Raw genomic sequence first — 54,892 nt, forward strand, 5'->3', positions numbered from 1 at the left:
TCCGGCGCGCACGCGGCGCCGCGCGGCGGACGGTTCACCGCCCTCGCGCTGCCGCTGGCGCTGCCCGGCGCCCTGGGCCTGCACCTGCTGGGCGCGGCGCCGTCCCCGGCCGCGTCGGCGAGCCCGTCCGCGAGCGCGTCCTCCAGCCCGTCCCCGGCGGCCAAGGCAGCGCAGACGCCCGCCCCCACCGCGAGCGCCACCCCCAGCGCGACCCCGTCCGCCGGCGCCGCCCCGGCCCCCTCGGCGTCACCGTCGGCCACGCCGTCGGCGTCACCGTCGCCCTCGGCCTCGCCGTCCTGCCCGGCCGTCCCGGCGAACGGCTCCGGGCTGTCCCAGGACCAGGCCGCCAAGCTGCTCCAGGAGATCCGGTCGAGCAAGGACCCGGGCGCGTGCCTCAAGGCCGGGGACCAGGCCACCGCGAAGGCCGCCGCGTCCGGTTCCCGCATCTACAGCGACACCGGGACGCTGCGGGCGAGCTCCCTGACGATGTCGGGCCTCAGCTACGACGGCGTCGCGTCGCTGCCCTCGGCGTCCGGGACGGTGCGGGCGCTGAAGTTCACCATGTCCAAGGCCGTCCTGAAGGACGTCGACCAGACCGCCGCGCACGGCGGCGTCACCAGCCGGATCAAGACCGGCTCGCTCACGCTCACCGGCGACGTCGTCATGTACACCACGAAGATGTCGTCGAAGCTGCTCGGCATCCCGCTGACGTTCACCCCGGAGCAGCCGCCGCCGCTCACCCTGCCGTACATGGTCATGACGGACGTGGTGTCCGAGCAGCCCTCGGTGACGGCGAACGGCGCGCGGATCGGCGGCCTCGGCATCACGGCCTGACGCGGGCGGCCGCGCCGGCGCGGCCAGGACCGGGGCCGGGGCCGGGGCCGGGCGTCAGGGCAGGACCAGGCTGATGACGGCCATGGTGGCCGTGTGGCCGGGACTCGCGAAGCCGATCGCGTCGACGTGCAGCTTGCGGCGCAGGATGAAGGCGCCGAGCAGCACCGCCGCCACGACCAGGACCACCGCGACCACGATGATCATGATCGTCTTGCGGCGCTCCGCCTGCCGGACGCCGTGCACGGACGGCGGCGGAGGGGGCTGCTGCCAGTTCGCGAAGTGCGACGGCTGCTCCCACGGCGGCGGCGTCCGCGGTACGCGCTGCGGAGAGTGCGAGGTCGGCGGGCGCTGCTGCGGCGGCGGCACCCACTCGGTCTCCAGGAGCGTCCGCTCTTCCGGCTCGGGACCCGGGCCAGGACCGGGACCGGGACCGCGCTGCGACGGATAGAGGTCGCGCCCGTTGCCCTGGCCGGGACCCGGATCGCGGCGGGTCACCGGGTCCAGCTCGTCCGGGTCGAGGACGGTCTCCGACGCGGCGTCGGCGCCGTAGTAGCGCGACGGCCCGTCCATCACCGTGTCGTCGGCGCTCGTGACCGGCGGCGGAGGCGCCGTCGCGACCTGCGTGAGCAGGGGTTGCGCCTGCGACGCCGTCATCCGGTTCATCGGCTCGCGCGCCAGCAGCCCGTCCAGGACGCGGGCGAGCGGCCCCGCGTTGCGCGCCGGAGGGACCGGCTCGGACAGCGCGGCCTCCAGCGACGCCATCGCGTCCGAGCGCTCGTACGGGGAGCGGCCCTCGACCGCCGCGTACATCGTCGCGCCCAGCGCCCACAGGTCGGACGCCGGGACCGCGCGCTCGCCCTGCGCGCGCTCGGGCGGGATGTACGCGGGCGACCCCATGACCAGGCCCGTCTGGGTCAGGGTCGCGTCGCCCTCGACCTGCGCGATGCCGAAGTCGGTGAGCACGACCCGCCCCGAGTCGGTGATCAGCACGTTGCTCGGCTTGACGTCGCGGTGCAGGATGCCCTTCTCGTGCGCGTGCCGCAGCGCGCCCAGCATCTGCAGCCCGATCTCGGCGACCCGGCGGTGCTCCAGCGGCCCGCGGTCCAGCAGGTCCTGCAGGGACGGGGCGAGGACCAGCTCCATCACGATCCACGGCCGGTCCGACTCCTCGACCACGTCGTGGACGGTCACCACGCCCGGATGGTTCAGCCGCGCCGACGCCCGCGCCTCGCGGAACGTCCGCTCGTACAGGACGGCGCGCTCGGCGTCGTTCAGCCCGGGCGGGAGGACGACCTCCTTGACCGCGACCTCGCGGTCGAGCATGACGTCGAAGGCGCGCCACACGGTGCCCATCCCGCCGCGGCCGACCACCGAGTCCAGCCGGTAGCGGTTGCCGAGCAGACGTGCCTGTGCCATCGGTTTACGGTCCCCCCAGTGTTCATCCCACCCCTGAGGGAGAGAACGTGCTGAGCACATTCTTCACGAGATGTGCCTTCTCGCTCCACTGGGACGAGGGTAGCGCCACCACGACCGCGTATGCCTGGCCGTTCACGATCACGCCCCGGTCGACGGCGTGGGTGCCGCCGAGGCGCGACCAGGTGAACTCGATGTCGGCGGCCGGGACGCCGTTCACGCTGGACTGCTTGATCTCCCCGACCTGCTGGAAGTTCTTCAGGAAGCCGTCCGCGATCGCCTGGTCCTTCCAGGTGACCCAGTGCTGGAACGGGTCGCCGGTCCACGGGGTCTTGTCGACCTGGACGTAGGCCTTGGTGACGGGGTCGGACCACACGACGCCGCGGCTCGTCGTCGACCGCTGCCAGCCGGGCGGCACGCCGATCGAGTAGCCGGGGCCTTGCACCTTGTTGAGGCCCGCGGGCCAGGTGGGCGCGGACGACGTCGGCGGCTGCGACGCCGGCGACTGCGTGGCCGGATCGCTCGCGCCCCCCGCGACGGGCTGCCCCGACGTCGGGGTGGGATCGGGGTGGTCCCCGCCGCTGTGCGGCCAGAAGACCAGCACGGCCGCCGCGACCGCGGCCGCCAGGACGACCGACCCCGCGAGGATCGGCAGCACCGGCGACCTGCGCTTCGGCTGGACGCCCACCGTGCCGGGCCCGCCGTGCGTCGGCGTCCACTGCTGCCCGTCCGTCCCGGGCGGGTAGTGCGCCGTCATGTCCGGCACCGGGACGTGCTGGTTCGGCACCGGAGGAGGAGGCGGCGCGGACTGCGTCGGCCCCGTCCCGAGGCCGGCGCCCCCGGCGCCCCCTGAGGCGGCTCCGGCGCCGTCGGCGACCGTGACGTGGCTCCAGGCGAGCTGCGCGGCGGCCTGGTCCAGGGCGTGCCCGGACGCGACCGCGGCGAGCGCCTCCTCGGCGCTCTCCGCGCTCATCCGCCGGACCGGGTCGCGCTCCAGCAGCCCGAGCAGCACCGGCGCCAGCGGCCCCGCGTTCTTCGGCGGCGGCACGTCCTGCGTCATCACCGCCGCCAGCACCGCCATCGCGTCGCTGCGGTGGTGCGGCGCCTTGCCCTCGCACGCGGCGTACAGCGTCGCGCCGAGCGCCCACAGGTCCGACGCCGGGATCGCCCGGTCGCCGTTGACCCGCTCCGGCGACATGTACGCCGGCGACCCCATGATCAGCCCCGTGCCGGTCAGCGTCGCGTCGCCCGCCATCTGCGCGATGCCGAAGTCGGTGAGCACCGCCCGGTCGTCGTCGGCGACCAGCACGTTCGCGGGCTTGACGTCGCGGTGCAGGATGCCGATCGCGTGCGCGGCGCGCAGCGCCCCGACGATCTGCCGGCCGACCGCCGCGACCCGTCCGGGCGGCAGCGGGCCGTCCTCGTCCACGACGTCCTGGAGCGAGCGCGCCTGGACCAGCTCCATGACGATCCAGGGCCGGTCGTCCTCGTCCACGACGTCGTGTACGGTCACGACGCCCGGATGGTTCAGCCGCGCCGAGGCGCGCGCCTCGCGCAGCGTCCGCTGGTGCCGGGTGTGGCGCTCCTCGTCGCTCAGCCCGGACGGCAGCAGCACCTCCTTGACCGCGACCTCCCGGTCCAGGGTCTCGTCGAGGGCCCGCCAGACCGTGCCCATGCCGCCGCGTCCCACCACCGACAGCAACCGGTAGCGCCCCGCGAGCAGGCGACCTTCCACCATCACCCCTCCGCCGGCTTGAAGAACTGGTACACCGGCTGCAACTCGGAGAACGTCCGGTCCCAGGCGTCCTGGGGAGCGCGCAGCAGGATCGCGTAGCCGTGCCCGTTCGTGACGAACCCCCGGTTCAGGACGTGGATCCGGCCGCCGTCGCCGTCGAAGGTGAACTCCCAGTCCGCCGACCGGTCGCCGTTCCCGGTGTCGGGGACGGGCGGGTGGTCGCCGGTGGGCGTGATCCTGATCTTCCGGTAGCCGGGGAAGCCGGTGCCGCTCCCCATCCGCCGCCAGTCGCCGATGGCGCTCTTGCCGGGGCTGTCGGTCTGGTCGATCTGCACGTAGGTCCGCCTGCCCGGGGCGTAGAAGAAGTCGCTGGTGCCCTTGTGCTCGGGTCCGGTCCAGCCGTCGGGGACCGCCACCGAGTAGCCCGAGCCGTCCTTGTGGGTGCGGAAGCCGGCCGGCGGCGACGTGCTCGACGGGGTGGCGCTCGACGAGGCCGACGCGCTCGCCGACGTCGCCGGCGCGGACGGGTGCCCGCCCGCCGGCGGCGCCCCGGCGCCCTTCTTCGGCTTGTCGTCGCCGGAGCTCGCCCACGCGATCCCGGCGATCACCACGATCACCAGGAGCACGAGCCCCGCGACGATCAGCACGTTGCGGTTGGAGGCCAGCGCGGGCCGCCCCGAAGGGACCGCGGGGCCGCCGGGCGGCGGGCTCTCGACGGGCCGGGTCGCGGGCCCGGCGGACCACGCCGTGGCGCCGTCCAGCTCGGTGCGGTTCGGGTCGGCCCGGGTCAGGTCGGGCCGGTTCGGGTCGGCCCTGTTCACGTCGGCGCGGCTCGGATCGGCCCTGTTGAGAGGGGCGCGGTTCGGGTCGGGACGGTTCGGGTCGGCGCGCGCGGTGGCGCCCGACGGGACGTCGAACCGGGTCAGCTGGTCGGGACGCGCCTCCGGGGACTCCGCGTGCGGCGCGGCCACGCCCTGGCCGCCCGCCCACGGCGCCGCCCGCGTCGCGCCCGCGGGCGGCTCGGGTTCCGGCTCCTCGTACGGGTCGGGCATCGTGCTGCCGGGGGCGCCGCCCGGCGCCTCCTCGACCGGGTACTCGACGGCCATCGTCCGCTGGGTGTCGATGGTCTCCTGGCGGACGATGTCGTCCAGCAGCGCGCCGGCCTCGATGGCCTCCATCCGCTGGTCGGGGTTCTTGCGCAGCAGGCCCTCGATCACCGGGGTCAGCCGGCCGCCCTTCTCCGGCGGGTCCGGCTCGTCGGAGATCACCGCGACCAGCGCGGCCATCGGCTCGGAGCGCTCGAACGGCGACTTGCCGTGCAGCATCGCGTACAGGGTGACGCCCAGCGACCACAGGTCGGAGGCGGGGCCCGCGGTGCGGCCGCGGGCCCGTTCGGGAGCGATGTAGGCGGGCGAGCCCATGACCAGGCCCGTCTGGGTGAGGGTCGCGTCGCCGGACGCGGTGGCGATGCCGAAGTCGGTGAGCACGGCGCGCTCGCCCATCCGGCCGGTACCGGTGATCAGCACGTTGCTCGGCTTGACGTCGCGGTGCAGCACCCCGGCCTGGTGCGCGGCGTGCAGCGCGGCCAGCATCTGGCGGCCGATCTCCGCGGCGCGGTGCGGCTCCAGCGGCCCCTCCTGCTTGATCACCTGGTCCAGGGAGCGGGCCTTGATCAGCTCCATGATGATCCAGGGCCGGCCGTCCTCCTCCACGACGTCGTACACGGTGACGACGCCGGGATGGCCGAGCCGTGCCGCGGTGCGCGCCTCACGGAACGTACGCTTATGGTGGACAGCGCGTTCCTCATCGGTGAGACCATGCGGCAGGATGACCTCCTTCACCGCGACGTCTCTGCCGAGGACCTCATCGTGTGCCTGCCAGACCGTCCCCATGCCGCCTCGGCCGACCTGGGTCACCAGGCGGTAGCGGCGGGCGAGCAACCGCTCACCGGTGGTCTCATTTGGCATATCCGCGACCATATCGACTTTTGCTGACAACCTTGGATCGAGCTTGCAAGCGACATCCCCCCACCCGTACGACGTCCGGCGCCGCGCCGAGGTTCGCCACCGGGCGGGCGGGCCCGGACGGGAGCGTGGTGCGTGTGACACCCGGTATGAATAAGCCCGGTACGACCAACAGGGCCACGCACGGCGACGGGGGGACCATGGCGGAGAAGGGCCTACTGGGCGAATGGCGCCGCCTGCTCCAGGCCGCGCCGACCATCTTCTTCTGGTACACCCGTCTCTCCGGGATCCTCTCGCTCCTTGCCTGGGTCTCCTATGGTCTCATCCTCGAGATAGCCGATATCTGGGCCCTGCGGTGGATCGGCTACCTCGGCTGGTTCCCCAGCGTGCCGATCGGCCTGCTCTGGATCCTGCTCTCGATGGGCATCCGGCGGCGCAAGAAGGCCGCCTGGCGGATCCTCGTGCTGATCTTCTGCCTGCCCGCCGCGGTCGGCGTGAGCACGGTGCTGACGACCCTGTTCGACCCGTCCGAGCCCACCTCCATCGGCCAGCTCGTCACCGCCGGGGTGTACCTGGCGGTCCTCGGCCTGCTGGTCTCCGCCCGCGGCCAGTTCACCACGCTGCCCGACCGGGCGAACCGGCGGCTCGCCGCCACCGTCTTCACCAGCCTGCTGGTCGTGACCTGCGGGATCGGCACGTTCCTGGTCACCCTCACCGACAAGAACCCCAAGGGCGGCTTCTGGACGCACCCGTTCTACGCGGTCCTGCAGACCGTCCTCGGGCCGCGCGTCACCGGCAAGCCGATCGACGTGTTCGTCCCGTTCTGGGTCGACGCGATCCTGTGGGTGCTCGGCACCGGCCTGATGATCGCCACGTTCTGGGCGCTGTTCAAGCCGGGCCGCCGCGACCCCGTCCTCAGCCCGCCCGAGGAGCTCTCGGCGCGCCGCCTGCTCGCCGAGTACGGCGAGCAGGACTCCCTCGGCTACTTCGCGCTGCGCCGCGACAAGGACGTCATGGTCGCGCCGAACGGCAAGGCCGCCATCGCCTACCGGGTCGAAGGTTCTGTCTCCCTCGCCAGCGGCGACCCGCTCGGCGACCCCGAGTCGTGGGACCAGGCGATCGAGGCGTGGCTGGAGGAGTGCCGCGAGCACGCCTGGATCCCCGGCGCCGTCAGCGTCGGCGAGCGCGGTGCGCACGTCTACAAGCGGCACGGGTTCGACGCCCTGGAGCTCGGCGACGAGGCGATCGTCGACCTCACCGAGTTCAACCTGGACGGCCGGGAGATGCGGCAGGTCCGGCAGGCCGTCCGGCGGGTCGAGCGGGCCGGGTACACGATCCGGATCCGCCGCCACGCGCAGATCCCCGCCTGGGAGATGGCCAAGCTGATCCGCAGCGCCGACGCCTGGCGCGGCGAGGAGACCGAGCGCGGCTTCTCCATGGCGCTCGGCCGGCTCGGCGACCCGACCGACGGGCGCTGCGTGATGGTCGAGGCGTTCGACGCCAACGGGGAGCTGCGCGGCCTGCTCAGCTTCGTCCCGTGGGGCCGCAGCGGGCTGTCCCTCGACCTGATGCGCCGCGACCGGGCCGCCGAGAACGGCCTGAACGAGTACATGGTCGCCAAGCTCGCCGAGAAGGCCGCCGCGGTCGGCGCCCAGCAGCTGTCGCTGAACTTCGCGATGCTGCGCTCGGCGTTCGAGCGCGGCTCCCAGATCGGCGCCGGGCCCGTCTCCCGGCTCTACTACCGGTTCCTGTCGTTCGCGTCGAAGTTCTGGCAGCTGGAGTCGCTGTACCTGTCGAACGCCAAGTACCTGCCGCACTGGCGGCCCCGCTACATCTGCTACACGCAGGGCCGGCACATCATCCGGCTCGGGCTCGCCTACGCCCGCGCCGAAGGCTTCCTGCCGAACCTGAACCGCCCCAAACTGGACCGTGCCGCCGCCATGGTCCCCTCCCCCGACCTGGTCGAGGAGATCAAGCGGATCGAGGAGGCCGCGGACGCCGCCCGCGCCCCGCACCGGCGGCTGTCGGAGCAGGAGCGGGTCCGGCACGCCAAGCTCGACCAGATCCGCGCCGCCGGGATGGAGCCCTACCCGCTCGGGTTCGACCGCACCGACTTCGCCACCGGGATCCGCGAGCGCTTCGCCGGCCTCGCCCCCGACACGCGGACCGGCGAGCAGGTCGCGGTCGCCGGGCGCGTCGTGCTGGCCCGCGAGCACGGCCGGCTGATCTTCGTGACGCTGCGGGACGAGACCGCCGACCTTCAGGTCATGCTGACGCGGGACGCGCTCGGCGAGGAGTCGCTCGGGCGCTGGAAGTCGCTGGTCGACCTCGGCGACCAGGTCGGCGTGCGCGGCGAGGTCGCCACGTCCCGGCGCGGCGAGCTGTCGGTGCTCGCGTCCTGCTGGCAGCTGACCGCCAAGTGCCTGCGGCCGCTGCCGAACAAGCGGACCGGCCTGTCCGACCCGGAGGCCCGCGTCCGGCAGCGCTACGTCGACTTCATCGTCAACGACGAGGCGCGCCGGATGCTGCGGATGCGCGGCGACGCCATCGCCGCCGTCCGCGACCGGCTGCGCGCCGGCGGGTTCCTCGAGGTCGAGACGCCGATGCTGCAGCCCGTCCACGGCGGCGCGACCGCCCGGCCGTTCACCACCCGCATCAACGCCTACAACATGCAGCTCTACCTGCGGATCGCCCCCGAGCTGTACCTCAAGCGGCTGCTCGTCGGCGGCGTCGGCCGGGTCTTCGAGCTGAACCGCAACTTCCGCAACGAGGGCGTGTCGCAGAAGCACAACCCCGAGTTCACGATGCTGGAGGCGTACGAGCCGTACGGCGACTACGACACGATGGCCGAGCTGACCCGCTCCCTCGTCGTGGACGCGGCGAACGCGGCGCTCGGCACCACCGTCGTCGTCCGCGACGGCGTCGAGTACGACCTGGCCGAGCCGTGGCACGAGATCACCGTGTACGAGTCGCTGTCCAAGGCGCTCGGCGAGGAGGTCACCCCCGACACGCCGGTGTCCGCGGTGCAGGCGCACGCCGAGCGGGTCGGGCTGAACTTCGACCCGGCCTGGGGGCAGGGGAAGATCGTCCAGGAGCTGTTCGAGGAGCTGGTCGAGGAGCAGCTGACCGCGCCGACCTTCGTCCGCGACTACCCGGCCGAGACCTCGCCGCTGACCCGGCCGCACCGCGTCGACCCGCGGCTCGCGGAGAAGTGGGACCTGATCGTCTTCGGCATGGAGCTCGGCACCGCCTACTCCGAGCTGATCGACCCGATCCTGCAGCGGCAGCGGCTCACCGAGCAGTCCCTGCAGGCCGCCGGCGGCGACCCCGAGGCGATGGAGCTGGACGAGGACTTCCTGCGCGCCCTGGAGTACGCGATGCCCCCGGCGGGCGGCATGGGCATGGGCATCGACCGGCTGCTGATCACCCTCACCGGCCGCAGCATCCGCGAGACGATCCCGTTCCCGCTGGTCCGGCCCGGCTACTGAACCTCTGGAGGACGCGAGCCCTGGAGGACGCGAGCTTTAGAGGACGCGAGCTTTAGAGGACGCGAGCTTTAGAGGGCGCGGGGGGCGGGCCGGAGGCCCTGGCCGGCGAGCCAGCGGCGGGCCCGGCCCCTGCGCTCCTCCTCCGGCGCGCCCGCCGGCGCCCCGGGCGGGATCGGAAGGTGGCGGCCGCCGCCCGGCTCGGCACCGCAGGGCTCGTCTCGGTACGGCTCGTCGCGGTACGGCTCGTCGGGCGCGAGGACGTCGCCGCGGTCCAGGTCGAGCAGCCAGAGGCCCTCGGCCGGATCGGCCTCCAGCGCCTCCGCGACCGCGCCGAGGTCGACGGGGAGCGCCTCCAGGCCGGACGGCCTCCCGTCGAGCGCGGCGGCGAGCTCGGCCGCCAGTTCGGCGTCGCCGGGCAGGCCGCGGGCGTCCAGCTCCGCCCGGCACTCGCGGGCCGCCGCGTCCGCGCCGTCGAGGGCCGCGGCGACCGCCGCCGCCAGCACGTCCCCGGCGTACTGCAGCACCGGGCCGAGCGGGCGCCCGGCCAGCGCCGCCAGCCCCGCGCGGCCGTCGCCGCGCGCCACGGCCGCCCGCAGCCTCGCCAGCGCGCCCTCGTCCCACCCCGTCACAGGGACCTTTGTACAGACAACCAATGACCGAATACGGCGAGTGGCGGAAAATCCCACTTCAGCGCCGCGCGGCGAGCCCGTCCATCACCAGCCCCAGCAGGTGGTCGCGGCGCGCGGCGAGGGACGGCGCCGTGTCGGCGATCGACGCGACCGCGCCGAGCAGGGCGAACAGGTCGGTGCCGTCCACGTCCTCGCGGACGTCCCCGGACTCCTGCGCCCGCCTGAGCAGGTCGGCGCCCGCCGCCCGCATGCGCCCGCAGGACGCGTGCAGCGCCGTGGTGTCGTCCTCCAGCGTCGCGACCAGGGACGCGGCGAGCCCGCGGTAGGCGGCGACCCCCGACGCGAACTCCCGCAGCCACGCGGCCAGCGCCTCCCCGGGCGGGCGCGCGTCGCGCAGCGCCTCGGCGCGGTCCGCGAGCCGGTCGAACCGCCCGCCGAGCAGCGCCTCCAGCAGCTCCTCGCGCGTCGCGAAGTGCCGGTAGAGCGTGCCCATCCCGACCCCGGCGCGGCGCGCGATGTCGCGCAGGGACGCCTGGGTCCCCTGCTCCGCCACGACCGCGGTCGCCACGTCCAGGATGCGCTCCCGATTCCGCTGGGCGTCGGCCCGCAGCGCACGCGTCATGTTCCGCATCCTAGGGCGTTGACAATCGGAGCGCTGCTCCGGTTACTATTCCGGAGCAGTGCTCCACTTCTCTGGAGGTTACCCATGAAAGCGATCCGCGCGCACGGCCCCGGCGACCCCGGCGTCCTCGTCCTCGACGAGGTGCCCGTCCCCGAGCCCGGCCCCGGCGACGTCCTGATCCGCGTCCGCGCCGCCTGCCTCAACCCGCCCGACTGGTACGCCCGCCGCGACTTCGAGATGTTCCCCGACCACCTCTTCCCCGCCGGGGGCCGCCCGCGCGTCCGCTTCCCCTGGACGCCCGGCTCCGACGCGTCCGGGGTCGTCGCCGCCGTCGGACCCGGCGTCACCGGGTTCGCCGTCGGCGACGCCGTCTTCGGCCTGATCCGCTTCCCCAGCCTGGACGACGGCGGCCGCGCCTACGCCGAGTACACGACCGCGCCCGCCGCGCACCTCGCCCGCAAGCCCGACTCCGTCGACCACGTCCAGGCCGCCGCCGTTCCCATGGCCGGCCTGACCGCCTACCAGTTCCTCTTCGACCACGTCCGGCTGCCCGAGGGGTGGACCGTCCTCGTCAACGGCGCCGCCGGCGGCGTCGGCCACTTCGCCGTCCAGCTCGCCAAGACCCGCGGCGCCCACGTCATCGCGGTCGCCTCGTCCCGGCACGAGGACTTCCTCCGCGGCCTCGGCGCCGACGAGTACATCGACTACACCGCGACCGCCGCCGAGGACGCCGTCCGCGACGTCGACCTCGTCGTCGACACCGTCGGCGGCCCGGACGCCCACCGCTTCCTCAAGGCCGTCAGGGACGGCGGGACGATCAGCCCCGTGTTCCACGGCGACTACCACCGCGAGGAGGCCGCCCGCCGCGGCATCGAGTTCCGCGGCGGCCAGGTCCACTCCGACGGCGCGCAGATGGCCGAGCTCGCCGCCCTCCTCGCCGACGGGTCACTCCGCGCGGGCATCGACTCCGTCTACGACCTCGCCGACGCGGCGAAGGCGCACGAGCGCGCCGAGGGCGGCCACATCCAGGGCAAGATCGTCCTGTCGGTGCCCTGACCGGCCGGTTACGCTCGCCCGATGGAGATCATCAAGGGCGCCGGCGCGTGGAGCCCGCCCGCCAGAGCCCCCACACCGAGGACGAGATCTACGTGGTGACCGCCGGCCGCGCCAGGATCGTGACCCCGGACGCCACCGCCGACGTGGGGCCGGGCGCGGTCGTCTTCGTCCCGGCGGGCGAGGAGCACCGGTTCACCGACGTCACCGAGGACCTGGCGCTGCTCGTGGTGTTCGGCCCCGCGTACGGCTCCCGCGCCCGCTGACCGGGCGGCGGCGCTCGGTGACCGGGCGCCGGCGGGAGCCCTACCCGGCCGACCGCTCCCGGTAGACCTCCACCGCGTACCGCAGGCGCGCGCCGACGAGCAGCGCCTCGTCCTCCGGGCACGCCAGCAGGCGGCTCACCAGGTCGACGAGCTGGTCGTCGGTGAGGTCGGGCTCGTGTTCGGCGACGCGCGCGACGATCTCGATCAGCTCGGGCCGCCGGTACGTCGCGATCGACCGCCCGCGCCGGATCCGGGGTCCCTCCCCCTGCGGTCCCCCGGCGCCCGCGCGCTCGGCGGGGGGCTCGGGTGCGCTCTCCTGCGGCGACCGGCGCGGGACGTCCTTCCGGGGCGGACCGCCCGTGTCCTGCTCCCGCGCATCAGGGCGTCGCGCGGGCGGCCCCGCTTGCGCAGGCGGGCGACCACCGAGGCCGGGGTCCAGCGGCCAGCGCGGGGGGCCGCTGGGTCCCGGACCCGCCGCACCCTCTTGCCGGACGTCCGGACGCCGCGCCGGGGCGGGAGGTCCCGCCTGCCCCGGCGGGTGCCCGCTTGCCCCGCGCTGCTGCGGTATCCGCTGCGGAACGTCGGGCGGGCGCGGCGGCGCCGTGCCCCCTTCACGGACGTCGGGCCGAGGAGCGGGCGGGTCGCCCTGAGGGCGGGCATGGCGGCCGGGAGGCGCGGGTTCGTCGGCGGCGCGAGGAGCGTCGGAGGCGCGAGGAAGGTCGGAGACGCGAGGAGCGTCGGCCTTGGAGCGGGCGTGCCTGGGACGGCCCTGCTCCGGCTCGGGAGGAGGCGCGAGGAGGCTGAACAGGGACGCGGTCGGGGTGACGGCGTCGTGGAGCGAGGCGGGCAGCGGCGTCGCCGGCGGCGGGCCCTCGGGAGCCGGGAGGTCGGGTCCCGCGGGGCCGACGAGGATGGTGCGGGGCGCGAACCAGAGCAGGAAGAGCGCCTCGGCGCCCGCGTCCTGCTCGCCGTCCACGATGACGGCGTCGAAGGCGTCCGGGCTCGGCGGGAGGGTGTCGGGGATGCGCCACAGCGGGACGATCCACGCGGGGACGGTCTCGAGCGGCGAGGCGGGCGCCGGAGGAAGCGCCGCGCGGACGGCGGCCCAGGCGCGGGCGGAGGCGAGCGCGGCGCTGGAGGCGCGGAGGCGTTCCTCGGCGGCGTTCAGGGACGCTCGGAGGCGCTGCTCGGTCGGAGAGAGCGCGGTCTCGGCGAGGCGGCCGGAGGCGCGGGCCCACGCCCAGGCGTCGTCCCAGTGGCGGGTGCGGGTGTGCCATGCCTCGTCGCCGTCGGTGGCGAGCAGGAGGTTGGCGAGGTCGGCGTGGACGGCGCGGACGCGGTCGAGGAGCTCCTCGCAGCGCAGCTGGAGGGCGCGCTCGTGCCGGGCCTCGGCGAGGGCGCCGAGGCAGCGGCCGTAGGCGTCGGCGTCGCGGGCGTCGATGGCGGCGCGGGCGGCGGTGAGCTCGGGCGGCGCGCCGGGCCCGGCGGGGCCGATGGAGTCGCGGAGGGCGTCGAGGTCGGCGGCGGCGCGGTTGACGCCGAGCCCCTCCAGGGCGCTCTCCAGGGCGGCGACGTAGCCGTACCACTGGAGCGGGTGGCTGAGCGGGACGGCGAGGCCGGCGCGGTCGAGGAGGCCCCGGGTCTCGTCGACGTACGGGACGGCCTGGTGGACGCGTTCGAGCCGGGCGTGGGCGCGCACGAACCGGGCGACCCGGTCGGCGGGCGGCAGGTCGGCGGGGAAGGAGATCCCGGCGGCCTCCCAGACGTACTGGAGCTCCTGGCAGGTCATCCGGATCATGAGGTCGGTGAAGACCAGCTCCAGGGCCTCGGCGGTCGCGGGCGGCTCGCCGTCGACGGTGATGCCGGCGAGGGCCGCGTCGGCCTGCTTCTGCGCGGCGGACCGCAGCGGCCCGCGCTTGAGGCTGCCGCCCTCGGCGAGGTGGTTGCGCAGGTCCTGGGCGGCGGACGCGAGGCGGCGCAGGTGGAGCTCGCCGGGCGGGAGGCCGACGCGGTGGCCGCCCATGCGGCCGAGGGCGCGCTCGGCCCAGCCGGCGCGGGCGGCCATCTCGGCGACCCGGGCCCACACGAGCGGCCGGCGGCGGGCGAGGGCGTCGGCGAACGCGCGGACGGCGAGGTCGGCGGGGTTCCAGCCGCCGGGGTGGCCGTCGAGGCCGAGGTCGCGGAGGGCGGCGCCGACGTTGGACGCGGCGCCGTCGAGGCGGGCGAGGAGGGTGACGTCGTGGGCGCGCAGCCGCCGCGACAGGTCGGTCTCGGACCGCTGGACGCGGGCCGCGGCGACCGCCTCCGCCTCGATGAGGGTCCGGACGTAGGGCGCGCTGGGGAGGGTGCCGGGGTCGACGTCGCGCTGGGCGGTGCGGGCCTTGCGCTCCGGGGTCTCGTCGGCGAGGAGCACGACCAGCTCGGCGGCCTCGGCGGCGGAGATCGGCGGCGTCGGCGGCAGGTCGGGGGCGACGGGCATCCACGACAGGCCGGGCGCCTCGGCGCGGAGCCGCTCGGCGAGCTCGCCGCGCGCGCCCCGGTAGCCGGACCCGAGGTCGGCGACGGAGCCGCTGCGCAGGTGCTCGGTCAGCTCGGCGACGTCCTGCTCGGCCTGCGCCTGCCTCTCGGCGAGGTCGGTGATGTCGGGGACGGGCGCGGCGGCGCGCGCGCGGACGGCGTCGGCGGCCTGCGCCGCGGTGGCGGGGTCGGCGACGGTGAGGCCGGCGAGGTCGGCCGGGAGGGCGGCGCGGAGCGCGGCGGACGCGGACGCGCCGGACGTGGCGACGAGGACCCGGTGGCCGCGCACCAGCAGCCCGGTGAGCAGGTCGGGCACCGTCTGCGGGGTGCGTTCGGGCACGTGCATGACCTGGGGGCGGCGGCCGGGGTCGACGAAGCGGGCGAGCCCGTCGGGGACGCCGCGGGGCAGCAGGCCGATCAGCCGGTTGCAGTAGTCGGCGGCCGCCTCGCGGCCGGGCGGCCGCACGACGAGGGCGGGCGCGAGCCGGAGCCGCGGGACGGGCGTGGGGCTGCCCTCGGCGGCCCAGTCCTCCCGGTAGTCGACGGTGCCGCTGATCGCGGTCGCGCACCATTTGCGCAGGACGTCGCCGACGGAGGCGGTGAGCCCGAACCCCTGCCCGGCCTGGACGGCGTCGGACAGCCAGTCGGCGGGCCGGAACCCGGGGGTGCCCGCGAGCAGCTCGCGGTCGCGCAGCGCGGTGCGCCCGGCGAGGACGACGTCGATGCGCTCGGTGCGCTCGTCCAGCGCGATCCGGACGGGGGTGCCGAGCAGGTGGTCGTGGACGGGCGGCGCGCCGGGCGGGCGCCAGGCGAACAGGCCGGCGGCGAGGACGACGTCGTGGTCGGCGAGGTCGCGCAGGATCCGGTACCAGTGCCGCAGGCCGAGCCAGCCGTCGAACTCCTCCAGCACGGCGGGCGGGCTCAGCGGGATGACGGGGACGCTGAACAGCACGTCGCCGGGGCCGGCGTCGGTCTCGACGTACACGTCCCCCGGCAGGTCGGCGAGCCAGTGGACCTGCTCGTGGTCGGCCAGGTCACGGGACGGCCGCCGCCGGGACCGCGCGAGGTCGCGCAGGTGGCCGAGCAGGCGCGCGGCGCGCTCGGCGGCCTGCGCCGCGTCGAGCGCGGATCCGGCGTCCGCCGCGTCCCCGGCCGCCGGGTCCCGCCGGACGCCCGCCGCCTCCGGGGCGGCGTGCTCCGCCGCCCGTCCCGGACCCGGGCCCTGCTCCGGCACCACGGCTCCCTCCTCGGGGCCGCGGAGCCGCCCGCTCGTGCGGTGCCGCCGCCCCTGTGATGCTGTGCACCGATCTAACACCCAAGGGCGGGCCCGGTCGAGCCATTCCGATGATCTTGATCAGTGCGCGCTGACTCAGTGGGCGCGCGCGACGTACCGGTCCTCGCTCGGCATCATGACCCACAGCACCAGGTAGACGACGAACTGCGGGCCCGGCAGCAGGCAGGACAGCAGGGCGAGCAGCCGGACGGTCCACGGCGCCATGCCGAACCGCTGTGCCAGCCCGGCGCAGACGCCGGCGATGATCCGGCCGTGGCGCGGACGATAAAGGCCGTTCATGATTTCTTCTCTCCCCGATCCGTCGATCCGTGAACGCGGGCCTCCCGGCCCGTGTGCCGCGTTTCTCGCGGCCACACCATTCACGCTACGAACCGGGCATCCGGCCCGACATCCCCCTTCCGAACCCTTTGCCCGTCCCTCTCGAGGGGTACGGGATCTTCCCTAGGGGGCGTTGTGCCGGGCGACGAGCGCGGGGAGGTCCTCCAGGTCGTCCAGGACGAACAGGCATTCGGCCAGCGTCTCGTCGTCCCGCTGGACGTGGCCCCAGGGGCCGCGCCGCAGGAACGCGGCCCGCATCCCGAACGCCACGGCGGGCCGCATGTCGTTGTCGATGCGGTCCCCCACGTACAGGACGCGGTCCGGCAGCACGTCGGCGATCTGCGCGCAGCGCTCGAAGAACTCCGTCGCCGGCTTCTGGACGCCCCACACGTCGGAGATGCCGATGACGTCGGCGTCCAGCCCGAGGGCCTCCATCTGCTCGGCCGCCTCCACCGGCTGGTTCCCGGCGATCCCGACGTAGAGCCCCTGCTCGCGCAGCGCCGCCAGGCAGGCCCGCGCGTCGGGGTACAGGTCGTCCGGGCCGAACCCGTTGGGCACGCCTGCCGCCGCGCGCCGCTTCTGCTCGGCCTCCAGGTCGAACCCGGGCCGGAAGTACTCGAACAGGTCCTGGTGGCTCCCGCCGGCGGCGAGGATCGCGCCCAGCTTGGTGAGGAACGTGTGCCGCGGGACGCCTAGCCAGTCGGCCCAGCGGCCGTAGATCTCGCCCTCGTTGATCAGCGTCTCGCCGATGTCGAAGAAGACCGCCTGGATGGACCGGGGGGCCGGGGGGTGCGGACGGTTCACGGGCGGGCCAGATCCACGGTGGTGCCGGGGGCGAGGCGGCGGAACTCCCGGCCGAGCTCCTCGCCCGCGCCGGTGAGAACGCGTTCCATCACCGACAGGCCGACCTCGTTGAGCAGGCCGTCGTGGATCGCGAAGGCGCGCTCCGGGCGGACGGCGCGGGTGTACTCGTACAGGTCGACGGCCCGCATCCAGGGCGCGTTGCCCGGCAGGCACAGGGTCGGGACGGGCTCGCCGGGGACGGTGAGCGCGTCGCCGGGGTGGAAGACCTCGCCGTCCACCAGGAAGCCGACGTTCGGGATCGGCGGCAGGTCGGGGTGCATGATCTCGTGGTCCTCGCCGTAGACGCGGACGTCGAAGCCCGCGACGGTGACGGCGTCCTCGTGGCCGACCTGGTGGACGCGCCCGCCGAGGTCGGCGAGGCTCTCGGCGACGGTCCGGGACGTCCAGACCTCGAGCGCGGGGTCGGCGGCCATGGCCTTGCGCAGGCCGTCGGCGTCGAAGTGGTCGAAGTGCTCGTGGGTGACGAGGACGGCCCGCGCCCCGGCGTAGGGGTCGGCGTCCCCGGTGAGGCCGCCGGGGTCGATGACGAGGGTGCGGTCGTCCTCGGTGAGCCGCACGCACGCGTGGCCGAGCTTGGTGAGACGCATTCCGCCAGTTTTCCACGCGGGTCCGGTGAACGGACCGGCACCTCCCGAGGGGGACGGCCCCGCGCCCCGGGCCCGCCTCCCCGTGAACGGACCATTGACCGGCCCTGTCGCCGCTGATACAACACGGTGAACGCCACTAGAACGCGTTCTAGTTCGGGCGTTGCACCGGACCGAGGAGGCGGCGAATGCCCGTTCCCGACCAACGCGATCCCGAGATCACCCGGACCGCCCTGGCGGACTGGCTCGGGGAGCGGCTGCCCGGGGCCGCGATCCCCCACCTGGAGACGCCGCAGACGAGCGGCTTCTCCAGCGAGACCCTGATGTTCGACGCCGAGTGGACCGAGGACGGCACCACGAGGCGCGAGCCCTACGTCGCCCGGGTCGCGCCCGCGAACTACCAGATCTTCCCCGAGCCGCGCTTCGAGGAGCAGTACCGGCTGATGCGGATCCTGGACGAGCGCACCGACATCCCGGTGCCGCCGATCCGCTGGTACGAGCCGTCCGACGGCGTGCTGGGCGCCCCGTTCTTCGTGATGGGCCGGATCGACGGCCGGGTCCCGACCGACATGCCGCCGTACCACATGGACGGCTGGGTGACCGAGGTCGCGCCGGAGGAGCGGGCCGCGATGTGGTGGTCCACGCTGGAGATCATCGCGCGGCTGCACCGGCTGGACGTCGGCGAGCTCGGCCTCGGCTTCCTCGACATGCCCGCCTGGGGCGCGCCGGGCCTGGAGCAGCGCCTCAATTACTACGAGCACTACCTCCACTGGGCGTACAAGGGCCCGCAGGAGACGGCGCTGAAGGCCCTGGAGTGGCTGAAGGCGAACCGGCCCGAGGAGCCGGACCCGCCGGTCGCGCTGTGGGGCGACGCCCGCATCGGCAACGTGATCTTTCGGTCGGGCGCGCCCGCCGCCGTCCTGGACTGGGAGACGGCGATGCTCGGCGCCCCCGAGGAGGACCTCGCCTGGTTCATGTTCCTGGACCGGCACCACTCCGAGGGCGTCGGCGCCGCCCGGCTGGACGGCTTCCCGTCCTACGCCGACACGATCGCCCGCTTCGAGGAGCTGCTCGGGCGGCCGGTCCGGGACATGCCGTACTACGAGATCCTCTCCGGCTTCAAGTTCTCGGTGATCATGGCCCGGATCGGGCAGGCCATGGTGGACTTCGGCTGGATCGGCGAGGACTCCGACTTCCCCTACGACAACAACTGCACGCAGCTGCTCGCGCGCATCCTCGGAGGCGACACGTGACCCTCTCGCCGCTCGACGACTACCCGATCCACCAGGCGCCCGAGGTGATGCGGCACGTCACGACGTCGGACCGCAACTTCTACGACCGCTACTACTTCAACGTCCACCCCTGCTCGGACGAGATGATGATGCTCATCGGGGTCGGGCAGTACCCGAACCTCGGGGTGATGGACGCGTTCGCGGTGATCCGGCGGGGGCCGCTGCACAAGGTCGTCCGGGCGTCGCGGGAGCTCGGGAACGACCGGATGGACACGTCGGTCGGGCCGTTCCGCGTCGAGGTGATCGAGGGGCTGAAGCGGCTGCGGGTCGTCCTCGACGAGACCGGACACGGCCTGTCGTTCGACCTGACCTGGGACGGGGCGATCCCGGCGACGCTGGAGCCGCCGCACTACCTGCGCTGGCAGGAGCGGGTGGTGTTCGACTCGCGGCGCCTCGCCCAGACGGGCCGCTGGACGGGCACGATCACCGTCGAGGGCGAGACGATCGACGTCACGCCGGACCACTGGTGGGGTTCGCGCGACCGCTCCTGGGGCATCCGGCCGGTCGGCGAACCGGAACCGCCCGGCATCCAGGTGAAGAACGCCGGGACGTTCTACTGGCTGTACGCGCCGATGCAGTTCGAGGACCACTCGATCCTCTGCATCCTCCAGGAGGACGAGAAGGGCCGCCGGCTGCTGGAGGAGGCGACGCGCGTCTGGCCGGACGGCCGCGAGCCCGAGTACCTGGGGCGTCCCGAGTACCGGCCGGAGTACGCGGAGGGGACGCGGGACGTGGTGGCGGCGACGCTACGGTTCGCTCCCCCGGGCGGTGAGCCGTTCAAGGTCCGCGCGACACCCATCCTGCCCGTCCACCTCATGGTCGGGACCGGGTACGGGCTGGAGCCCGACTGGAAGCACGGCATGTACCAGGGGCCCGATCTGAAGGTCCAGGGCGTCACCTACGACACCCGCAAACCGGACGATGCCGCCCGTATGTGGGGCATGGTCGACGCCGTCGGGCGCTACGAGTACCTGGACGGCGCCGCCCCCGGGACCGCCGCCACCGGCCACGGGCTGTTCGAGTACTGGGCGCTCGGCCCGCACCCCTCGTTCCCCGCGAACGGCTGATCCCCGGCCGCTCCACGAGGCGGGTTCTGCCAGACTGGCGACCGTGACGACGCCGCCATCGCAGGACCCGGAGGACGAGAGGCGCCGGGCGCGGCGGAGGGAGCTGGACCGGCAGGTGCGCGACCGCTACGGAACCTGGCGCGACCAGCCGCGCGGGCTGGCCTGCGCGGTGATCGCCGCCTTCCTCGTGCTGACGACCGCGGCGTTCGTCTTCGCCGTGGTCGCCGTGGTGGCGGCCGTCCGCTGACAGGACGAAACCGGGGCGCCGATCGCGCGGATCGGCACCCCGGCCCCTCGTCTCGGGCCCGCCCGGGGGCGGGCGGTCACGTCACATGGCCGTTCCCTCGGCGATGGTGAACGCCACGTCGCCCTGCGGGTCGACCTGGGCGTCCAGGGTCTTGTCGTCCAGCAGCTGGGCGACGCTCGGCTCCAGGTAGACCTTGGCGCCCTCTTCCTCGACGACCTGGTCTCCGGCCTCCGGGGCGGGTGCCACCGAGAGCCGCAGCGCGTCCGAGCCATCGACTCCGGACTCGATGCGGATGCCGGTCTCCGGCGGAAGCTCCGGGCTGGCGGTCACGGTATTGATGACCTGGACGGCACCGCTGGTCAGCGTGAGCACGATCAGCTCCTCACGTCTCATGGGGTTCGTTTCGGATGGGGGTCTGCCTCACCCTCCCCACTGCGAGGTGCGGCAAACCCTCACGGCGAGCGAACTTTCGGCCGCGAAGAGCGACGGATCCCCGGCCCGGCGGCGCCGGATCCGCGTCTCAGCCGGCGTTGGGGGCGAGGGCCCGCACGGCCTCCGCCGGCGACAGCCCGCCGCCCGGGACGATCGCCAGCACGGGGGTGGTGAGCCCGTTGTCGGCGTACTCGCGGATCCGCGCCCGGCACGCCTCCGGCGACCCGTGCACGATCAGGTCGTCGACGACCTCGTCCGGGATGACCTCCAGGGCCTTCTTGCGGTCCCCGGCGGCCCACGCCTCGTTCATCGGGCGCAGCGCCTCGCCGCGGCCGAGCCACTCGTGGAACGCCCGGTAGACGGGCACGTTCATGTAGGCGGCGATCATCCAGCGGCCGATCCCGCGGGCCTCCTCGGCGTCGTCGGTCGGGCAGACGAACAGCCGCGCGACCAGCTCCGGGTCGTCGCCGAGGACGCCGCGGACCGTCCGGACGTCCTTGGGGGCGAGCCAGTTGGTGATGGCGCCGTCGGCCTCGCGGGCGGCGAGCCGCAGCATGCCGGGGCGCAGCGCGGCCAGCACGATCGGCGGCGGCGTCGCGGGCGCGTTCTCCAGCTTGAAGCCCTTGACCGAGAAGGTCTCGTAGTCCTCCTTGACCTTCTCGCCGGCGAGCGCCTTGCGCAGGAAGCGGAGGGTGTCGCGGGTGCGCTTGTACGGCTCGGTGAACGGGATGCCGTTCCAGCGCTCGACGATCGTGTCGGACGAGGTGCCGATGCCGAGGACGAACCGTCCGGGCGCGAGGTCGGCGAGGGTGGCGGCGTGCGAGGCCAGCAGCGCGGGGCCGCGGGTGTAGACCGGCACGATCGCGGGGCCGAGGCGCAGCGCCGGGTCCCACTGGGACGCCAGCGCGAGCGGGGTGAAGGCGTCGGTGCCGTTGGTCTCGGCGGACCAGGCGTCGGTGTAGCCCAGTTCGGACAGGCCCGCGACGATCTCGCGGTGCTCGGCGAGCGGGACGCCGGTCAGCGGAATGGTCAGTCCCCAGCGAGACATGTGCGCCCTCCTCAGGCGATCGATGGCCGGACGGTCGAACCGCCGTCGACGACGAGGGTCTGCCCGGTCATCCAGGACGAGGCGTCGCCGGCGAGGAACACCGCGGCGTTGGCGATGTCCTCGGGCTCCCCGATGCGGCCGAGCGGCATGTGCTTGCCGATCTGCTCCTCGTTGTTCTCCCACAGGGCGCGGGCGAGGTGGGTCTTGACCAGGCCGGGGGCGATGCAGTTGACGCGGACCTTCGGCGCCAGCTCGACCGCGAACTGGCGGCTGAGGTGGATCACCGCGGCCTTGGTGGCGTTGTAGTAGCCGATGCCGTGCTCGGTGACCATGCCGCCGACGGAGGCGATGTTGATGATCGCGCCGCCGCGCTCCTGGAGGGACGCGCGCCAGGCCAGCTGGGTCCACTGCACGATCGCGAACTGGTTGATCTCGACGGTCTTGGCGGCGGCGGCGGGCTCGATGTCGGCCATCGGGCCGAAGTAGGGGTTGGTGCCGGCGTTGTTGACCAGGACGTCGACGGCGCCGAACTCGGCGACGGCGGCGTCCACGCAGGCGGCGGCCTCGTCGGCGTGGCCGACGTGGGCGGCCTTGGGGAGCACGCCGACGCCGGGGCTGGCCGCGCGGATCTCCTCGGCGACCGCGTCCAGCGACTCCTGCTTGCGGGAGGAGATGACGACGTTGGCGCCCTCGGCGGCGAGGGCGACCGCGATCGCCTTCCCGATGCCCCGGGAGGCCCCGGTGATCAGGGCGGTCTTGCCCTGAAGTCCAGTCCGCATCCGCAACTTCCCTTCTCGGCGGGCCCCGCGCGGGGGCACGGGTCCGGCAACAGAATCAGGCTCGGTTCACTGTACCGAAGTGACTGACGAGTCAGTTAGCGGACCCGCGCAGCTCACCGCCCCGCTCCAGCACGAACGCCCGGAACCCCTCCACCACCGGCGGGCGCGTCCGCTCCGCCGCCCAGACCAGGCCGATCGTCCGGACGCCGCCGGGGTCGGCGAGCGCGAGGTGCCGGACGCCCGGGACGTCCTCGCCGGCCGGCGGCGGCGCCACGATCGCCACCCCGAGCCCCGCCGCGACCAGCCCCCGGACCGTCGAGTGCTCCTCCCCCTCGAACGCGACCCGCGGCCGCGCCCCGCACGCCTCGAACAGCTCCTCGGTCAGCGCCCGCAGCCCGGTGCCCTGCCGGAAGGCGACGAACGGCTCGTCCAGCACGTCCCGCACCCGGGCGCTGCTGCGCGCCGCCAGCCGGTGGTCGGCCGGGACGGCGAGCTCCAGCCGCTCGGTGACGAGCGGGTGCCAGGTCAGCGACGGGGCGGCCGGCGGCGGGCTGGTGATCGCGAGGTCGGCGCGGCCGTCCAGGACCATCGCGGCGAGCCGCTCGGAGTTGTCCTGGCTCAGCCGGAACGCCACGCCGGGACGGTCGCGCCGGTACCGGCGGATCAGGTCCGGGACGAACGACGGGCCCTGCGTGTGCAGGAACGCCAGCGACACCTCGCCGCGCTCCGGGTCGGCGGCCTGCGCGAGCGCGCGCCGCGCCGACTCCTCCTCGGCGGCGAGCCGCCGCGCGTGCTCGGCGAACACCCGCCCGTACCGGCTCAGCGCGACGCCGCGGCCGACCCGGTCGAACAGCGGGACGCCGAGCTCGCGTTCGAGGCGGGCGATGGCGCGCGACAGCCCGGGCTGGGAGACGCGCAGCTCGGACGCGGCGTTCGTCACGTGCCCCTGCTCGGCGACCGCGAGGAACCACCGCACACTCTGCAGATCCATGCATCCATGATGGATCCGCATCGGTTTCCGCACAAATAGTCATTGGACGCATGAGAACTGGAAGCGGACGCTGGACTCCATGACCGTCGCACCGCCCCTGGAGCTCTCCGAACGGCACCGGCTCGGCTCGCCCGGCCTGCGCCGCGTCAACCTCGCCCTGTTCGCCGCCGGGCTCACCACGTTCATGTCCCTGTACTGCACGCAGGCGCTGCTGCCGGAGCTGTCGGCGAGCTTCGGCGTCTCCCCCGCCCGGTCGAGCCTGCTCGTCTCGCTCGCCACCGGCGCGGTCGCGATCGCGGTGATCCCGGTCAGCTCGCTGTCGGAGCGGTACGGCCGGACCCGCGTGATGATCGTGTCGTCGGTCGCGTCCGCGCTGGTCGGGCTGCTGATCCCGCTGTGCGGGTCGTTCGCCGCGCTCGCCGCCGTGCGGGCCGTCCAAGGGCTCGCGCTCGCCGGGGTCCCGGCGGTCGCGATGGCCTACCTCGCCGACGAGGTGCACGGCGAGCACCTCGGCGGCGCGATGGGCCGCTACGTCGCCGGGACCGGGATCGGCGGCGTGCTCGGCCGGCTCGTCCCCGGCCTGGTCACCGAGGTCGCGGGCTGGCGGTGGGCGCTCGCCGCCACCGGGTTCCTCGCGCTCGCGTTCACGATCGCGTTCTGGCTGCTGCTGCCGCCGTCGCGGTTCTTCCGGCCGTCCCGCGTCGACTACCGGCCGCTGCTCGCGCACCTGCGGGATCCCGGCCTGCGCCGCCTCTACCTGATCGCGCTGACCGCGATGGCCGGGTTCGTCACCGTCTACAACTTCCTGACGTACCGCCTGCTGGACGCCCCGTTCCACCTGCCGTACGCCGTGGTCAGCCTGATCGCGGTGATGAACGTCGCGGGGTCGGCGGCGTCCGCGCGGGCCGGGCTCCTCGCGGACCGGTCCGGGCGCCGGAAGGTGCTCGTCGGGTCGCTCGTGCTGGCGGCGTGCGGGCTGTGCCTGACGCTCCCGGCGGTCCTGCCGCTGGTCGGGGCCGGGCTGCTGGTGTTCACGGTCGGGTTCTTCGGGACGCACGCCGTGGCCAGCGGCTGGGTCGGGCGGCGGGCGACCACCGGCCGCGCCCAGGCGTCCGCCCTGTACCTGTTCGCCTACTACATGGGCAGCAGCGTCGGCGGCACCGCCGGGGGCGTCGCCTACGAGCACGGTCACTGGACGGGGACGGCCCTGTACGTCCTGGTCCTGCTCGGCGTCGGGCTGCTCGCCGCCGCCGGGATGGAATCCGTCCGCTGGGTGGGACGGCGCCGGTCGTGAGCGTGCGCTTGGTTGTTACCGTACGCGCGTGACGACCACCGCCAAGAAACGCCTTCCGGCCGTCGAGGGCTGGTTCACCACCGAGAGCGGGGACGTGCGGCTGCTCGGCACGCGCTGCTCGTCCTGCGGGACGCCCTACTTCCCGCGCAACGAGCTGGCCTGCCGCAACCCGCGCTGCACAGGCCCGAAGGACGGCTCGGAGCTGACCGAGCACGCGCTGTCCGGACGCGGGCGCATCTGGTCCTACGCGGACTCGCGCTACAAGCCCCCGCCCCCGTACGTCTCGCCCGACCCGTTCGTCCCCTACACCGTCGCGGCCGTCGAGCTGGAGGCCGAGAAGATGGTCGTGCTCGGGCAGGTCGCGCCGGGCCACACCGTCGACGACCTCGAGGTGGGCATGGAGGTCGAGCTGACGGAGGGCGTCCTCTACGAGGACGGCGAGGCCGAGTACACCGTCTGGATGTGGAGGCCCGTCAAGTGAGCGCGAACCGCGACATCGCCGTCCTCGGCGCGGGCATGCACCCGTGGGGCAAGTGGGGGCGCAACTTCGTCGAGTACGGTCTCGCCGCGGCCCGCGCCGCCCTGGCCGACGCCGGGCTGACCTGGCCGGACGTCCAGTACGTGGCGGGCGCCGACACCATCCGCAACGGCTACCCGGGGTTCGTCGCGGGCGCCACGTTCGCGCAAGCGCTCGGCTGGAACGGCGCGCGGGTGTCGAGTTGCTACGCGGCGTGCGCGTCCGGCGCGCAGGCCATCGCGTCCGCGCGCGCGCAGATCCTCGCGGGGCTGTGCGACGTGGCGCTGGTCGTCGGCGCGGACGCGGCGCCGAAGGGCTTCTTCAAGCCCGTCGGCGGCGACCGCCCGGACGACCCGGACTGGCTGCGGTTCCGCCTCCTCGGCGCCACCAACCCGATCTACTTCGCGCTGTACGCGCGCCGCCGGATGGCGATCCACGGCGCGACGCTGGACGACTTCGCCGCCGTGAAGGTCAAGAACGCCCGGCACGGGCTGGCGAACCCGAACGCCCGGTACCGCAAGGAGGTGACGCTGGAGGACGTCCGCGAGTCCGCCGTCGTCGCCGACCCGCTGCGGCTGCTGGACATCTGCGCGACCAGCGACGGCGGCGCCGCGCTGGTGCTGACGTCGATGGACTTCGCGCGGCGGAGCGGCATCGCCGACCCGGTGCGGCTGTCCGGCCTGTCGACGGTGACGCCGACGTTCCCCAAGACGGTCGTCGACCTGCCCGACTTCGCCACCGACTCCGCGCTCGCGGTGCCCGAGCCGGAGCGCCCCTTCCGCGCCGCGATCGCGCACGCCGCCTACGAGGAGGCCGGCATCGGCCCGGACGAGCTGTCCCTGGCCGAGGTGTACGACCTGTCCACGGCCCTGGAGCTGGACTGGTACGAGGACATCGGGCTGTGCGAGGTCGGCGGCGCCGAGGAGCTGCTGCGGTCCGGCGCGACGGCGCTGGGCGGCCGGATCCCGGTGAACCCGAGCGGCGGCCTCGCGAGCTTCGGCGAGGCGATCCCGGCGCAGGCGATCGCGCAGGTCTGCGAGCTGACCTGGCAGCTGCGCGGGCAGGCGGAGGGCCGCCAGGTCGAGGGCGCGCGCGCGGGCATCGCGGTGAACCAGGGCCTGTTCGGCCACGGCTCCGCCATGATCGCCGTCCGCTGACCCGTGGCGCGCCGCCCTCATGCCCGGCCGGGACGGGCGGCGCGCCGCGGCCCGACGGCGCCCCGGCCGCCCCTGGGCGGGCGGGCCGCGCCATGAGACGATCCGCCCGAGCGGTGACGTGAGCGGGGGTGGGCATGGAGAGGGACGGCGCCGGCGGCCGCGGGCGCGCGCCGGGGCGGCTTCCCTCCGGCCGGCACCGGCTGTCCCGGGACTACGTCGCCGGGCACCAGGTCGCCCGCATTCTCGCGGCCGTCGTGGAAATCGCCGGCACCGCCGGCTACCGCGGCCTGACCGTGGATTCCATCATCGCCAATGCGGGCGTTTCCCGTGCGACGTTCTACGTCCATTTCAAGAACAAGGACGATGCCTTTCTGCGGGCCAGTGACGTCATCGTCGAGCAGATGATGGACCGCGTCGTCGAGGCGTATCAGGGCGAGCCGGACGCCACCGGGCGCGTGCGCGCGAGCCTGGGCGCGCTGCTGGCCTATCTGTCCGAAAACCCGCGCGCGGCGCGGATGTGCATCGTGGAGTCGATGTCGGCGGGCCCGCTCGCGGTCGAGCGCCGGGACCGGGCGCTGGCCGCGTTCGCGCAGGTCGTGACCGACAACATGCACGAGCTCTTCCCGCACTACCCGAGCCCCGAGCTGATGGCGGAGACGATCGTCGGCGGCATCTACCAGGTCGCGTACTCGCGGATCGCGCGCGGCGAGACCGCCACGCTGCCGGAACTGCGCGACGGCCTGCTTCACACGTTCGCCGTGCCGGACCCGGAGCGCTGGGGGCCGGGCGCCGCGTCCCGCGAACCGGAATCCGCCGCGCCGGGGCCGCAGGGGGCGCGCGGCGAGTAGAGGGGCGTCCGCGGCGTATTAGGGCGGGCCGCCGGAGTTGGCGGCGGGCGCGCAAATTCGAGAAACGTGGCCGTTTTTCATTAGCGCCCGATGCGCCCGCCCCGGCCCGCGGACACGGCCCCCGCGCCGGCGCCGGAGCGCATTGGACCAGTTGAAGCCCGCGATTCCGGCGGCGTCCCGGACCGCCGCCCGAACCGGTGGCCGGATACGGCCAGCTTGACCGGGAACCGGAATGACCGACCAGTCAGATCGGGGCGGCGTCCTCCGCCGCCGCGCACCCTGCGCGTTCGCCGCCGGCCTCCACGCAGCGTGACCGCTATCACAGCGCAGCGTCGGTCATATTCGGACATCGACCGGCGCCATAACCCGAAAGCTGAAACCCGGTCGAGGGTCCCGCCGGAATGGCCCCCCTCTTGATGAACGCCGTCATTCATGATTCTGTCCGGTTGCCGCGGCGTCCACCGACGCGGCCTAGGGCCCAGGCCGTGCGGACGCCCGTGTCGACCGCGTCTCCCACCCTGAAAGAGACAGCATGAGAAAGCTCGGCAAAATCGCCATTCCGCTCGTCGGCTCGACCGCGCTGCTCATCGGCATGACCGGCTCCGCGCTCGCGTCCGGCACCATCACCTCCGGCGGCTCCCCCTACACCGGCAACGTGCTCGCCACCAACCTCGGCAACGTGACGCTGTCCGGGCTCAGCAGCCTCGGATCGATCATCAACACCTGCACCAGCGCGTCCCTCGGCGCCTACACCAAGTCCGACGGCACCGGCGGGCAGCTCAACAGCGTGTCGCTGACCGGCTGCACCAACAACCGCGGCGGCACCACCACGGTCACCGCGCTCAACCTGCCCTACACCGGCGGCCACGTCGACTACGACTCCACGCACGCGAGCAACCGCGACGGCACGATCACCATCAACGCGCCGAACCCCTCGGTGGACGTCAAGGCCGTCCTCACCCTGCCCGCCTGGGGCATCTCCAGCATGGAGTGCCACTACGGCCTGACCACCTCCACGCCGCTGACCATCAACGTCTACAACCCGACCAACGCCAACAAGCCCGTCCCGTCCAACTCGCACGGGCAGGGCAAGCTGGCGGGCCAGGCGCTGCAGTTCATCTCCGGCGACAGCAGGTGCCCGGCCTCGGCCTCGGCCAACGGCAACTTCCAGATCGTCACCGACCCGGGCGGCGCCGACCTGACGCTCGGCCCGTGATCCCGTCCCCCTGACCCCACCCCACCCCGCGGGACGGGCCGTGCCCCCACGGCCCGTCCCGCCCCTTCGCCCGGAGCACCCATGCGCCTCTCCCTCCGCCGCCTCCAGGCCGGCGCCGCCGCCCTCACCGTCGCCGGCGGCCTGCTCGGCGGGCTCGCCACCGCCCCCGCCGCGTCCGCCGACACCCTGCCGTCCTTCGACTTCTCCGCCTGCCCGGCCCTGCCCTCCGGCGCCGACCCGGCGTACGCGCAGTGCAACGTCGCCGTGACCACCGGCGGGACGATGCAGCTCGGGTCCATCAAGGAGACGATCTCCTCGCCGATCACGCTCACCTACACCACCGGCTTCGACCCCGTGACGCTGGAGGAGTACACGATCTTCGGCTCGTTCAAGGCGAGCCGGTTCCAGGTGCAGCCGGGGCTGTTCGGCGACCCGTTCGTCACGGCGGTCTACGCCCAGCCGCAGTACGCGGGCGGCCTCAACACCGACGGCGGCACGCTGAACCTGAACCTCAAGGTCAACGTGCAGAACCCGCTGCTCGGCGGCAAGTGCTACATCGGGTCCAACACGAAGCCGATCGCGCTGCACCTCACGCCCGGCACGACGAGCCCCCCGCCGCCGAACACCCCGATCTCCGGTACGCCGCCCGAGGTCGTCGGCACCAACCCGACCGTCCTCAAGACCACCGTGGTCGACAACGCCTTCGCCGTGCCGAAGGCCGACGGCTGCGGACTGGATCTCGGCGTCGAGAACTGGGCCGTCAACCTGTACGCCGGGCTGCCCTCGGCCGCCGGGCACAACACGGCGATCTTCAACCAGTACGTGGCCTACAAGACCTACACCGACCTGCCCTAGCGCAGCGCCCTAGCGCGGCGCCCGACCGCGGCGCCGCGCCCGGCCCGCGCCCGCCCCTCCCCGCCGCGGGGGCGCGGGCCTTCCACCCCCCTCCATGGAGTTGAGACGATGAGAGCACCCTTCAGGCGGTTCACCGCCGCGGCGCTCGGCGCCGGGCTCGCCGCCCTGGCGCTCACCGGCCTGACCCGGCCGGCGAGCGCCGACGACGTCCCGCCCGGCCTGGACTTCAACGACTGCCCGACCCCCGACCAGCTGCCGGCGGGATACGACCCGGCCTTCGCGCTGTGCACCGTCACGGTGATCGGCGGCGGGGAGCTGAAGATCGGGTCGATCGACCAGACGATCACCCAGCCGATCAAGATGACCTGGGCGAACGGCTACGACCCGGTCACCCTGGAGCAGTGGGCCGTGTTCGGCCCGATGCGGGCCGAACCGCAGCGCGTGAAGGGCGGCGTCCTCGGCATCGACGGGTCCGACTTCATCCCGCTGCTGCAGATCAGCGCGCAGCCGCAGCTGGCCGCCGACCCGGAGCTGTCCCCGGAGGGCGAGGTCGCGCTCCGCCTCAAGCTCAAGATCAAGACGATCAACCCGCTGCTCGGCGACACCTGCTTCATCGGAAGCGACGCGGACCCGATCGTGCTGAACCTCACCTACGCCACGACGGACCCGCCGCCGCCGAACAAGCCGATCACCGGTACGGGGCCGCACGTGCTCGACAACGGGGTCCTCGCCTCCACCCCGGTCGACAACGCGTTCGCCGTGCCGAAGTCGTCGGGCTGCGGATGGAACGGCATCCTCAACGGGATCGCCGACTTCCGGGCGGGCCTGCCGTCCCCGGCGGGCACGAACACCGCGATCTTCGAGTCGTACTCGAAGTACCAGAACTACCCTTCGCTGGCCAAGACGTCCGCGAAGTACAGAGCGAAGTAGCCGGGGCTCCTCGGCCGGTCCGCTCCGTCCGGGGCGGACCGGCCCGCCCGCTTCACGGCCGGCCGGGCGGGTTCACTTCACCGTGAAGCCGTCGCAGCCCAGGTAGTAGGCGTCGCCGTTCGAGCGGACGTGCATCCAGATGACCGTCCAGTCGCCCTTGGTGAGGTCGAACGCCTCGCTTCCGGCGCCGCTCCACTTGAAGTCCGCGGGGTAGTGCACGTAGAGCCACCCGCTCTCGCCCGGATAGAGACGCGGCTTGCTGTTGACGATGCCGGTGACCGCGTTCCCGCCCATCCCCGCCGGCGGGCGGACCTGGACCGCCAGGTAGTAGCGCGACGGCGACTTGTACTTGAAGCGGGCGCCCAGCTCGACGGTCTTGCCTCCGTAGGGCGTGCGCGGTGCGGAGGTCTGCAGGTCGCTCGCGAGGGCGTCGTCCTCCGGGCGGACGGCGGGCAGGCAGTTGAAGTTCGCCTTCGTCCAGGCCAGCTGACCGAAGTCGTTGGTGGGCTGCTTCACGAGGATCTTGTCGGGCGGGACGCCGTTCCCGCCGGTCGTGCCCGAGGCCGGGGAGCGCGTCGCGCCGGCACCGGTCTGCGGACCGTCCGCGGCCGTCCCGCTCGTCCTCGTGCCGGGGCTCTCGCCCGAGCCGGCGGACGGCCCGCCCGCGTCCCGGTGCCCGCCGTCGTCCTTGCCGTCGAAGCCGAGGCGGGCGGCGAGCGCGACCGCCAGCACGACGGCGACGACCCCGGCGCCCGCCGCGATGACGGCGGCGCGGCGGCGTCCGCCGGTCAGGCCCGGGGTCCGCGTGCGGTCGGGCGGGACGAGCCCGACCGCGGCGGCCTGCGCGACGGTCACGGGCAGCATCGGAGGCGCACCGACAAGCCGCCGGTACACGGGGTCCTGCGCGAGGGCGCCGGCGCCCGCCGCCACCCCGGCGAGCCGTTCCAGCGGGATGCGGTCGCCCGGCTCCTTCCGCGCGCACTCCCGGACGAGGTCCGCGACGCGCGGGTCGACGCCGGCGACGTCGATCTCGCCGCTCAGCGTCCGGTGGATGATCGCCTCGATCCGCCCGCCGCCGAACGGCGGCCGTCCCGTCGCGGCGTAGGCGATCGTCCCGGCGAGGGAGAACACGTCGGAGGCCGGGAGCGGCAGCTGCTCGCGCACCACCTCGGGCGCGACGTAGCCGGGCGTGCCGTTCCACGCTCCGGTCTGGGTGATCTGCGTCTGCCCCTCGCCGCGCGCGATGCCGAAGTCGATCAGCCGGGGGCCGTCCGGCGCGAGGATCACGTTGCCGGGCTTGAGGTCGCGGTGCTGCACGCCCTGGCGGTGGATCTCGAGCAGGCCCTCCGCCAGCGCCGCGAGGAGCCGCAGGCAGGTGTCCGGCGGCAGCGGCCCGTACTGCGCGACGGCCTGCCGGAGGGTCGGGCCCGGGACGTACTCGGTCGCCAGCCAGTACGGCGGCGCGTCCAGCCCGGCGCCCACCATCGCGGCGGCGAACCGGCTGCGGACCCGCTCGACGGTCGCGACCTCGCGGCGGAACCGGGCGAGCGCCTGCGGGTTCTCGAAGTCGTCCCGGATCACCTTGAGCGCGACGTGCCGTCCGCCGCCGGTGGCGCCGAGGTAGACCTGGCCCATGCCGCCCGCGCCGATGCGCGCGAGCACGGGGTACCCGCCGATCTCCGCAGGATCCTCGGGACGCACTGGTTCCACGGTCCGCCCTCCCGGGCCGTTGTGTCGGGGACGGCGGAAATCATGTCATCCCCGACCGTGTCGGGCCAACGCGGTGGGGCACGCGGCCCCCGCCTACCCGCGGTCGCTTCCGGTCAGCGGGTGCGCTCGGTCGGCAGGGTGCGCGCAGTCGGAAGGGGGGTCAGTCGGCAGTGGGCAGTCAGCAGGGTCAGTCGGCGGGGTCAGTCGGCGGGGTGCGCCGAGCCGGCTTTGCGGGCGACGTGGAGGGCCCAGCCGATGAGGGGCGCCTGAAAGGGGAGGCGGCCGTAGGCGGCGGCGCGGAGCGGCAGCGGCTTGTCGCGCCAGTCGTAGGCCATCTTGATGTTGGCCGGGAAGACCGCGGCCATGAGCCCGGCCGTGGCGAGGGCGCCGGTGCGGCGGGTGCGGGGGAAGGCGACCGCCGCGGCGCACGCGAGTTCGGCGACGCCGCTGGCGTAGGTCCAGGTCCGGGGGCTGCCGGGCAGCCGCCTCGGGACGAGCGCGTCGAACGGCCTCGGGGCGATCAGGTGGGCGGCGCCCATCCCCGCCATGAGGGCGGCGAGCCGGCGGGTGGCGCGCGACGAGTCGGTCATGCCCGAAGTCTGGCAGATCAGACTGCGCGTCCAATAGTGCCGCGCCCCGCCGAACGGATGTGACCGAGGTCACCCCTGTTGACCTGTGTGGCGGGCGGCGGAGCGGTCACGTGTCTGATGTCACCGATTCGTCGGATGTGTTCGGTTTTCCGGCAGAGCTATCTTTGTACTGACCGGTCAGTGCAAAAACGCTCCGCGGAGGTACCGATGGCATCCGAGACTCCAGGGGCGGTCGCCGCGGCCGGGGGGACCGCCGCGGCCGTCTCTGGACCCTCCCGCGGCTCCGGGACTGGCGGGGGCCGTCCCGGAGCCGGACGCGGCGCCGCCGGGAGCCGCGCGGCGGCGGCCGTCCGCACCCGCGGGCTGTCGCTGCGCGGCGCCCGCGGACCGGTGTTCCACGACGTCGACCTCGACGTCCCCGCCGGCGGCCTCGCCGCGGTGAGCGGCATCGCCGGGTCCGGGCGCACCGCGCTCCTGCTCGCCCTCGGCGGGCGGATGAAGCCGACCGGCGGCACCGGCAGCGTCGGCGGGATCGCGCTGGACGACCTGCGGGCCGTCCAGCGGATCGCGGCGCTCGGGATCGTCCCCGGGGTGACCGGGCTCGATCCGGCGCTGACCGTCCGGGAGCACGTGCGGGAGGCGCTCGCGCTCCACGAGGGGATCCTCGGCCGCTTCCGCGGGCGGGACGCCCGTATGCGCGCCGCCCTCGACCGCGCGGGGCTGGACGCGGATCCCCGCACCCTCGCCGAAGACCTCGACCCCGACGAGGCGCAGTTGCTGGGCGCCGCCCTCGCGCTCGTCGGCGAACCCCGCGTCCTGCTCCTGGACGACGTCGACGAGGGCCTTCCCCCCGACCGGCAGCGCGCGCTCTGGCGCCGTCTCCGCGCCATCGCCGACTCCGGCGTGACCGTCATCGCCGCCTGCCACGACCCGGCCCCGGCCGAGGGCTTCGCCCAGACCGTCCGGCTGCCCTGAACCATCGTGAAATAAGACCTAGGGAGATCCCCCCGATGAGGCTTCCCGCACTGACGCCGGGCGGTCTGGAACTGCGCCGGTTCGCACGGAACCGGCTGACGCGCATCGCGCTGGCCGGGCTGGTGCTGCTGCCGCTGCTGTACGCCGGCCTGTACCTGTGGTCGTTCTGGGACCCGTACGCCCGGCTCCGGCACGTGCCGGTGGCCCTCGTCGTCGAGGACCGGCCCGCCAAGGCCGGCGGCAGGACCGTGCACGCGGGCGCCGACCTCGCGGACGAGCTGAAGAAGCGGCAGGTCTTCGACTGGAAGACGGTCTCGGCGGACAAGGCCGCGAAGGGCGTCCGGTCCGGGAAGTACTACATGTCGCTGACGATCCCGGCGGACTTCAGCGCGCGCATCGCCTCGCCGTCCGGGAACGGGACGCCGACGGCGGCGGGGCTCCGGCTCCAGATGAACGACGCGAACAACTACGTCGTCGGGACGCTCGCGCAGGCCGCGTTCAAGGAGATCAGCGCCGCCGCGGGCGGGAACGCGGTGCGCGGCTACCTGGACCAGATCTTCCTGTCGTTCGACAAGCTCCACACCAGGCTCGGCAAGGCCGCCGAAGGCGCCGGCGAGCTGGCGGACGGCTCCGGGCAGGCGCACGACGGCGCAGGGAAGCTCGCGAAGGGCGCGGGCGACGCGAAGTCCGGCGCGGGCAAGCTCAAGGGCGGTATCGACGAGGCCCGCTCCGGCAGCGGGCGGCTCACGTCCGGGCTGGACGACCTGCGCACCGGAACCGGGCAGGTCGCGGCCGGCATGCAGCGGCTGACCACCACCGTCGACAAGGCCGGCGACACCCTCGTCCCGCTGCTGCGCGACCGCGCGCCGGAGATCCGGCAGGCCGCGCTGCTGGTCGCGCGGGGCGCGGACGTCCTCGCCGACGGCGCCGGACGGCTTCCCGAGCAGACCGGCGCCGCCGTGAAGCAGGCCGAGAGGGCGCAGGCCGAGCTGGAGACCTACCTCGCCGCGCACCCGGAGGTCCCGGCGAACGTCCGGCAGGACCTGACCCGGGCCGCCGCGCGGGTCGTCACCGTCGCGCGGCAGGTGGACGGCTACGTCCGCGACCACACCGGCGACCTGCGCAAGGTCGCCGCCGACGCCCGGACGGTCGGGACCGCCGCCCGGAAACTCGCCGAGGACGCCCCGACCCTCGCCGCGAAGGTCGAGAAGGCGCGCCGCGACGTCGACCGCCTCAACGCCGGGACGAAGCAGGTGAACGCGGGCGCCGGCCAGCTGCTGTCCGGATCGTCGCAGCTCACGAACGGTCTCGGCACGCTGTCGGGCGGCGCGGGGCAGCTGGAGGACGGGCTCGGGCGGCTCTCCGGCGGCGCGGTGACGCTGGAGACGGCGCTCGCGCAGATCGCCGACGGCAATCAGCGGCTCGCCCACGGCCTGGACGAGGGCGCCGCCCAGGTCCCGTCCTACGGCGACGGCGAGCGGAACGCGCGCGACGACATGATGAGCAACCCGGTCCGGCTGGCGTCCTCGACGGAGAACAAGGCGCCGAACTACGGCACCGGCTTCGCGCCGTTCTTCGTGCCGCTGTCCCTCTGGGTCGGCGGGATGATCATCTACATGCTGCTGCGGCCGCTGAACCCGCGCGCGCTCGCGGGCACCGCGCCGGGCCGCCGCGTCGCCCTCGCCGGCTGGCTGCCCGCCGCCGCGGTCGGCGCCGCCCAGGCCTGCGTCGTGCTGGCCGTCCTGCACTTCGCGCTCGGGCTGCGCGCCGAGCACTGGGCCGGGCTCGCCGGCTTCCTGGTGCTGGCGTCCGCCGCGTTCCTCGCCGTGATCCAGTGGGTGAACGCCCGGTTCGGGCCGATCGGCCGGATCATCGCGCTGGCGCTGCTGATGCTCCAGCTCACCTCCGCCGCCGGCACCTACCCGATCGAGACCAGCCCCGGCTTCTTCCAGGCGATCCGGCCGTGGCTGCCGATGCCGTGGGTCGTCGACGCCGTCCGGCACCTGATCAGTGGCGGTGACCTGACCTCGGTATGGCAGGGTTGTGCGGTGCTGGCGGCGTTCCTGGCGGGCGGGCTCGCGCTCACCGCCCTGGCCGTCCGGCACAACCGGGTCTGGACGATGAAACGCCTGCACCCGGCGCTGGAGCTCTAGAAGGCCCGACCGTGGGAGGCAGGGACGTGGCGCGCAGCGCGACGCGGGAGAAGCTGTTCACCGCGGCGATCGAGCTGATCGCGGAGAGCGGGCTCGCCGCCACCACCGTCGACCAGATCGCCGACCGCGCCGGGGTCGCCAAGGGCACCGTCTACTACAACTTCGGCAGCAAGGCGGCGCTGTTCGCGGCGCTGCTGGAGTACGGGGTGGAGCGGCTCGCCGCCGCGCTGCGGGACGCCGCGTCCGGCCGCCCGCCGCTGGACGCGCTGGAGGCGGTGGTGAGCGCCGAGCTGGCGTTCATCGGGGAGCACGAGTCGTTCGCGCGGCTGCTGATCGCCGAGACGTGGCGGTCGGGCGGCGACTGGCAGCACACCGCCCGGCTCATCCGGGAGCGCGCCATCGGCGTGGTCGCGGACGTGCTGCGCGCCGCGGTCGAGGCGGGCGACCTGCGCGCCGACCTCGACACCGGCACCGCCGCGTCCGCCGTGTTCGGCATGGTGCTCACCGTCGCGCTCGACTGGCGCGCCCTCGACCCCGACCGCTCCTTCGCCGACGTCCACGCCACCCTGATGGACCTGCTGCGCGGCCGCCTCACGGCCCGGTGAGCCCCGGAGGCCGACGGCGGGTCAGGGCAGGTTGCGGACCTGCTCGATCACGCCGGGCATCGCGGCGTTGTTGGCGCTGATCCAGTCGAGGAGGACGGCGACCTGCTCGTCGGAGTAGGACGCGAGGCGCTCGCGGAAGACGCGGGCGATCGGCTCGAAGTACTCGCCGAACCGGGCGACGTTCTCCGGGACGAGCTCGACGATCACGCGGCGGCGGTCGTCGGGGTCGCGGGTCCGCTTGACGTAGCCGGCCTTCTCCAGCCGGTCGATCACGGCGGTGATGGCGCCGCCGGTCGTGATGCCCATCAGCTCGGCGAGCCGGCCGGGGGTCTGCGGGCCGTCCAGGGTGAGCGCGTTGACGCACTGCGCGTCGGTGACGTTCATCCCCGCCTTGCTCGCGGTCGCGTGATGCAGCAGCACGGTGAACATCGTCGAGCGCTGCATCCCCGCCTGCAGTTCCGCCATCATCCGCTCGCGGTCCGGGATCGCCACGCCCCACCCCTCGTTCTTTTCTCTGAAATAGAGAGGCTCAGTCTAGTGCGCCGGGGACGGAACGGACCAGCCGGGGGACGGCCCCGGCTGTGTCGAAGCAGACACCGCGGAGGAACCGGGCAGGAACAGAGCGCCACTAAACTGGTTTTTGTTAGGACCACTAAACAGGCGGTCCGCTCCTGGCCCCGGATCCCACGAAGGTTCGGGGCCGCCCCCTATCCGGCCCCTCTCACCCGCCGACCCCGCTCACCCACCGGCGCCCGCTCACCCACCGGCGCAAGGGTCACCCGCCGTCCGCCTCGCCGGCGATCTGCTTCGCCCACCGGTAGTCCGCCTTCCCGGCCGGCGACCGCTTCATCTCCGGGACGAACGCGTACACGCGCGGGACCTTGTAGCCCGACAGCTCCTTGCGGCAGTGCGCGTCCAGGTCCTCGGCCGACGGCCGCTCGCCCGACGGCTGGATCACCGCCGCGACCCGGTTGCCCCAGCGCTCGTCCGGAACGCTCGTCACCACCGCGTCGTACACGCCCGGATGCCCCTTGAGGACGGCCTCGACCTCCTCCGGGAACACCTTCTCGCCGCCGGTGTTGATGGCCTGCGACCCCCGCCCATAGACGGCGATCGTCCCGTCCTCCTCCACCGTCGCGATGTCGCCGGTGAGCAGCCACCGCTTCCCGTCGACGACCGGGAACGTCCGGGCCGTCTTCTCCGGGTCGTTGTAGTAGCCGTGCGCGATGTAGCCCGTGCGCGCGACCTGCCCGATCACCCCGGACCCCGGCTTCACCGGCTGGAGCGCGTCGTCCAGGACCGTCACGTTCTCCACGTCCGGCGCGAACTTCAGGCCCTTCTCCGGCGTGGAGCCCGCCGTCGCCTCCGCCGTCGAGCCCGACTCCGTCGACCCGAACCGGTCCAGGATCATCGTGTTCGGCAGCAGCGCCTGGATCCGGTCGCGGACCGTCCCGGTCAGGATCGCGCCCGTCGACACGAACGCCAGCAGCGACGACGTGTCGTACCCGCCGCGCGCCAGCTCCTCCGCCATCGGGATCGCCATCGCGTCCCCGGTGATCGTCAGCGAGTTGACCTTCTCCCGCTCGATCGTCCGCCAGATCTCCGCCGCGTCGAACTTGCGCGCGTAGACCAGCGTGGCGCCCATGAACCAGGCGATCCACGTGGCCATCTGCGCGGCGCCGTGCATCAGCGGCGCGATCGGCATCATGATCATCGGACCGCCGTTGCGGGCCAGGTCGACGACGTCCTCCGGCCTGGTCGGCCGCGGGAACGTCGGGTTCCAGAACGCCAGCAGCATCTGCTCGCTCGACCACATGACGCCCTTCGGCATCCCGGTCGTCCCGCCCGTGTAGATGATGTAGGTGTCGTCGGCCGAGCGGGCCGGGAACCCGCGCGTCCCCGGCTGCGCCGCCAGCGCCTCGTCGTAGCGGACGGCGCCGTCGATCGACGGCTCGCCGCCCACCGCGATCAGGTGCCGCAGCTCCGGCGCCTCCGGGACCGTCGCGGCGACCCGCTCCTCGAACTCCACGTCGTACAGCAGCGCGACGCTGTCGGAGTCCTGGTAGATGTAGAGCAGCTCCGTCTCGACGTACCGGTAGTTCACGTTGATCGGCACGGCCCGGATCTTCATCGCCGCCAGCAGCGCCGCCGCGTACTCGACGCCGTTGTACAGCTGCATCGCCACGTGCTGCCCGGGCCGCACGCCCGCCGACTCCAGGTGGTGCGCGAGCCGGTTGGCGTGCTCGTCCAGCTCGGCGTAGGTGAGCCGCCGGTCGCCGCAGACCACCGCGACGCGGTCGCCGATCGCGTCCGCGACTCCTTCGAACAGATCAGCGTGGTTGTACTCCATCGGACGTCCTCCGGAGGGGGTATTCGCGCCTACGGGGCCTGGGGTCGCCCCCAGGGGAACACGGGACAGGGAAAGGACGGGAGCCGGGATGGATCAGGGCTTGTCGCCGCCGACGATCCACATCGCGAAGAACTGGGCGCCGCCGCCGTAGGCGTGGCCGAGGGCGCGCCGCGCGCCGTCCACCTGATGCTCGCCGGCCTGCCCGCGGACCTGCAGCGCCGCCTCCGCGAACCGGATCATGCCGGACGCGCCGATCGGGTTGGACGACAGCACGCCGCCGGAGGGGTTCCACGGGATGTCCCCGTCGAACGCCGTCGCGCCGGCCTCGGTGAGCTTCCAGCCCTCGTTGTCGCCGCAGAACCCGAGGTTCTCCAGCCACATCGGCTCGTACCAGGAGAACGGCACGTACACCTCGGCGCAGTCCAGCTCGCGGCGCGGGTCGGTGATGCCGGCCTGCTTGTACACGTCCGCCGCCGCGTCCTTGCCGCCCTGCGGGCTGACGCTGTCGCGGCCCGCGAACTGCATCGGCTCCGACCGCATCGACGTGCCGTGCACCCAGGCGGGCTTGCCCGGCGCCTTCTTCGCCGCGTCCTCCGACGCCAGCACCATCGCGCAGGCGCCGTCGGACGACGGGCAGGTCTCCAGGTAGCGGATCGGCTCCCACAGCATCGGCGTCGACTCGACCATCTCGCGGGAGATACCGGGGATCTTCAGGTGCGCGTACGGGTTCCGCAGCGCGTTCTGCCGGTCCTTCACCGCGACGAGCGTGCCGATGTGGTCGGGCGCGCCGGACCGGGCCATGTAGGCGCGGATGTGCGGGGCGAAGTACCCGCCCGCCCCGACGACGAGGGACGTCGTGAACGGCCCGTTCACCGTCAGCGCCCACGTCGCGTTCGACTCCGACTGCTTCTCCCACGCGATCGTGAGGACCCGGTCGTGCACGCCGGACTGGATCAGGTTCGCCGCGACGATCGCCGTGGACCCGCCCACCGAGCCGGCCGTGTGCACCCGCATCAGCGGCTTGCCGGTCGCGCCGAGCGCGTCCGCCAGGAACAGCTCCGGCATCACGACGCCCTCGAACAGGTCGGGCGCCTTGCCGACCACGATCGCGTCGATGTCCTTCCAGGTCAGCCCGGCGTCGTCGAGGGCGCGGCGGGCCGCCTCGCGCAGCAGGCCCGCCATCGACACGTCCAGCCGCTTGGTCTTGTACTGGGTCTGCCCGACGCCGATGACCGCACAGGGGTTAGCCATTGTTCTTCTCTCCCGACATCACGCAGACGAGGTTCTGCTGCAGGCAGGGGCCGGACGCGGCGTGCCCGAGCGTCCGGGACGCCGTCCCGTCGTGGATGCGGGACGCGGCCTCGCCGATGCGGATGAGGCCCGCCGCCATCACCGGGTTCGCCGACAGCGCCCCGCCGGACGGGTTGACCGCCACGCCGTCGCCCAGGCCGAGCGCCTCGCGCAGGATCAGCTCCTCATGGCTGAACTGCGCGTGCAGCTCCGCGATCTCGACCCCGGCCGCGCCGGCCCTCTCCCCCGCGATGCGGGCGGCCTCGGACCGGGTCAGGTCGCGGACGCCGAGCGCGTGCGGCTCGGTGCGGTGGTCGATCCCGGTGATCCACGCGGGCCGCTCGCACAGCTCCCGCGCCTTGTCTCCCGCGGCGAGGACGATCGCCGCCGCGCCGTCGGTGATGGGCGCGACGTCGTAGGGGTGCAGCGGCGCCACGTCGTAGTCCTGCTCATCGGCGGACCCTTCCGGGTCCGGCAGGTGCAGCGCGAACGGGTTCTCGCGGCCGGCCGCCCGGGACCGCGCCGCGACGGCGCGCAGGTCGTCCTCCTTCACGCCCGCCTTGTCCATGTACGCGCGGGCCTGCATGGCGGCCATCGACACCTGGTCGACGCCGAGCGGGGCCAGCGTGTACGGGTCGAGCTGCTGGTTCATGATCGCGCGCAGGTCGCCCTGGGACGACTTGCCGAACCCGTACACCAGCGCGGTGTCGATCGCGCCGATCTGGAGCTTCACCCACGCCTCGTACAGCGCCCACGCACCGTCCATCTCGACGTGGCTCTCGGAGATCGGCGGCCACGCGCCCAGCGTGTCGAGCGCGGACACGAACGCGAACGGCGCGCCCTGCAGGTAGTCGCACGAGCCCGAGCAGGTGAACCCGAAGCGGGACAGGCCCGTCCGCTCCTTGATCTCGGTGATCACCGGCAGGACGATCTCGGTCTCCGCGAGCCCCTGGTCCTCGGCGGTGTGGTGGCTCTGCACGAACGCGACGACTGCGACATCACGCATTACATGAAGTCCTTGATCTCTTCGAAGGGGACGTCGGGCTCGTCGATCGGCTCGAACCACTTGATGTTGGCCATCGACCGGTCCCACTCCTCGCGGGGCCGCCACGCCGCCTTCACCCGCATGCCCATCCGCACCTGGTCGGCCGGGACGCCGGCGATGAGCGTCAGCATCGTCAGGCCCGCGCCGTCCAGCAGGACGTAGCCGGACACGAACGGCACCTCGGGGGCGCGCGGGTCGGGGATGTTGTTGACCGCGAAGGTGGTGACGGTGCCGGTGTCGGGCAGCTCCACCTCCTCGGTCGTGGGCACGCCGTCGCGCGTGCAGAACCCCTTCATCGGGACGATGACCTTCTCGCACACCGGGCAGCGCTGCCCGATGATGCGGCCCTCGGCGATGCCGTCGAGGAACCGGCCGAGCGCCTTGCCGCCCTTCAGCCGGAACTCCAGGCTCGCCTGCGGGTTGATCATGGTGACCTCGGGCTGGAAGCACTCGATGTCGCCGATCGTCCCGGTGCGCTCCGCGCGGTACCTCGGCCGCACCCGCATCCCCGTCTTGAGGGTCTTCGGGGGCTTCGCGCCCGCCTCGAAGACGCCGAGGTCGAGGGCGTGGAGCAGCGCCGTGTCGGCGCCGTCCGGGCGGATCAGCGCCCACGCGAACGGCCGGTCGAACGGGTGCTCCTTCGCCGGGTTCGGCACCCACGACCAGGTCGTCACGGTCCCGGACGGGCCGACCTCGACGAACTCGCCGGTGACGTCCTCGCCGGTCTCCGGGTCGTACTCCGACGGCGGGACGAGCACCCGCCCGCCGGCGGTGCGGACGCCGACCAACCGGCCGTCGCGCAGCTCGCTCAGGAAGCGCCCGATCACCGGTCCGACCGAGCGGGTGTAGCCGCCGGGGAACTCGACGACGTGGTTGACCGCCGCCTCGGACGCCTGCGTGGTCTCAGATGGCACTGTCGCGGTCCTTCCAGTACGGGTCCCGCAGCTTGCGCTTGAGCAGCTTGCCGTTGGGCTCGCGCGGCATGGTCTCGATGAAGTCGATGGTCTTCGGCCACTTCATCTTCGCCAGCCGGCCCTCCAGGGACGCCAGGATCTCCTCGGCGAGCGCGGGCCCGGGCTCGGCGCCCTCGGCGGGCTCGACCACGGCCTTGATCTGCTCGCCCCACTCGTCGTCGGGGATGCCGAACACGGCGACGTCCGCGACCTTGGGATGCAGGGTGATCTCGTTCTCGATCTCGGCGGGGTAGATGTTCGCCCCGCCCGAGATGATCATGTCGGCCTTCCGGTCGGACAGGAACAGGAACCCGTCCTCGGTCAGGTAGCCGATGTCGCCGACCGTGAAGAAGTCGCGGAGCCGGTTCTTCTCCGTCTTCTCCTTGTCGCCCTTGTACTCGAACTGGACGCCGGCCATCTTCATGTAGATGGTGCCGTGCTGCCCGGTCGGGACCTCGTTGCCGTCGTCGTCGACGATGAGCAGCTCGCTGATCGCCCACGCGTTGCCGACCGTGCCGGGGTGGGCGCGCCAGTCCTGCGGGCTGGCGATCGTGCCGCCGCCCTCGGTGGCCGCGTAGTACTCCCAGATGCAGTCGCCCCACCAGTCGAGCATCTGCTGCTTGATCGGGACGGGGCAGGGCGCCGCCGCGTGGATCGCCCACTTCATCGACGACACGTCGTACTTGCCCCGCACCTCCTCCGGCAGCGCCAGCAGCCGCTTGAAGTGCGTCGGGACCATGTGGGTGTTGCTGATCCGGTGCTCCTGGATCAGCTTCAGCGTCTCCTCGGCCTCCCACTTGTCCATGTAGACGAGGGTGTGGCCCATCTGCAGCGCCGTCCCGCCGAACTGGGTGACGGCGGTGTGGTAGTTCGGCGACGTGATCAGGTGCGCCTGGTGCTCGCCGCCCGCCGGCCGTCCCGGCGTCATCCCGAACAGGCCGAGCAGGAACGTCATCAGCTCGGCGCTGTCGTCGGGGTCGAGCCCGGTCAGCGCGCGCTTGACGCCCTTCGGCCGTCCCGTCGTGCCCGACGTGTAGTGCATCGTCGCGCCGGCGCTGCGGTTCTCCGGCAGCGTGTCCGGCTGCCCGTCCACCAGCTCGGCGTAGGGCCGGAAGCCCTCGACCTTCCCGAACCCGAACCGGCGGTGCGCGTCGAGCCCCGCCTCGTCGGCGGCGCGCACGCCCTCGGCGGCGTACCGCTCGTGCACGAAGAACGCCTTGGCCTCGCTGTCGGCGACGATGTAGCCGATCTCCGGGCCGGTCAGATGCCAGTTGATCGGCGTGTAGTACCAGCCGGCCTGCAGCGCCGCCAGGTAGAGGACGAGCCCCTCGACGCCGTTCGGGACGAGCCCGCAGATGCCGTCGCCGTCCTTGAGACCGAGCTCGCGGAGCCCGTGGACGAGCCGGTTCGAGCGGGCCAGCAGGTCGCCCGCGGAGTACTGCGCACCGTCCGGATCGACGGCGGCGACCCACTCGGGATCGGCTTGCGCCAACCGCCAAAAGCCCAACGACCCCATCGGATCTCCCTTGCGTGATCACGGTGAGCACCGCCTGCCGGCGGCGCCCGGCGACCAAAGTAGATCACGTTCTCGTTTTGCAGGGCAACCCCTACCGGTAGCGCATCGCCTTAACTAGAATCTGTTCTTGTTTTGCCCATCGCAGGAGGACTTCCATGGCCGAGCTGCTGCCGATCAGCACCGAGCACTGCACCGTCGAGCGGGACGGCCACGTCGTCATCGTCACGATGAACCGCCCGGAGGCGCGCAACGCGCTCAGCACGGCCATGCTGGTCGGCCTCGCCGACGCCTGGGCCTACATGTCCGACACCCCCGAGGTCCGCGTCGGCATCCTCACCGGGGCCGACGGCACCTTCTGCGCCGGCGCCGACCTCAAGGCCATGTCGCAGCCGCCGTCCGACCCCCGCGTCGCCGAGCGCGCCGCGCAGATCCCCGACTACCATTGGAAGGGCCTGCTCCGCGACGGCCGCCCGACCAAGCCGCTCATCTGCGCCATCGAGGGCTACGCCGTCGCCGGCGGCACCGAGCTGCTCGCCGGCACGGACCTGCGCGTCGTCGCCGAGGGCGCCACCCTCGGCCTCTTCGAGGCCAAGCGCGGCCTGTTCCCGATGGGCGGGTCCGCCGTCCGCCTCCCCCGCCAGATCGGCTACGCCGCCGCCCTCGACATCCTGCTCACCGCCCGCGAGGTGACCCCGCAGGAGGCCCTCGCCATGGGCCTGATCAACCAGGTGGTGCCGGACGGGCAGGCCCTCGCCGCCGCCCGCGAGATGGCCGACCGGATCGCCGCGTGCGCGCCGCTGGCCGTCCAGGCCATCCTGCGCGCCGTCCGCGAGACCGAGCACCTCCCCGAGGAGGAGGCCCTCAAGGTCTCCGACGAGATCGGCTGGCCCGTCTTCGCCACCGAGGACGCCAAGGAGGGCTCGAAGGCCTTCAAGGAGAAGCGCGCCCCCATCTACCACGGCAAGTAGCGCCCGCGGTCCGGGGCGCGGAGCCCGGCGTCCGGGGCGCGGAGCCCGTCAGGGAGCGCCCCGGTCGCGCGAGAGGCGGGTCACTTGGTTCGCGGGGTCTCGCTGCGGAAGGTGTGGCCGAGCTCGGGGCCGAGGCCGAAGTAGTGCCGGAAGTTGTAGATGAGCGGGCTCCACTCGGCCGGGTCCACGTGGTGGGTGCCCGGCACGACGATGCGCGGGTCGGCGTGCACCCGCAGCACCTCGGCCTCGGCGATGACGAACCCGCCGGACGCTCCGGGGCGCACCCGTTCGGCGCGGGCCTCCAGTTGCAGCGGGCATTCGGCGACCCGTGACGGCCCGACGGTCTCGGACGGCTGGGGCCGCAGCCCGGCGGCGGCGAACTTGTCGCGCTCGAACCGGAAGACGCCCGCCTTCGCCGCGGGCACCGGGTCGCGTCCCGTGAGCGGCGCCAGCCGCTCCACGGCCCGCCACTGCTCCGGGCCCGGAACGTTGATCACCAGTTCGGGACGCTCCTGGAGGTTGCGAGCGGTCTGCCCCTCGGCGCCGAGCCCGAGCACGACCGTCCGGCCGAGCGCCCACGCCGACGACATCGGCGCGAGGTTGTCCGAGCCGTCCTCGTTCGCACTGGTCAGGAGGACGACCGGGGTTCCGAAGTACAGGACGCTCGGCTCGATGGCGACGTGCTCCGGCAGGGCGGTGACCGCGGGTTCCATGATCGGAAGCGTAGGGCGGGGTCGTTTCGACGCCGGCTGAAATGTGATCGCGGGCGGGTATCGGGCCGTCCGTAAAAGGGGCGGCGTTTGCGCGCCCCCTTCCGTGGCAGGGCTGGACGCGAGCCGGTCATGGAAGGAATGAGCGAGCGATGGCCCTCCAGATGGGACGGTACCTGGGACGGGGACGGACGGCGACCGAGGAGCCGCCGGCGGAGCCCCGGAGACGCTGGGCGTGGCCCCGGCGGACGGCCGCGGCGGCGCCCTCGGACGAGAGCGCAGGGAAGACCGTCGTGGTGCGGAGACCGCGGCGGTGGCGGCGCGGCCGGCACAACCCCGTCAGCGCGATGATCCTGGCGGCGGGCTGGGCGGCGGCGTTCATCCTCGCCCTCGGGATGCTGCTGACCTGGGGCGGCGCGAATCCGGGCAACGACCTGGTGCACGCGACGCTCAACACGGGCCGCTGGCTCGCGACGCCGTTCCACGACGCGTTCACGCGGTCGGACCCGAAGGAGCAGCTCTACATCAACTGGGCGATCGCGGGCGTGGTCTACTACGTCGTCGCGCGGGCCCTGTCGTGGATGACCCGCTTCTGACCGCCGGGAGAGCGGCGGCGGCCGAGAATGCGGCGGCGGCCGGGGCGTCGCGCCCCGGCCGCCGTCCCTGCCCTTGCGGGGTCAGCCTTCGGTGATCGCGTTGAGCCGTTCGATCGACTCGACGTACTCCTCGATCAGGTCGTAGACGACTTGGGCGGCGGGCTTCACCTGGTTCATGGAGCCGACGATCTGGCCGACCGGGAAGGTGACCAGCTCGCCGTCGCCGGACCGGGCGATGCGCGGCAGCGCGTCGGCGATCAGCATGAACTGCATGGGCATCGGCAGGTAGCCCGGGGACTTCTCGCTCTCCCACGCCTCGGTCCACGCGGTCTTGAGGAACCGGGCGGGCTTGCCGGTCCAGGCGCGGGACCGGACGGTGTCGCGGGAGGTGGCCGCGAGCAGCTTCGGCAGCGCCCGCTCGGGGGTGTCGGCCTCGTCCACGGTCAGCCAGATGGAGCCCGTCCAGACGCCGTCGGCGCCGAGCGCGAGGCCGGCGGCCATCTGCCGGCCCCGGCCGATGCCGCCCGCCGCGAGGACGATCGTGTCCTCGCCGACCGCGTCCACGACCTCGGGGATCAGCACCATCGTGGACACGTCGCCGGTGTGGCCGCCGGCCTCGGTGCCCTGCGCGATGATGATGTCCACGCCGGCCTCGACCTGCTTGCGGGCGTGCCGCGCGTTGGAGGCCAGGCCGCCGACCTTGACGCCGTGCTGGTGGGCCAGCTCGGCGACGTCGGCCGGGGGCGGGCCGAGGGCGCTCGCCAGCAGCGCGATCGGGTGCTTGAGCGCGATGTCGACCTGCGGCCGGGCCGTCTGGTCGGTCCAGCCGAGCAGCACCTTGCTCGCGCTCTCGGTGGACGGCTCGACGCCGTGCTCCTGGAGCAGGTCCTCCAGGAACTTGCGGTGCTCGGCCGGGATCATGCCCTGGAGCTTGCCGACCAGTTCCTCGGCGTCGCCGAGGTCGGCGCCCTCGTACTTGGCGGGCATCACCACGTCCACGCCGTACGGCTTGCCGCCGACGTGCTCGTCGATCCACTTGAGCTCGAGCTCGAGCTCCTCGGGGGTGAAGTACAGGGCGCCGAGGACGCCCATGCCGCCGGCGCGGCTCACCGCCGCGACGACGTCGCGGCAGTGACTGAACGCAAAGATCGGGTACTCGATGCCGAATTGTTCGGTGACTCGTGTCCGCACAGCCTCGACCCTAGGCGGCTCCCTGCAAAACTGCAACAGGTTCTAGTTGAGGAAATCAGTGAGGCACGTAGAACAGCCCGGCCAGGGCGTCCGGTCGGCTCTAGAACACGTATCAGCGTGAGGGGGGACACACGAAGGCCCCGCGGCCCGGAGGGGCCTGCGGGGCCTGGTGGACGGGGAGGGGGCTCAGCGGCGCCGCGACGGCAGGCGGCGCTGGCGGCCGTCGGACGGCACCCGCCGCGCCTGCGGCCTGCCCGCACCCTTGGACGGCGCCGGAGCCGCGCCCTTGTCGCTCTGGGCGCCCGGTGCGTCCGGGGCGGCGGCGCGGGCCGCGAACGAACCGGGCGGAGCGGCCGCCGATGCCGTCGCGGCCGCGGCGGGCGCGCCGGGAGCCGCTGCGGCGCCGGGTGCGCCCGGGGCACCGGAGGGCTTGGGCGGGCCCGCGTCGCCGAACTTGCCGTCGGGGCGGCGCGGCGCCTCGATCTTCGGCGGCGTCCGGTCGCGCATCAGCCCGAGGAGGCCGCCGGCCAGCAGCAGCACCAGGCCGACGAACACCGCGCCCGCCGGGATGTAGCTGCGCACCAGGTCGATCTGCAGCGCGGTCTTGTCCGCCATCGAGACGAGGCCCCGCTGGTCCTTGTCGAGGGTGATCAGGTCGGCCTGGGCGACGATCATCTTGCCCTTGCCGTCCGGGGTCTGCACCCAGCTGCGGATGTTCTCCCGCTGCTTGACCGGGATGCCGGTGCGCGGGTCGACCCACATCGTGTTGTAGGCCTCGGTGTAGCGGTCGGCCTTCTGGTTGCCCTTGTCGGCCGGCAGCCCCAGCATGCTCGCCGGCATCTTGGTGTCGAGCGCGGCCGTCTTGGTCAGCGGGATGTGCTGGGTGAACCGGTAGGTCGCGAGGCCGTGCACCCGCTCGACCCCGCCGTACTGCATCGGCGCCTGCTGCTTGGTGGTCATGTCGAAGAACGGGTAGTCGCGCTTCTGCACGTTCCCGATCGGGAACAGCAGCCCGTACCCCGACATGCGGACGGTGCTGTCGCCCTCGACGTTGGCGCCGCAGCAGTTGACGAGGACGCCCGTCCGCCGGTCGAACGCGATCCGGAACTTCTGGATCTGCACCGGGGTGTCGGGCTTGGCCTGGTCGTAGATGTCGGTGGTGGAGTCCCAGACGGCGATCTTGTTGTTGCCGCCGTTGGCCCGCACGTCGCCGCGGATGGTGTTGTTGGCGCGCAGCGTGACGCCGTTCTTCAGCTTCAGGTCGGACTGGTCGAAGTAGGTGCTGTTCGGCGACTCCAGCCGGGTGACCTGGTAGCGGTTCAGGGGCGCCTGCACCACCTGGTCGGCCACGTAGAACCGGACCATGGGCGCGAGCGCGAGAAAGAAGGCGCCCAGGCCGATCAGGATCAGGCCGACCACCGGTCGCCGCATGAACACCTCCGGGACTGCGGTCCGTTCCCCGGGCCGTGAGGCCGGATTCCGGCGTGCGCGGTCAGGCTACAGGACTTGCCAAACCGCCCGTCCAATAGCACCGGCCACTCAACGTGCAAATCCGAAGAATCCTCCCATATTGGCCATGGGCCGGGGGCGCGGTCGGCGCATCCCCGGGGACGGGCCGGCGACCGCTCCCGGCGACCGCGTACCGGCCGGTAAGCTCCGCCTGTACTCCCCGTGATCCGTGAGGTTGCCCATGGACTGGCCGGCAGCTGCCTCGGCGCCCGAGCAGGACGGTCGCGCCGCGCCGGGCCACCGCGCCACGCTCGGCCGGTGCCTCCGGCTCTTCAGTGCGTTCCGCCGCGAGGGCACCGACCCGGAGTACTTCTACGGGCTGATGGCGCAGGACACCGTCGCGCAGCTCGGCACGTACACCCGCCTGGACGGCGCCACCGTCATCGACGTCGGGACCGGACTCGGCCAATTCGCGCGCGCGCTCGAAAAGGCCGGGGCGCGATGCACCGGCATCGACCACGACATCAAGGAGCTGACCGCGCTCGGGCCTCCGGCGCCGAACACGCTCGTCGCCAGCGCGCTGGCCCTGCCGTACCGGACGGGCTCGGCCGACGTGTGCTTCTCGTCCAACGTCCTGGAGCACGTGCCCGACCCGTGGCGGATGGCCGGCGAGATGGTCCGCGTGACGCGTCCCGGCGGGCTGGTGTTCCTGTCGTTCACCAACTGGCTGTCGCCGTGGGGCGGCCACGAGACGTCGCCCTGGCACTACCTCGGCGGCGACCGGGCCGCCCGCCGCTACGAGCGCCGCACGGGACGGCCGCCGAGGAACCGGTACGGCACGAGCCTGCACCCGGTGTCGGTGTCGGCGGCGCTCGCCTGGGCGCGCGGCAACCGCGACGTCGAGGTCGTGGCCGCGGTGCCCCGCTACCTGCCGCGCTGGGCGTCGGTGATCGTCCGCGTCCCGGCCCTGCGGGAGGTCGCGACCTGGAACCTGCTGCTCGTGCTGCGGAAGACCGGCCCGTGAGGCCCGCGCCGCCGCAGGCCGGGCCGGCCCCGCCGCCGATCGCCGGGCACCAGGACGCGCTGGACGGCGTCCGGGCGCTCGCCGCGCTGGCCGTCCTCGCGTTCCACGTGGCGAGCGCGTCCGGGGCGATGACCCGGGAGGGCGGCTCCGGCTGGCTGTTCAACGGCGGCCAGGTCGGCGTGCCGATCTTCTTCACGCTCTCCGGCCTGCTGCTCTACCGCCCGTGGGCGGCGGCGGCGCTGGACGGCCGGGCCGCGCCGCGCACCGGCGAGTACCTGCTCAAGCGCGTCCTGCGGATCATGCCCGCGTACTGGGCGCTGATCGTCGTCTTCATGGCCACGTCCGCGCGCGGGCACCTCGGCGACCCGCTGACCTGGGGTTCGCTGCTGACGCTGACGCAGACGTACCTGCCGGACCCCTGGTGGGGCGGCGGCCTCGGCCCGGCCCGCATCGGGCAGACGTGGAGCCTGGTGGTCGAGGCCGCCTGGTACGCGCTGCTGCCGCTGACCGCGCCGCTGCTGACCTGGTACGCCAGGCGCGTCCCGACGCGCGACCCGGGCGTGCGGGCGAAGCGGCTGCTGCGCGCGATCGGCGTGTACGGGGCGCTCTCCTTCGTGTACGTGGTCTTCATGTTCGTGCCGGACCGGCACACGCAGATGGGCCTGTGGCTGCCGCACTTCTTCGTGTGGTTCGCGATCGGCATGGCGATGGCCGTGGTGACGGTGTGGGCGCGGCTCGACCAGCGGCGCCCGGTCGCGGCGATGTGCCGGGCCGTCGCCGACTCGTGGGGCGCCTGCTGGGCGGCGGCGGCGATGCTGTACGTGGTGGCCGCGACGCCCGCGACCGGCCCGTACACCCTGCAGACGCCGGACGCGCTGTGGACGTCCGTCCTGCACCTGGTGGTGTTCGGGCTCGTCGCGGTCGCCCTGGTCGCGCCGATCGCGTTCGCGCCGGCCGGGCATCCGGTGATCGAGGGGGTGCTCGGCAACCGGGTGATGCGCTTCCTCGGCCGGATCTCCTACGGCGTCTTCCTCTGGCAGATGATCATTCTTCTGGCCTGGTACGACGCGGCGGACCGGATGTACCGGGGGCACGTCCTGACGGATCTGCCCCTGCTGGCGGCGGCGTCCATCGCAGCGGCGACGGCGAGCTACTACCTGGTGGAGAAGCCGGTGATGGCGCTGCTGCGCCGGCGCCGCCCGCGCGGCGGCCGCGGCGGCGACGATCCCGGCCGGACGGTTCCGGACCCGGTGGCGCCGCGGGCGCGGTCCCGGCGGGCTCCTGCCCGGGGGCGGCCCAGCTGAGCGCGATCCGGCCGCCGGACGCGCCGTCCGGCCCGCCGCGCGGCCGGGGCCGCCACAGCTCCACCGCGACCCGTCCGACGATCACCAGCCCGAGCAGCTGCGGCACGGCGTCGCCGAGCAGGCCGTCCGGCTTGGAGGGGTTGTCCAGCAGCCCGAACCGGTTCCCGGCGGCGAGGCAGCCGGCCCCGGCGACCATCGCGAGCACGACCGTCCAGGAGGACGAGAGCGCGCGCAGCGGCCAGGCCCGCCCGGTCCTCGCCCAGCCGCAGACGACCGCCACGACGGCGGTGACGGCGAGGCCGGGGATTCCGGCGATCCAGCCGCCGAGCGCGGCGGCGAGGCCGACCGCGGCCCAGGCGGGCCAGCCGGTCCCGGCGACCAGGGCGCGGCCGCCCGGCGGTCCCGCTTCGCGCCGTTCCCGCGCCGGCCAGACGGCGACCAGCAGCAGCACGAGCAGCAGGTTGAGCCCCGCGACCACGGCGATCCGCTGCGACCGGTCCGGCGTGTAAGTGAGCTGGACCGTGCCCTTCGTCCCGGCGGGGACGAGCCAGCCCTGCTTCCAGCCGTCGAGCCGGACGGCGCGCAGCGCGGTGCCGCCCACGGTGGCGCGCCAGCCGGTGTTGAAGTTCTCGTTCACGGTGAGGAACGAGCTCCTCGCGGCGTCGATCTCCAGCTTGCGGGAGCCGGACCCCCAGCTCAGCACCTTGACCGGCTGCGGCGCGCCCGCGTCCGTGCCGCTCGTGCCGGTACCGCTCGTGCCGGTGCCGCCCGTGCCCGTGCCGCTCGCGATCGCCTGCGGGCCGACGGTCACCGTGTCGATGCGGTACGCGTCGAGCGGCACCGAGGTCAGGTGGTTGAGGCCGGCCTTCAGCGGCGCCTGGCGGCAGGCGGCGAACCGCAGCGGCCGGCCGGCGAGCAGGTCGCCGAAGGTGCCGGTGGCCTTGGTCTGCACGGTCGTCCCGTCCACCCGGACCTTCGGCCCGTACCCGCAGGCCAGCGTCAGCGGATAGTCCGCCACATCCGGCAGCGGCCGGACGCCGGGGACGATGAGGTCGGTCAGCTGCACCGGCCCGGTCTGGTCGTCCTTGGTGAAGGTGACGGTCAGCCGGTCGGTGGTCATCGGGGCGAACGACAGCCGGCCCAGCCCGTCGGACAGGCCCTCGCGGTACTCGCCGTTCTGCCCCTCGACCCGCACCCGGACCGGGCCGGACGCGCCGGGCGGGCGGCTCAGCGTGAGCTTCGACAGCCGCTTGCGGCCCTTCCACCGCACGGAGATCGCGGCCGCCTTGTCCTTGTCCGCGGCGATCCAGGTGGTGGACGGGTCCCCGTCGAACGCCGACCGCGCCTGGTCGGCGGGGTGGTCGGACTGGACGGAGGTGGCGGTGACGAGCGGCTGCCCCGCCACGGCGGTGTACTGGGCGATCAGCCGCTCGTCGGTGAGGACGGCGGTGCCGGTGAGCGGCGCCTTCCCGGACACGGCGGAGGTGTAGGCGCGGTCGAGGCCGTCGCCCTCCTCGTCGTCGTTCGCGAGGGCGGACGAGCACACCCAGCGGGCGCTGCCCCGCATGCACGCGGACGTGCCGCCGGGCGCCCGGCCCATCACGTAGGTGGCCCGGCCCTTCACCCCGGACGGCGCGGGCAGCGTGTACGTGCGGGTCGGGCGGACGCCGCCGATGCTCAGCTCGGACACCCCGGCGCGCGCGAAGGCGGGCACCGCCGGCCTGGTCGCGAGGCCGGCGATGCGCAGCTTCAGCCAGCGGCTGGCCCCTTGCGGGGCGCGCAGCGGCTGGGGGGACGAGGTCCGCTGGACGTCCTGCTCCACGGTGCCGGTCTCGGTCTGCACCGCGACCCGCGCGACGGCCGGGCCGAGCGTGGAGTCCTGGTCGAACACGGCGGTCAGGTCGCGGACGTCGCGCGGTTTGTCGAAGTCGACCCGGAGCCACTGCCCGACCGGCCCGTTCCAGCCGCCGGTCTGCCACGCGGTGAACGGGTCGCCGTCCAGCGCCGCGTACGGCTCCGCGCCCGGCTTGCGGGACTGCGGGATGGCGTCATCGCTCGCCGCCGACGACGACGCCGTGACGTCGCGGACGCCGCCGCCGTAGGTGACGTGCGTGGTGTACCGGTTCCAGCCCTCGTCGAGGACATCGGTGGCCTGCCCCCGGTGCGCCCGCGTCAGCGTCGGCGAGGTCTGGTGGAGCTCGCCGTAGTTGCGTTTCAGCAGGCGGGGCGAGTCGGTCACGACGGGTTCGCCGCCGAGGTCGGGGGCGTCGTCGTCGAGCAGGACGGGCCCGGACGGCAGCGCCCGGTCGTCGGCCATCGCCAGCAGCGACTCCGGCCCGCCGTACACGCGGAGGGCGCCGGACGCGTCCGACAGGTTCGCGACGTCGTCGGCGCCGGAGACCTCGTAGACCTCCAGCGCGGGGTACCTCTGGTCGGTGGCGGAGACGGCGTCGTCCACGAGGTCGCCGCCGACGGGCGCGCCGAACGAGGCGGCCCGGCGGATGCCGGGCGAGTCGGCGAGCGCCTGGTGCAGCCGGGCGGGCCAGGCGCCGCGCAGCGTCTCGCGGCTCAGGTCGTTGCGGACGAGCAGGTACCGCACGCCCATCCGGCCGAGGAACGCGGCGAGGCCCGGCGAGCCCTGGCCGGAGCGGACCTGGAGGTCGATCGCGTCCAGCGCCCGCGTGTACCCGGGCGACCCGGCCGGGACGAGCTGCCGGACGCCCCAGCGGGCCGTGAGCAGCGGCTGGACGATGTCGTCCATCGGCCGGCCCCACAGGTACTCGCCGAACGGCGCGCCGGGCAGCGCCAGCACGCCCTGCTGGCCGGCCCGCGCGTTGATCCACGACGCCGCGTCCCGCCAGTACTTCGGCACCTGGGGGAAGGAGCCGGGGCCGGTGAGCCCGTTCGACACGGCGGTCGCGCCGATCCCGGCCAGCGCGACCAGCGCGACGGCGGGCACGCTCAGCACGGCCCGCAGTGCGCCGGCGCCGGGCCGGGGCTCTCCGGCCGAGCCCCGCGCCTGCGCGCGCCCCGGCCTGCGGACGGCCACGACGAGCAGGTGCGCCAGCCCGAGCGCGAGCGGCATCCGGACCACCGCGTCGAACTTGTGCAGGTTGCGCAGCGGCGCGAGCGGGCCGTCCAGCAGGTCGCGGGCCTGCGCGGCGAACGGGCCGGGGATGTCGCTGAGGTGGCCCGTCGCGATGACCGCGACCCCGGCCAGCAGCGTGAGGAGCAGGAACGTCCGCTCGGGCAGCAGCCGGCCGAGCAGCCCGGCGAGGCCGAGCGCGGCGATCAGTCCGGTGCAGACGACCGGCAGCGCCCCCACCGACAGGCTGTGCCCCACCGGCCACCAGATCCGCCCGTCGACGATCAGGTAGTTCACCCAGCGCTCGGCGCCCCGGAAGATGTTGATCAGACCGGTCGGCGCGGTCGTCGTCGCGGCCTTCTCGGTGTAGGTCAGCCAGGAGAAGCCGTAGGTCCCGGTGAGCATCAGCGGGACGAGCCACCACGCCATCGCCGCGCCGGTGGCCGCCGACCACCACGCCAGCAGCCGGATCCGGTGCGACCCGCGCGGCCGCGTGATCACGTACACCAGCGGGACGACCAGCACCGCCACGGTGGCGGTCGCGTTGATGCCGCCGCAGCAGGCGACCGCGAGCCCCGACCGGGCCGCCGCGCGCACCCGCCCGCCCTCGCCGGACGCGGCGGTGACCAGCGGCAGCACGATCCACGGCAGCATCGCGGCCGGCAGGTACTCCGAGGAGATCTGGCCGAGGGTCGCCAGGGCGTTCGGCGCCAGCGCGTACGCCATCGCGGCGATCAGCCGGCTCCCGGGCCCGCCGATCCCGAGCCGGTTCGCGAGCCTCCACGTCCCGGCGAACGCCAGGCAGAGCAGCAGCGACGTCCAGAGCCGCTGGGTGATCCACGGCGGCATCCCGACCAGGTGCCCGAGCGCGTGGAACGGGCCCATCGGGAACAGGTAGCCGACCGCCTGGTTCTGCAGCTGGCCGAACTGCTCGGCGTCCCACAGGTGCAGCGCGCGGCCGAGGAACCCGAGCGGGTTCACCGCCATGTCGATCTTGGTGTCGGCGAGGATGAGGCCGGGCCGGGTGCCGAACGCCAGCGCGGTCAGCGCCAGGCAGCACGCCGCGACGCGCAGCCGCTCGCGCAGCCGGGCGGCGGCGTCCGGGCCGTCCGGCGGGCGCGGGC

Annotated in this window: 44 protein-coding genes and 2 pseudogenes; 21 read left to right on the top strand and 25 right to left on the bottom strand. The window is 73.8% G+C overall.

The genetic code is table 11. The features are described 5' to 3' along the window. Positions 1-834: pseudogene (locus amrb99_RS38575) on the top strand (hypothetical protein); the annotation flags it as partial. Positions 835-888: 54 nt separating this feature from the next. On the opposite strand, the gene amrb99_RS38580 reads toward amrb99_RS38575, so the two are convergent. From amrb99_RS38580 to amrb99_RS51845, 3 genes are read right to left on the bottom strand one after another with little or no spacing between them, the layout of a single operon-like run. Further along, positions 889-2,250 (bottom strand): serine/threonine-protein kinase, encoded by a 1,362-nt coding sequence (locus tag amrb99_RS38580; protein ID WP_190865806.1) that lies wholly within the window; start codon positions 2,248-2,250, stop codon positions 889-891. 22 nt (positions 2,251-2,272) lie between these two features. Further along, entirely contained in the window at positions 2,273-3,985 is a 1,713-nt protein-coding gene (locus amrb99_RS38585) for a serine/threonine-protein kinase (protein WP_190865808.1), read from the bottom strand. Beyond that, positions 3,985-5,949: a serine/threonine-protein kinase gene (locus amrb99_RS51845; protein ID WP_241756336.1), complete on the bottom strand. Its 1,965-nt coding sequence runs from the start codon at positions 5,947-5,949 to the stop codon at positions 3,985-3,987. The genes amrb99_RS38585 and amrb99_RS51845 overlap by 1 nt, the downstream gene beginning before the upstream one ends. Positions 5,950-6,146: 197 nt before the next feature. On the opposite strand from amrb99_RS51845, the gene lysX reads away from it, so the two are divergent. Beyond that, the gene (gene lysX / locus amrb99_RS38595; RefSeq protein WP_190865810.1) at positions 6,147-9,434 is read left to right on the top strand and encodes a bifunctional lysylphosphatidylglycerol synthetase/lysine--tRNA ligase LysX; all 3,288 of its coding nucleotides are present in this window, start codon (positions 6,147-6,149) and stop codon (positions 9,432-9,434) included. 68 nt (positions 9,435-9,502) lie between these two features. On the opposite strand, the gene amrb99_RS38600 is transcribed toward lysX, so the two are convergent. Then, the gene (locus amrb99_RS38600) at positions 9,503-10,063 is read right to left on the bottom strand and encodes a hypothetical protein (protein WP_190865812.1); all 561 of its coding nucleotides are present in this window, start codon (positions 10,061-10,063) and stop codon (positions 9,503-9,505) included. Positions 10,064-10,121: 58 nt separating this feature from the next. Further along, entirely contained in the window at positions 10,122-10,685 is a 564-nt protein-coding gene (locus amrb99_RS38605; RefSeq protein ID WP_241756337.1) for a TetR/AcrR family transcriptional regulator, read from the bottom strand. Between the two features lie 84 nt (positions 10,686-10,769). On the opposite strand from amrb99_RS38605, the gene amrb99_RS38610 reads away from it, so the two are divergent. Continuing rightward, positions 10,770-11,741 carry an NADP-dependent oxidoreductase gene (locus amrb99_RS38610; protein WP_190865813.1) on the top strand — a complete coding sequence of 324 codons (972 nt, stop codon included), beginning with the start codon at positions 10,770-10,772 and terminating at the stop codon, positions 11,739-11,741. A 47-nt stretch (positions 11,742-11,788) separates the two neighbouring features. Further along, complete coding sequence (locus amrb99_RS38615) at positions 11,789-12,004, top strand: cupin domain-containing protein (RefSeq protein WP_206700272.1); 216 nt, start codon at positions 11,789-11,791, stop codon at positions 12,002-12,004. A gap of 40 nt (positions 12,005-12,044) precedes the next feature. On the opposite strand, the gene amrb99_RS38620 is transcribed toward amrb99_RS38615, so the two are convergent. From amrb99_RS38620 to amrb99_RS38635, 4 genes are all read right to left on the bottom strand, one after another. Then, positions 12,045-15,758 (bottom strand): hypothetical protein, encoded by a 3,714-nt coding sequence (locus amrb99_RS38620; protein ID WP_190865815.1) that lies wholly within the window; start codon positions 15,756-15,758, stop codon positions 12,045-12,047. 132 nt (positions 15,759-15,890) lie between these two features. Continuing rightward, positions 15,891-16,094, bottom strand: a complete 204-nt coding sequence (locus amrb99_RS38625; RefSeq protein ID WP_190865817.1) for a PspC domain-containing protein — start codon at positions 16,092-16,094, stop codon at positions 15,891-15,893. A 162-nt stretch (positions 16,095-16,256) separates the two neighbouring features. Continuing rightward, complete coding sequence (locus amrb99_RS38630) at positions 16,257-16,937, bottom strand: HAD family hydrolase (protein WP_347257035.1); 681 nt, start codon at positions 16,935-16,937, stop codon at positions 16,257-16,259. After that, a complete protein-coding gene (locus amrb99_RS38635; RefSeq protein WP_190865819.1) occupies positions 16,934-17,584 on the bottom strand; it encodes an MBL fold metallo-hydrolase in 651 nt (216 codons plus the stop codon). Before amrb99_RS38635 ends, amrb99_RS38630 begins: the two co-directional genes overlap by 4 nt. A 185-nt stretch (positions 17,585-17,769) precedes the next feature. On the opposite strand from amrb99_RS38635, the gene amrb99_RS38640 reads away from it, so the two are divergent. From amrb99_RS38640 to amrb99_RS38650, 3 genes are read left to right on the top strand one after another with little or no spacing between them, the layout of a single operon-like run. Continuing rightward, positions 17,770-18,834, top strand: a complete 1,065-nt coding sequence (locus amrb99_RS38640; RefSeq protein ID WP_190865821.1) for a phosphotransferase family protein — start codon at positions 17,770-17,772, stop codon at positions 18,832-18,834. Then, positions 18,831-19,940, top strand: a complete 1,110-nt coding sequence (locus tag amrb99_RS38645; protein ID WP_190865823.1) for a hypothetical protein — start codon at positions 18,831-18,833, stop codon at positions 19,938-19,940. Before amrb99_RS38640 ends, amrb99_RS38645 begins: the two co-directional genes overlap by 4 nt. A gap of 43 nt (positions 19,941-19,983) precedes the next feature. Continuing rightward, complete coding sequence (locus tag amrb99_RS38650) at positions 19,984-20,187, top strand: hypothetical protein (RefSeq protein WP_190865825.1); 204 nt, start codon at positions 19,984-19,986, stop codon at positions 20,185-20,187. Positions 20,188-20,268: 81 nt separating this feature from the next. Here the strand turns inward: amrb99_RS38650 and amrb99_RS38655 are convergent, their stop codons facing one another. The 4 genes from amrb99_RS38655 to amrb99_RS38670 all read right to left on the bottom strand — a co-directional run bounded on the left by amrb99_RS38655 (position 20,269) and on the right by amrb99_RS38670 (position 23,437). Then, positions 20,269-20,580 (bottom strand): Fe-S cluster assembly protein HesB, encoded by a 312-nt coding sequence (locus amrb99_RS38655; RefSeq protein WP_194737570.1) that lies wholly within the window; start codon positions 20,578-20,580, stop codon positions 20,269-20,271. Positions 20,581-20,707: 127 nt separating this feature from the next. Beyond that, a complete protein-coding gene (locus amrb99_RS38660; protein WP_190865827.1) occupies positions 20,708-21,667 on the bottom strand; it encodes an LLM class F420-dependent oxidoreductase in 960 nt (319 codons plus the stop codon). Between the two features lie 11 nt (positions 21,668-21,678). Continuing rightward, positions 21,679-22,446 carry an SDR family oxidoreductase gene (locus amrb99_RS38665; RefSeq protein ID WP_190865829.1) on the bottom strand — a complete coding sequence of 256 codons (768 nt, stop codon included), beginning with the start codon at positions 22,444-22,446 and terminating at the stop codon, positions 21,679-21,681. Positions 22,447-22,537: 91 nt separating this feature from the next. Continuing rightward, positions 22,538-23,437, bottom strand: coding sequence for a LysR family transcriptional regulator (locus tag amrb99_RS38670; RefSeq protein WP_190865831.1), 900 nt, complete (start codon positions 23,435-23,437; stop codon positions 22,538-22,540). A gap of 79 nt (positions 23,438-23,516) precedes the next feature. Here amrb99_RS38670 and amrb99_RS38675 point away from each other — a divergent pair, with 79 nt between their 5' ends. From amrb99_RS38675 to amrb99_RS38705, 7 genes are all read left to right on the top strand, one after another. Next, positions 23,517-24,731, top strand: a complete 1,215-nt coding sequence (locus tag amrb99_RS38675; protein WP_190865834.1) for an MFS transporter — start codon at positions 23,517-23,519, stop codon at positions 24,729-24,731. A gap of 28 nt (positions 24,732-24,759) precedes the next feature. Further along, positions 24,760-25,212 carry an OB-fold domain-containing protein gene (locus amrb99_RS38680; protein ID WP_190865836.1) on the top strand — a complete coding sequence of 151 codons (453 nt, stop codon included), beginning with the start codon at positions 24,760-24,762 and terminating at the stop codon, positions 25,210-25,212. After that, complete coding sequence (locus tag amrb99_RS38685) at positions 25,209-26,405, top strand: lipid-transfer protein (protein ID WP_347257036.1); 1,197 nt, start codon at positions 25,209-25,211, stop codon at positions 26,403-26,405. Before amrb99_RS38680 ends, amrb99_RS38685 begins: the two co-directional genes overlap by 4 nt. A gap of 134 nt (positions 26,406-26,539) precedes the next feature. Further along, positions 26,540-27,253: a TetR/AcrR family transcriptional regulator gene (locus tag amrb99_RS38690; protein ID WP_190865838.1), complete on the top strand. Its 714-nt coding sequence runs from the start codon at positions 26,540-26,542 to the stop codon at positions 27,251-27,253. Between the two features lie 532 nt (positions 27,254-27,785). Next, on the top strand, positions 27,786-28,469 hold the full coding sequence (locus amrb99_RS38695) for a hypothetical protein (protein WP_190865840.1): 684 nt from the start codon (positions 27,786-27,788) through the stop codon (positions 28,467-28,469). A gap of 81 nt (positions 28,470-28,550) precedes the next feature. Next, the gene (locus amrb99_RS38700) at positions 28,551-29,324 is read left to right on the top strand and encodes a hypothetical protein (RefSeq protein ID WP_190865842.1); all 774 of its coding nucleotides are present in this window, start codon (positions 28,551-28,553) and stop codon (positions 29,322-29,324) included. Between the two features lie 108 nt (positions 29,325-29,432). Continuing rightward, entirely contained in the window at positions 29,433-30,254 is an 822-nt protein-coding gene (locus amrb99_RS38705) for a hypothetical protein (protein ID WP_190865844.1), read from the top strand. 72 nt (positions 30,255-30,326) lie between these two features. Here the strand turns inward: amrb99_RS38705 and amrb99_RS38710 are convergent, their stop codons facing one another. Both amrb99_RS38710 and amrb99_RS38715 read right to left on the bottom strand, forming a co-directional pair. Then, complete coding sequence (locus amrb99_RS38710) at positions 30,327-31,964, bottom strand: serine/threonine-protein kinase (RefSeq protein ID WP_190865846.1); 1,638 nt, start codon at positions 31,962-31,964, stop codon at positions 30,327-30,329. A gap of 200 nt (positions 31,965-32,164) precedes the next feature. Continuing rightward, on the bottom strand, positions 32,165-32,554 hold the full coding sequence (locus tag amrb99_RS38715; RefSeq protein WP_190865848.1) for a DoxX family protein: 390 nt from the start codon (positions 32,552-32,554) through the stop codon (positions 32,165-32,167). A 207-nt stretch (positions 32,555-32,761) separates the two neighbouring features. Between amrb99_RS38715 and amrb99_RS38720 the strand changes: the two genes are divergently transcribed. Genes amrb99_RS38720 through amrb99_RS38730 form a run of 3 tightly spaced genes read left to right on the top strand, consistent with a single transcriptional unit; the run spans position 32,762 to position 36,287 of the window. Next, positions 32,762-33,529: an ATP-binding cassette domain-containing protein gene (locus amrb99_RS38720; RefSeq protein ID WP_190865850.1), complete on the top strand. Its 768-nt coding sequence runs from the start codon at positions 32,762-32,764 to the stop codon at positions 33,527-33,529. 35 nt (positions 33,530-33,564) lie between these two features. Further along, on the top strand, positions 33,565-35,682 hold the full coding sequence (locus amrb99_RS38725; RefSeq protein ID WP_190865852.1) for a YhgE/Pip domain-containing protein: 2,118 nt from the start codon (positions 33,565-33,567) through the stop codon (positions 35,680-35,682). A gap of 11 nt (positions 35,683-35,693) precedes the next feature. Beyond that, complete coding sequence (locus amrb99_RS38730; protein ID WP_190865891.1) at positions 35,694-36,287, top strand: TetR/AcrR family transcriptional regulator; 594 nt, start codon at positions 35,694-35,696, stop codon at positions 36,285-36,287. A 21-nt stretch (positions 36,288-36,308) separates the two neighbouring features. Here amrb99_RS38730 and amrb99_RS38735 read toward each other — a convergent pair whose 3' ends face one another. From amrb99_RS38735 to amrb99_RS38760, 6 genes are all read right to left on the bottom strand, one after another. Beyond that, entirely contained in the window at positions 36,309-36,779 is a 471-nt protein-coding gene (locus tag amrb99_RS38735; protein ID WP_206700273.1) for a MarR family transcriptional regulator, read from the bottom strand. Positions 36,780-37,062: 283 nt separating this feature from the next. Further along, positions 37,063-38,637: an acyl-CoA synthetase gene (locus amrb99_RS38740; protein WP_190865854.1), complete on the bottom strand. Its 1,575-nt coding sequence runs from the start codon at positions 38,635-38,637 to the stop codon at positions 37,063-37,065. Between the two features lie 93 nt (positions 38,638-38,730). Next, a complete protein-coding gene (locus amrb99_RS38745) occupies positions 38,731-39,888 on the bottom strand; it encodes a thiolase domain-containing protein (protein ID WP_190865856.1) in 1,158 nt (385 codons plus the stop codon). Beyond that, positions 39,881-40,933 (bottom strand): thiolase domain-containing protein, encoded by a 1,053-nt coding sequence (locus tag amrb99_RS38750; RefSeq protein WP_190865858.1) that lies wholly within the window; start codon positions 40,931-40,933, stop codon positions 39,881-39,883. Before amrb99_RS38750 ends, amrb99_RS38745 begins: the two co-directional genes overlap by 8 nt. After that, the gene (locus amrb99_RS38755; protein ID WP_347257037.1) at positions 40,933-41,886 is read right to left on the bottom strand and encodes an OB-fold domain-containing protein; all 954 of its coding nucleotides are present in this window, start codon (positions 41,884-41,886) and stop codon (positions 40,933-40,935) included. Before amrb99_RS38755 ends, amrb99_RS38750 begins: the two co-directional genes overlap by 1 nt. Then, on the bottom strand, positions 41,876-43,441 hold the full coding sequence (locus tag amrb99_RS38760) for an acyl-CoA synthetase (RefSeq protein WP_190865860.1): 1,566 nt from the start codon (positions 43,439-43,441) through the stop codon (positions 41,876-41,878). Before amrb99_RS38760 ends, amrb99_RS38755 begins: the two co-directional genes overlap by 11 nt. A 155-nt stretch (positions 43,442-43,596) precedes the next feature. Here amrb99_RS38760 and amrb99_RS38765 point away from each other — a divergent pair, with 155 nt between their 5' ends. Beyond that, complete coding sequence (locus tag amrb99_RS38765; protein WP_190865862.1) at positions 43,597-44,409, top strand: crotonase/enoyl-CoA hydratase family protein; 813 nt, start codon at positions 43,597-43,599, stop codon at positions 44,407-44,409. A gap of 80 nt (positions 44,410-44,489) precedes the next feature. Here the strand turns inward: amrb99_RS38765 and amrb99_RS38770 are convergent, their stop codons facing one another. Then, complete coding sequence (locus amrb99_RS38770; RefSeq protein ID WP_190865864.1) at positions 44,490-45,122, bottom strand: flavin reductase family protein; 633 nt, start codon at positions 45,120-45,122, stop codon at positions 44,490-44,492. A gap of 149 nt (positions 45,123-45,271) precedes the next feature. Between amrb99_RS38770 and amrb99_RS38775 the strand changes: the two genes are divergently transcribed. Further along, the gene (locus amrb99_RS38775) at positions 45,272-45,715 is read left to right on the top strand and encodes a hypothetical protein (RefSeq protein WP_190865866.1); all 444 of its coding nucleotides are present in this window, start codon (positions 45,272-45,274) and stop codon (positions 45,713-45,715) included. Between the two features lie 81 nt (positions 45,716-45,796). On the opposite strand, the gene amrb99_RS38780 is transcribed toward amrb99_RS38775, so the two are convergent. Continuing rightward, entirely contained in the window at positions 45,797-46,906 is a 1,110-nt protein-coding gene (locus amrb99_RS38780) for a nitronate monooxygenase (RefSeq protein ID WP_190865869.1), read from the bottom strand. A 186-nt stretch (positions 46,907-47,092) separates the two neighbouring features. After that, positions 47,093-48,337, bottom strand: a complete 1,245-nt coding sequence (locus amrb99_RS38785; protein WP_190865871.1) for a DUF3068 domain-containing protein — start codon at positions 48,335-48,337, stop codon at positions 47,093-47,095. A 259-nt stretch (positions 48,338-48,596) separates the two neighbouring features. Here amrb99_RS38785 and amrb99_RS38790 point away from each other — a divergent pair, with 259 nt between their 5' ends. Further along, positions 48,597-49,379, top strand: a complete 783-nt coding sequence (locus tag amrb99_RS38790; RefSeq protein ID WP_190865873.1) for a class I SAM-dependent methyltransferase — start codon at positions 48,597-48,599, stop codon at positions 49,377-49,379. After that, complete coding sequence (locus amrb99_RS51850) at positions 49,376-50,683, top strand: acyltransferase (protein WP_347257038.1); 1,308 nt, start codon at positions 49,376-49,378, stop codon at positions 50,681-50,683. Before amrb99_RS38790 ends, amrb99_RS51850 begins: the two co-directional genes overlap by 4 nt. A 1,894-nt stretch (positions 50,684-52,577) precedes the next feature. Here amrb99_RS51850 and amrb99_RS51855 read toward each other — a convergent pair. Beyond that, a pseudogene (locus amrb99_RS51855) lies at positions 52,578-54,755 on the bottom strand (alpha-(1->3)-arabinofuranosyltransferase family protein); the annotation flags it as partial. Positions 54,756-54,892 lie beyond the last annotated feature (137 nt).

It is taken from the genome of Actinomadura sp. RB99 (assembly GCF_014706005.1).
Taxonomy (GTDB): Bacteria; Actinomycetota; Actinomycetes; order Streptosporangiales; family Streptosporangiaceae; genus Spirillospora.

What these genes read in the sequence shown, in the direction of transcription:
- amrb99_RS38785 (WP_190865871.1), bottom strand. Translation starts at nt 48,337, where the DNA reads ATGCGGCGACCGGTGGTCGGCCTGATCCTGATCGGCCTGGGCGCCTTC.
- amrb99_RS38775 (WP_190865866.1), top strand. Translation starts at nt 45,272, where the DNA reads ATGGCCCTCCAGATGGGACGGTACCTGGGACGGGGACGGACGGCGACC.
- amrb99_RS38665 (WP_190865829.1), bottom strand. Translation starts at nt 22,446, where the DNA reads ATGCGGACTGGACTTCAGGGCAAGACCGCCCTGATCACCGGGGCCTCC.
- amrb99_RS38625 (WP_190865817.1), bottom strand. Translation starts at nt 16,094, where the DNA reads ATGAACGGCCTTTATCGTCCGCGCCACGGCCGGATCATCGCCGGCGTC.
- amrb99_RS38790 (WP_190865873.1), top strand. Translation starts at nt 48,597, where the DNA reads ATGGACTGGCCGGCAGCTGCCTCGGCGCCCGAGCAGGACGGTCGCGCC.
- amrb99_RS38750 (WP_190865858.1), bottom strand. Translation starts at nt 40,933, where the DNA reads ATGCGTGATGTCGCAGTCGTCGCGTTCGTGCAGAGCCACCACACCGCC.
- amrb99_RS38715 (WP_190865848.1), bottom strand. Translation starts at nt 32,554, where the DNA reads ATGACCGACTCGTCGCGCGCCACCCGCCGGCTCGCCGCCCTCATGGCG.
- amrb99_RS38585 (WP_190865808.1), bottom strand. Translation starts at nt 3,985, where the DNA reads ATGGTGGAAGGTCGCCTGCTCGCGGGGCGCTACCGGTTGCTGTCGGTG.
- amrb99_RS38640 (WP_190865821.1), top strand. Translation starts at nt 17,770, where the DNA reads ATGCCCGTTCCCGACCAACGCGATCCCGAGATCACCCGGACCGCCCTG.
- amrb99_RS38740 (WP_190865854.1), bottom strand. Translation starts at nt 38,637, where the DNA reads ATGGAGTACAACCACGCTGATCTGTTCGAAGGAGTCGCGGACGCGATC.
- amrb99_RS38580 (WP_190865806.1), bottom strand. Translation starts at nt 2,250, where the DNA reads ATGGCACAGGCACGTCTGCTCGGCAACCGCTACCGGCTGGACTCGGTG.
- amrb99_RS38690 (WP_190865838.1), top strand. Translation starts at nt 26,540, where the DNA reads ATGGAGAGGGACGGCGCCGGCGGCCGCGGGCGCGCGCCGGGGCGGCTT.
- amrb99_RS38655 (WP_194737570.1), bottom strand. Translation starts at nt 20,580, where the DNA reads ATGAGACGTGAGGAGCTGATCGTGCTCACGCTGACCAGCGGTGCCGTC.
- amrb99_RS38770 (WP_190865864.1), bottom strand. Translation starts at nt 45,122, where the DNA reads ATGGAACCCGCGGTCACCGCCCTGCCGGAGCACGTCGCCATCGAGCCG.
- amrb99_RS38660 (WP_190865827.1), bottom strand. Translation starts at nt 21,667, where the DNA reads ATGTCTCGCTGGGGACTGACCATTCCGCTGACCGGCGTCCCGCTCGCC.
- amrb99_RS38700 (WP_190865842.1), top strand. Translation starts at nt 28,551, where the DNA reads ATGCGCCTCTCCCTCCGCCGCCTCCAGGCCGGCGCCGCCGCCCTCACC.
- amrb99_RS38670 (WP_190865831.1), bottom strand. Translation starts at nt 23,437, where the DNA reads ATGGATCTGCAGAGTGTGCGGTGGTTCCTCGCGGTCGCCGAGCAGGGG.
- amrb99_RS38720 (WP_190865850.1), top strand. Translation starts at nt 32,762, where the DNA reads ATGGCATCCGAGACTCCAGGGGCGGTCGCCGCGGCCGGGGGGACCGCC.
- amrb99_RS38745 (WP_190865856.1), bottom strand. Translation starts at nt 39,888, where the DNA reads ATGGCTAACCCCTGTGCGGTCATCGGCGTCGGGCAGACCCAGTACAAG.
- amrb99_RS38760 (WP_190865860.1), bottom strand. Translation starts at nt 43,441, where the DNA reads ATGGGGTCGTTGGGCTTTTGGCGGTTGGCGCAAGCCGATCCCGAGTGG.
- amrb99_RS38765 (WP_190865862.1), top strand. Translation starts at nt 43,597, where the DNA reads ATGGCCGAGCTGCTGCCGATCAGCACCGAGCACTGCACCGTCGAGCGG.
- amrb99_RS38610 (WP_190865813.1), top strand. Translation starts at nt 10,770, where the DNA reads ATGAAAGCGATCCGCGCGCACGGCCCCGGCGACCCCGGCGTCCTCGTC.
- amrb99_RS51845 (WP_241756336.1), bottom strand. Translation starts at nt 5,949, where the DNA reads ATGCCAAATGAGACCACCGGTGAGCGGTTGCTCGCCCGCCGCTACCGC.
- lysX (WP_190865810.1), top strand. Translation starts at nt 6,147, where the DNA reads ATGGCGGAGAAGGGCCTACTGGGCGAATGGCGCCGCCTGCTCCAGGCC.
- amrb99_RS38725 (WP_190865852.1), top strand. Translation starts at nt 33,565, where the DNA reads ATGAGGCTTCCCGCACTGACGCCGGGCGGTCTGGAACTGCGCCGGTTC.
- amrb99_RS38605 (WP_241756337.1), bottom strand. Translation starts at nt 10,685, where the DNA reads ATGACGCGTGCGCTGCGGGCCGACGCCCAGCGGAATCGGGAGCGCATC.
- amrb99_RS38635 (WP_190865819.1), bottom strand. Translation starts at nt 17,584, where the DNA reads ATGCGTCTCACCAAGCTCGGCCACGCGTGCGTGCGGCTCACCGAGGAC.
- amrb99_RS38675 (WP_190865834.1), top strand. Translation starts at nt 23,517, where the DNA reads ATGACCGTCGCACCGCCCCTGGAGCTCTCCGAACGGCACCGGCTCGGC.
- amrb99_RS38695 (WP_190865840.1), top strand. Translation starts at nt 27,786, where the DNA reads ATGAGAAAGCTCGGCAAAATCGCCATTCCGCTCGTCGGCTCGACCGCG.
- amrb99_RS38705 (WP_190865844.1), top strand. Translation starts at nt 29,433, where the DNA reads ATGAGAGCACCCTTCAGGCGGTTCACCGCCGCGGCGCTCGGCGCCGGG.